We start from the raw sequence: 56898 nt of genomic DNA, 5'->3' as shown, positions 1-56898 counted from the left end.
ATGTTGACCTTGCGAACGCCGAGCGGGATCGCCTTCTGGATTTCCGAGACCGGAACGCCCCAGGTCGGCTTCATCTTGCCGCCATAGGTGTTGAAGAGATCCTGCAGATCCTTCGGCACCGACGACGAGCCGTGCATGACGAGGTGGGTGTTCGGCAGCTTCTTATTGATCTTGGCGATCGTTTCGATCGACAGGATGTCGCCATCGGGCTCGCGGGTGAACTTGTAGGCGCCGTGGCTGGTGCCGATCGCGACGGCCAGTGCGTCGACGCCGGTCTTGGTGACGAAGTCGAGCGCCTGCTCCGGATCGGTCAGCAGTTCTTCACGCGACAGCTTGCCTTCGAAGCCGTGGCCGTCTTCCTTGTCGCCGGCGCCAGTTTCGAGGTTGCCGAGGCAGCCGAGTTCGCCTTCAACCGAAACGCCGGCCGCATGCGCGATCTTCACGACTTCTGCGGTGACGGCGACATTGTATTCATAGCTGGCAACGGTCTTGCCGTCCTTCTCCAGCGAGCCGTCCATCATGACGGAGGTGAAGCCGTTGGTGATGGCCGAAATGCAGGTCGACGGCTGGTCGCCGTGGTCGAGGTGCAAACAGACCGGGATATGCGGGTATTCTTCCGCCGCGCCAAGGATGAGGTGGCGCAGGAACGCGTCACCGGCGTAGGAGCGGGCGCCACGGCTTGCCTGAAGGATGACCGGACTGTCGGTCGCATCGGCGGCGCGCATGACGGCCTGAATGTATTCCAGATTGTTCACATTGAACGCCGGCAGCGCGTAGTCGTTCTCCGCCGCATGGTCGAGCAGTTGCCGCAATGTGATCAATGCCATTCGCTATCTCCCTTTGGATACTCGGTGCAACCTATGCGGCGCACTACAAAAACAATCCGGCCGTTGAACCGCACGAAATGCATCGATGGCAAAGTCGATGGCCGGCTTTTTCGTGCGGCGTGACGGCGCGCGCGAATTGGTCGCGCCCACCGAAGTCAGGCGCACAATAGTTCATCGAAGTGGTTTGACAACCGGGCAAAAGGCAGGTTGCCAGAGGTCGAAACTCGCTTCAATCGATTTTACTGTGGACTGGATGCAACACCTTCAGTGTGAAGTGTTTTCACTTTCTGGTGGTGCCTGAGAGGAGGGGGAGTCGAGGGCAGTGGATGCAACCATTGGGCGCTGGTTTTGTCTGCTACACCACCGCGGTGGATGCCCTCTCGGAAACAGTCTGTCGACAGGAGGTGAACGTCTCGCAAGAAGATTGCGGCAACGCCCCTCTTTCTTTGCGCAGATTACGTAAACTGCCGCTAAAATTCACAAACTTTGCATCGCGGATGATTCGAGGCCCAATCCGGCCGACAAAAAGCGCGGACCTAAAACGTTGCAGTAGATTTCGCAAAAATGCCCTGTTCACGTCATATGCCCGTCGCAAAGGCGACGAAAAGAATCGCAAACAAAATACAACCTATGGGATAGGTCGATTCCCCTCCTATAGATAAAGATGCAGACAGCCGCAGAATCCGCCTTGCGTTCGCGAACGATTTGCACTTCTCTCCTGCGATCACAAACCCAAAACAAGGGGAAGGAGAGAAACAAAATGGCATCACTGAAACTCAACCTCCGCGCTGCCGCGCTGATTGGCTCGCTGCTCATCGGAGCAAGCCCGGCACTTGCCGAAGCTGTCCTGCATCGCGGCAACGCAGGTGAGCCGCAGACGCTCGACCAGCACCACACCTCGATCAACATTGAAGCGTTCATCCTCAAGGACCTCTACGAAGGTCTGACGATCTATGACGCCTCTGCCAAGATCGTCCCCGGTGTTGCTGAGACGTGGGAGCTTTCGGACGATGGCACGGTCTACACCTTCAAGCTGCGCGCCGATGCAAAGTGGTCGGACGGTTCGCCGGTAACGGCTGAAGACTTCGTCTTCTCCTTCCGCCGCGTCGAAGATCCGAAGACGGCTGCCGGCTACGCCAACATTCTCTTCCCGATCAAGAACGCCGAAAAGGTCAACAAGGGCGACCTGCCGACCGATCAGCTCGGCATCAAGGCGATCGACGAAAAGACCGTCGAAATCACGCTCGAGCGTCCGACCCCGTTCTTCCTGGAGCTGCTCGCACACCAGACGGCACTTCCGGTCAGCAAGGCCAGCGTCGAAAAGAACGGCGCGGACTTCGTCAAGCCGGGCGTCATGGTATCGAACGGCGCCTTCACGCTGCAGGCCCACGTTCCGAACGACAGCCTGACCGTCGTCAAGAACGCCAACTACTGGGATGCGGCCAACGTCAAGCTCGACAAGGTCATCTTCTACCCGATCGACGACCAGGCTGCTTCGGTTCGTCGTTTCGAAGCCAAGGAAATGGACCTCGTCTACAACTTCTCGGCTGACCAGATCGACCGTCTGCGCACGTCCTATGGCGAGCAGGTCCATGTCTCGCCGTCGCTTGCGACCTATTACTACGCCTTCGACACCCGCCAGGAGCCCTATAGCGACGTTCGCGTCCGCCAGGCTCTCTCCATGGCCGTCGACCGCGACTTCCTCGCCAAGGAAATCTACGCCGGTTCGCAGCTCCCCGCCTATTCGATGGTTCCTCCGGGCATCGAGAGCTACGGTGAGCCGTCCAAGGCCGAGTTCGGCACGCTGTCGCAGCTCGACCGCGAAGACAAGGCCATCGCCCTGATGAAGGAAGCCGGCTACGGCGAAGGTGGCAAGCCGCTCGACATCGAGCTGCGCTACAACACCAACCCGAACCACGAGCGCGTCGCAACGGCTGTCGCCGACATGTGGAAGAACACCTTCGGCGCCAAGGTGTCGCTGGTGAACCTCGACGTGTCCTCGCACTACGCCTACCTGCAGGAAGGCGGCAAGTTCAACGTTGCCCGCGCCGGCTGGCAGGCTGACTACGCGGATGCCGAGAACTTCCTGGCGCTCAGCGTCGGCTCCAACAAGACCTTCAACTACGGCCATTTCGAAAACGCCGAGTTCGACGGCCTGATGAAGAAGTCCTACGACGAGCAGGATCCGGCCGCTCGCTCGAAGCTGATGCATGAAGCCGAAGCGCTGCTGATGAAGGAACAGCCGATCGCTCCGCTTCTGACCCAGGCCGACCTGTGGCTGGTTGCCAGCCGCGTCAAGGGCTGGGCGGACAATGCTCCGAACGAGCACCTCAGCAAGTTCCTGAGCATCGCCGAATAACGAACAGAGACGACGCGCGGTCATAAGGTCGCGCGTCGCCTCCGGAGCACGTCCATGATTTCCTTCATCCTTCGCCGATTGGCGAGTGCGGTGCCGACCTTGTTTATCGTCGTCACCATTTCGTTTTTCTTGATGCGGTTCGCCCCTGGTGGCCCCTTCAACCTCGAGCGTCCTCTTCCGCCACAAACGATGGCGAACCTGATGAAGACGTACCAGCTCGACCAGCCTCTTTGGCGCCAATACACGCACTATCTCAGCAATGCGGTGACCGGCGACTTCGGCCCGAGCTACGTCTACAAGGACAACAACGTCGCTGAATTGATCGGCAAGGGTCTGCCCTATTCGATGGAACTCGGCTTCTACGCGTTGCTTATTGCGCTGATCGGCGGCGTCACCGCCGGAACGATTGCCGCGCTTCGGCAAAACAGCGTCCTCGATTTCACCATCATGTCGTTTTCGACGATAGGGGTCACCGTGCCCAACTTCGTCGTCGGCCCGGTGCTGACACTGGTCTTTGCGATCGTGCTCGCATGGCTGCCGGCCGGTGGTTGGGGGGATGGATCGCTGCGCTTCCTGATCCTGCCGATGATCGCGCTGGCATTGCCGCAGCTTGCAGTTTTTGCGCGGCTCACGCGCGGCTCGATGATCGAGGCGCTGCATACCGACCATATCCGAACGGCCAAGGCCTATGGCCTGCCATCACGAACGGTCGTCGTTACCCATGCGATGCGTGGTGCGATGCTGCCGGTCGTGTCCTATCTCGCGCCCTGTGCTGCGGCCCTTCTGACCGGCTCGGCCGTCGTTGAGACGATCTTCACCATCCCGGGCGTCGGTCGCTACTTCGTCCTTGGCGCCATCAACCGTGACTACACGCTGGTGATGGGCACAGTTATCCTCGTTGCCATCTTCGTCATCGTTTTCAATCTCCTGGTCGACATTCTCTACGGCCTGCTCGATCCGAGGGTTCGCCATGACTGATATCGCCCAGACCCCGGCGGCGACGCCGGAAACAAAGGGGCGCAGCCTCTTCCAGCTCGCCGCCATGCGTTTCAAGCGCAACCGCGCCGCCATGGCCGGCTGCTTCATGCTGGCGCTTATCGCGCTGTTCTCGTTCCTCGGCCCGTTCTTCGTCCCGCACACCTATGATCAGGTGTTTCCGTCCTACGTCTCGATCAGCCCGAGCCTGGAGCCGCGTCCAGATACGTCGACGCTTCAGGACGTGATGGAAGGCGTCGCCACACGGGCACGCGTCACGCTCAAGGAGTTCAATCTCGAGGGGGAAACCTTCACCGCGACGATTACTTCCGAACAGCCGATCGATTCCCGCGCCACGCGCTACTTCGACCGCGCCAACGAATTCCGCGACACCCAGGTGGTGGCAACGGAAAACGACGGGAAGACGCTGAAGGTGACCGGTCAGGTCGACCGGGAATACTTCCCCTTCGGCACGGATTCCAACGGCCGCGACCTCCTGGTTCGCGTCATGCTCGGCGGCCAGATCTCGATCGCCGTCGGCCTGCTTGCGAGCCTCGTGTCTCTCGGGATCGGCGTGGTCTACGGCGCGACATCGGGCTACATCGGCGGTCGCGTCGACAACGTCATGATGCGTCTGGTTGAGATCATGTATTCTCTGCCCTTCGTGTTTCTGGTCGTCGTTCTCGTCGTGTTCTTCGGCCGCTCGTTCATCCTGATCTTCCTGGTGATCGGGGCGGTGGAATGGCTTGACATGGCCCGTATCGTGCGCGGCCAGACATTGGCGTTGAAACGTCGAGAATTCGTCGGCGCCGCTCAGGCGCTCGGCCTCACAGATTGGCAGATCATCCGCCGGCACATTATCCCCAACACGATTGGCCCGGTCATCGTTTTCGTGACAGTCGTCGTGCCCAAGGTGATCCTGCTCGAGAGCTTCCTCTCCTTCCTCGGCCTCGGCGTTCAGGCGCCGCTGACGAGCTGGGGCGCGCTGATCTCGGAAGGCGCAAACAACATCCAGTCGGCGCCATGGCTTCTGATCTTCCCGGCCATCTTCTTCGTCCTGACGCTGTTCTCGCTGAACTTCGTCGGCGACGGCCTGCGCGACGCGCTCGACCCGAAGGATCGCTGACATGGCAGATACCAAGGAAACCATCCTGGCCGTTCGCGGTCTCAAGGTGAACTTCTCGACGCCTGACGGCACGGTCGAAGCGGTCAAGGGCATCGATCTCGATGTGCGCACCGGCGAAACGCTCGCGGTCGTCGGCGAGTCCGGCTCCGGCAAGAGTCAGACGATGATGGGCATCATGGGTCTGCTTGCCAAGAACGGCACCGTGACCGGCTCGGCAACCTATCGCGGGCAGGAGCTCGTCGGACTGCCGGCTAAGGCCTTGAACCAGGTCCGCGGCGCGAAGGTCACCATGATCTTCCAGGAGCCAATGACCTCGCTCGATCCGCTCTATCCGGTCGGTCGCCAGATCGCCGAGCCGATCGTTCACCACCGCGGCGGCACGTTCAAGCAGGCGCGGGCGCGCGTGCTCGAACTGCTGGAGCTCGTCGGCATTCCGGAACCGGCGCGCCGCATCGACAGCTATCCGCACGAGCTATCGGGCGGCCAGCGCCAGCGCGTGATGATCGCGATGGCACTTGCGAACGACCCGGATCTGCTGATTGCGGACGAGCCGACGACGGCGCTCGACGTGACGATCCAGGCACAGATCCTCGATCTCCTGAAATCGCTGCAGAAGCGATTCGGCATGGCGATCGTGCTGATCACCCACGACCTCGGCATCGTCAAACACTTCGCCGACCGTGTCGCCGTGATGCGTCGCGGCGAAGTGGTTGAAAAGGGCACGACGGCCGACATCTTCGAACGGCCGCAGGCCGACTATACGAAGATGCTGCTTGCCGCCGAACCGAGCGGCCGCAAGGCGTCTCCGCCCGACAGTGCGCCGATCATTCTTGAAGGTCGCGACGTCTGCGTCGACTACCAGATCGGTGGCGGTCTCTTCCGCGGCGGCAAGTCCGTCTTCCGAGCGGTCGACAGCGTCAATCTGCGCTTGAAGGAAGGGCAGACGATCGGTGTCGTCGGCGAGTCCGGTTCGGGCAAGTCGACGCTCGGCCGCGCGCTTCTTCGACTCCTGCCGAGCAGCGGCCACTACCGCTTCGGCACGACGGATATCTCCGGCTTCGACCGCGGGCAGATGCGGCCGCTGCGGCGCACCCTGCAGCTCGTCTTCCAGGATCCTTACGGCTCGCTTTCGCCACGGCGCACCGTCGGCGAAATCATCACCGAAGGCCTGCACGTGCACGAGCCCGAGCTCACCCGCGCCGACCGCGACCGCCGGGCGTCGGAAGCGTTGAAGGAAGTGGGCCTCGATCCCGCCTCCCGCAACCGCTACCCGCACGAGTTCTCGGGCGGCCAGCGCCAGCGCATCGCCATTGCTCGTGCCATGATCCTGAAGCCCAAGGTCGTCATCCTCGATGAGCCGACGTCGGCGCTCGACCGTTCGGTCCAGGGGCAGGTGATCGAGCTGTTGCGCGACCTGCAGCGCTCACACGGGCTCTCCTACATCTTCATCAGCCACGACCTTTCGGTGGTGAAGGCGATGTCGGACTATGTGATCGTCATGAAGAACGGCAAGATTGTTGAGGAAGGCGAGACCGATGCGATCTTCGAGGCGCCGAAGCAGCCCTATACCAAGACGCTGATCGGCGCTGCCTTCAACGTTTGAGCAGGCACAGGCCTTCAAAATTTGGCGGGGACGCGAGCGATCGCGTCCCCGTTTCCGTTCTCGGGCTCGGAAACGTCAGGTCTCGTTCTCTGCGGAGAAATCGGAAGCGACGAGTTTCTTGTCGAGCCCGAACTTCTGCATCTTTTCGTAGAGCGTCTTGCGCGAGATGCCGAGGGTCTCGTAGACCGGCTTCAGCGCGCCGCCATGGGCGGCGATTGCGCTGGCGATGAGGCCTTTTTCATAGGCCGCCACCTTGTCGGCGAGGCGGTTGCCGTTTTCCGATCGCGCGCTGTCGTCGGGAGCCGCATCGAGCCCGAGCACCAGCCGCTCGGCGGCATTGCGCAACTCGCGCACGTTGCCCGGCCAGTCGCGCTCGGCGATTTCGGCCAGCATCGATTGGGAGATCTCCACCTCATCCCGGCCGTAGCGAGCGGCCGACTCCCTGACCAGTTGCAGAAAGAGCAGCGGAATGTCGGCGCGCCGCTGGGCAAGCGAGGGGACGCGGAGCGTCGCGACGTTGAGGCGATAGAGGAGGTCCGCCCGGAAGCGCCCGGCGGCGACTTCCTTTTCGAGATCGACCTTGCTGGTGGCGATGAAACGGACGTCGAGCGGGACCTGCTCGTTCGATCCGAGCCGGGTGATGACGCGTTCCTGCAGCACCCGCAGAAACTTTGCCTGGAGGTCGAAGGGCATCGAGCCAATCTCGTCGAGCAGGATCGTACCGCCGCGACCATGTTCGAACTTGCCGTAGCGTGGACGGATGGCGCCGGGAAAGGCGCCGGGCTCGTGGCCGAAGAGCTCGCTTTCGATCAGGTTTTCGGGCAGTGCGGCGCAGTTGATGGCGATGAACGGGCTGTTGGCGCGGGTGCTCAGATCATGCAGCGTGCGGGCCAGCACCTCCTTGCCGACGCCGGTATCGCCGATGATCAAGGTATCGGCATCGGCCGCGCCGAGCGCGCGGATGCGGTAGCGCAGATCGACCATGACCTGGCTTCGACCGGGCAGCCGCTGTTCGATGTCGTCGCGCTTGCCGGCAACCGCCTTCAGCCGGCGGTTTTCAAGAACGAGCGCGCGCCAGTCCAGTGCCCGGCGGATCGTGCCGGCGAGCATCTGCGCTGCGAAGGGCTTCTCGACGAAGTCATAGGCGCCTTCGCGCATGGCCCGGACCGCGAGTTGCACATCGCCATGGCCGGTGACGAGGATAACCGGTACCTCCGCATCGATTTCGCGGATGCGCTGCAGGAGGGTCATGCCGTCCATGCCCGGCATGCGGATATCGCTGATCACCACGCCAGGAAAACTGTAGCTGATGAATTCGAGCGCGTGTTCGGCGGCCGAGAAGGTATCGACGCGGAAACCGGCCAGCTCCAGCGCCTGGGCGCTCGAATGGCGCACATCCTCTTCGTCATCGACGAGCAGGATCCGGCTCTCGATCATTCGGCGGCCTCCCGGGCATTGCTGTTTTCGGCAGCGAGTTCGATGCGGAACTCGGCGCCGCCTTCCGCAAGGTTAGTGGCGACAAGGCTTCCGCCGAAATCCTTGATAATGTTATAGGAAATCGAAAGGCCAAGGCCCAGCCCCTTGCCGACGCCCTTTGTGGAAAAGAATGGGTCGAAGATACGTTCGGCAATCGCCGGCGCAATGCCGGGGCCACGGTCGCTGACGGTCAGCACGACTTTGCCGTCTTCCTGCTTCGCACGCAGGCGGATGGTGCGGTCGTCAAGGCCCTCGACGGCATCGGCGGCATTGGAAATGATGTTGACCAGCACCTGCTGCAGGCGGACCGAGCCGGCCCGGACGACGAGCGGTTCGTTGCCGAGATCGATGTCGATGGTCGCCGCCGCCGCCTTCAGCCGAACCGACACGATCTCCATCGTGTCGCGCACCACTTCCTCGACCGGGACCGGCCCGAGTTTCTCGTTCGGTTTGCGGGCGAAATTGCGCAGGTGCTTGCTGATCGCCGCCATCCGGTCGACAAGCCCGGAGATGCGGCGGATATTGTCCGTCGCTTCGTCGGACCGACCCCGCTCGATCAGCAGTGCGGCGCTGTCAGCATAGGTCTTGGCGGCGGCGAGCGGCTGGTTGAATTCGTGCGAGAGGGCGGCGGACATCTGCCCGAGCCCTGCCAGTTTTCCGGCCTGGATCAGATCGGCCTGCGTCCGTCGCAGTTGCTTCTCCGTCAGCCGCCGTTCGGCGATCTCTTCCTCGATCTGGCCGTTGACGCGGGCAAGGTCAGCGGTGCGTTCGTCTACGCGGCGTTCCAGCTCGGCCTGTGCTTCCGCCTGCATCGACAGGCGCTCGTTGAGCCGCGCGCGCCGCTGGAGAATGATGGCGACGCCGAGACCGGCAAGGCAGAGCAGAAGCAGAGCGGCGATAACAGTCGTCAGCGCCTGTGTTCGCACCGACGCGGTGTCGACCAGCACATTCACCGTCCAGTCGGCGTCGGGCATCCGCTGCGAAAGCATCAGGTATTCGCGGCTCGAGTTTTCGGCCGAGACGGTGAGGAAATGACGGTCGGACGAAACACGCTCCGACACGGGAAGGGCATGTACGGTCGCATCGGCGTAGCGCCTGGAGGCCTCGGTTCGTGCAAGCCGGTCCGACGTCAGCGGCAGGATCGACGCGTAGCGCCATTCCGGATCGCCGGACATGAAGACGATGCCTTCCGGGTCGGAGACGAAGATCTTGTACTCGCCGCCCTGCCAGGACGCTTCGATGCGCTCGACATCGACCTTGAACACCATGACGCCGCGGATCTCGTTGCCGACCCGGATCGGGGAGCCGAAAAAGTAGCCGCGTTTCAACGACGTGGTTCCGAGTGCATAGAACCGCGATTGCTCGCCGCGAAGCGCTTCCTGGAAGTAGGGCCGGTAGCTGAAATTCTGCCCAACGAAGCTCGTCGGCCCGTCATAGTTGCTGGCGGCGATGGTGTTGCCATCCGGCGTGATCACGTAGATGTCCGAGGACTGCAACAGGCCGTTGATGTCCTTGAGGTAGCTGTCGACGGCCTCCCGCAGTCGCCGGTCCCGTGGGCGGGTGACGAGCTCGCGGACATCGTCATGATCCGCGATCAGTGCCGGCAACGCCTGGTAGCGGTTGAGGTGGCCGTCGAGCGCGGTGACGGCGAGGCGCAGCGCCGTGGTCGCCTGAGCACCTGCCTCGCGCAAATAGCTGTCGGTCGTGACCGCATAGCCTTTCCATGCCAGCATGGCTGCAAGCAGCGGCAACAGCAGGAACGCAAGGACCAAGCGATGTTTCACAGATATGCGCGCCCCTCCTCGCGTCGTTGCAGCAAATGCCGCCCGCCGATCTTAAGCATCGGGGCGAGGGCTCACAAGTCGCCGCTGGAACTCGCTTCTGTTGACGAGTTTTAGGTGTCGTCAACGATCTGTTGACAATGCGTTTGGTTGCGGCCGTCTTTCGCCGAGGAGCGGATAGGCGCATCTAAGACCCAACGGAGCGCCCGGTGGCGCCGGAGAGAAAGGATCACGGCAATGCTCAATCAGATCAAGGGTCTGCATCACGTCACTTCGATGGCGGACGATGCACGCGAGAACAACCTGTTCTTCACCAAGTCGCTCGGCCTGCGCCGTGTCAAGAAGACGGTCAACTTCGACTCGCCGGATGTCTACCACCTCTATTACGGCGACGAAGCCGGCACGCCTGGTACCGTCATGACCTATTTCCCGTTCCCGCAGATGCCGCGTGGCCGCGCCGGTACTGGCGAAGTCGGAACCACCGTCTTCTCCGTGCCCGAAGGTTCGCTCGGTTTCTGGAAAGAGCGGCTGGCGACGCTCGGCGCCACCGGTCTCAAGGATGAAGAAACCTTCGGTGAAAACCGCCTGAACTTTGCCGGCCCTGATGGTGACGGCTTTGCGCTTGTCGAGGTCAGGGACGATGGGCGCACGCCCTGGACGGAAGGCGGCATTTCCGCTGATCATGCGATCCGCGGGTTCCATTCGGCAGCACTGCGCCTACGTGACGAAGGTGCGACGGCGGAACTTCTGAAGTTCATGGGCTACGAAGAACTTGACCGCAAGGATGGTGTAACTCGTCTAATCGTGCCCGGCGGCAACGATGCCCGCGTCATCGACCTCGAAACGATGCCGAATATCGGCCGCGCCTCGCAAGGGGCCGGCTCGGTGCACCACATCGCCTTCGCGGTCGATAACCGCGAAAAGCAACTCGAGGTGCGCAAGGCACTGATGGACACGGGCTATCAGGTGACGCCGGTCATCGACCGCGATTACTTCTGGGCGATCTATTTCCGCACGCCGGGCGGCGTCCTGTTCGAGATCGCGACAAACGAGCCTGGCTTCGACCGGGACGAGGACCTCGCCCATCTCGGCGAGGCGCTGAAGCTGCCGCAGCAGCACAAGCACCTGCGCCCGATCCTCGAAAGTCACCTGCAGAAGATCGACTAAGACGCCAAGAAGGCTCGCCGCCGCGGCGAGCCTTCGCTACCCGATCTTGCACAGGTCGGTTCACAGTTTCGTCGAAACCGTGAAGCCAACGCTTTGAAATCAGGCAGGTTCGCACGAGGCTTCGACCCGTCGGAGGCCTGCCCCAGGAGACAAAAATGGTAGATCATGGCTATGTTCACAAGCTGAAGGCCGGAAAGCCCGGCCAGCCGATTTTCTTCGTGTTCCACGGGACCGGCGGTGACGAGAACCAGTTCTTCACTTTCGCATCCGAGTTGCTGCCCGACGCGACGATCGTTTCGCCACGAGGCGACGTTTCGGAATTTGGCGCCGCACGCTTCTTCAAGCGCACCGGCGAGGGTGTCTACGATATGGCCGACCTTGCTCGCGCCACCGAAAAGATGACGGGCTTCGTCAAGGCGCTGGCTACGGAGCATCAGGCTTCTCAGGTGATCGGCCTTGGTTATTCCAACGGCGCGAACATCCTTGCCAATGTGCTGATCGAAGGTGGTGTTTTCGACAAGGCGGTGCTGATGCATCCCTTGATCCCGTTCCGCCCGAAGGACAGTGCGGGGCTGAAGGGGCGTGGCGTCCTGATCACCGCCGGCGAGCGTGACCCCATCTGCCCGGCACCGCTGACCCAGGCGCTCGCGGACTTTTTCCAGGGGCAGGGCGCGGCAACCGAGATCGAGTGGCATTCGGGCGGGCACGACATCCGCCAGAATGAAATCGCGGCGATCGCGCGCTTCCTGAAGGATTGATCACTCCAGCCGGCGACGGAAGAGCCAGGAGGCGGCCGAGAGGGTGACGATGGCGATCAGAAACAATGGGATCGTCTGTCGCGCCACCTCGACCGCCGGAATGTCCTTGAGGAACACGCCCTTCACGATCACGAGGAAGTAGCGCAGCGGATTGACATAGGTGATCGGCTGCAGCCAGGAGGGCATGTTCTCGATCGGCGTGGCGAAACCCGAAAGCAGCATCGCCGGCACCATGAACAGGAACGCGCCGAGGATCGCCTGCTGCTGCGTCATCGACAGGGCAGAAATGAACAGGCCGAGGCCGACGACGGAGGCGAGGTAGAACACCGCGCTGCCGTAGAGCAAAAGCAGCGAGCCGCGCAGCGGCACGCCGAAGATGAAGACGGCCGCCAGGATGTAAATGCTGATGTGGAAGAGGCCGATCATCATCGGCGGGATCAGCTTGCCGATCAGGATCTCGTGGGTTCGAAGCGGCGAGACCATCAGTTGATCGAAAGTGCCGAGCTCCCGTTCGCGCGCGATCGATAGCGCCGTGACAATAAGACCGATCAACAATGCGATGCTGGCGACGAGGTTCGGAACCATGAACCACTGGTAGGTAAGGTTTGGATTGAACCAGTTGCGGGCAACGACGGTGACCGCCCCCGATGCCATGCGCTTGCCGGTGGGCGTCTCGGCGGCAAGCGCGCCGACGATACGGCCGAGATAACCGGAGACGATCTGCGACGCATTGGAGCGGCGGCCGTCGAGGATGACCTGCACCTCCGCCGGCCGGCCGGCCTCGATATCGCGCGAGAAGGTGGGGCCGATTTCGATCGCCGCAATGACCTGCTGGGTGTCGATCGCCAGGCGTACCTCCTGCTGACTGTCGGTGAAGCGGATGCTTCGGAAGGTTGGCGAGCCGTCGATCCCCTCGATCAGATCCTGGCTCCAGTGGCCGTTGTCGCGGTTCAGCACCAGCACTTCGACATTCGTGACCTCCAGCGTCGCAGCGTAGGAGAACACCAGAAGCTGCAGGATCGGCGGTACGATCAGCACGGTGCGCCCCTTGGGGTCGCGCAGCACCGCCAGCAACTCCTTGACGATCAGGGCCTTCAGTCTCGTCCACCACATGTCAGCCGATCCTCTTGCGGGTACTGCGGGCGGCGAGCGCGAAGAACACGCTGCCGATCAGGAGCATGGCGGCAATGGACTTGCCGAACATCGGCCAGATGTCGCCAGCCAGAAACACCGTCTGCAGGCTCGGGATCAGATAGCGCGCCGGCACGATAAAGGTGATCCACTGGATGACCGTCGGCATCGAATTGATCTCGAAGAGAAATCCCGAAAGCAGAAAGGCCGGAAGAAACGCCGAAATCAGCGCGAGCTGCGAGGCGAGGAACTGGTTCTTGGTCGCCGCGGAAATCAACAGGCCCTGACCGAGCGCCGGCATCAGGAAAGTCGCTGACAGCGCGTAGAGCGCTGCGACCGAGCCGCGAAAAGGAACGCCGAAGAGGAAGACGGCAAGGAGGACGCAGAGCGTCATCGAGGTGAGCCCGAGAATAAAATAGGGCAGCAGCTTGCCGGTAAGGAGTTCGGCTGCCGAAACCGGCGTCGCCATCATCGCCTCCATCGTGCCGCGCTCCCATTCACGTGCAACGACGAGCGAGGTGAGCAGCGTCCCGACCAGCGTCATGACGATGGCGATCGAGCCCGGCACCAGGAAGTTCCGGCTGGTCAGCTCCGGGTTGAACCAGAAGCGCTGCTCGGCCGAGATCGCCGGCGGCCGGCCGGCGCTGTCGCTCAACCGCTGGCGCTCCCAATTGGCTACGGTCGCCTGCGCATAGTTCTGGACGAAGTTCGCGGTGTTGGGATCGGAGCCGTCGACGAGCACCTGCAAGGCGGGGTGCCGACCGGCCGAGTAGTCGGCCACGAAGCTCTTGGGGATTACAACGATGCCGCGGACCCGGCCAAGCACTAGGTCTTCCTCGAACTCGCGGCGGTCCCGACCGACCGCCACCGTGAAATAACGCGAGGCCTGAAATCCCGCAGCGAGATCGCGCGTCAGCGGGTCCTCTTCTTCGACGACGAGGCCGATGCGGGTCTGCGTCGTGTCGAGCGAAACACCATAGCCGAAGAGAAACAACAGGATCATCGGCAGCACGAAGGCGATCAGGATGCTGCTCGGGTCGCGAACGATCTGATAGCTTTCCTTGCGCACCAACGCGGCAAAGCGTCTGGCTCTCGTGGCCCGGCCCTCGGTCATTGCGGCGCGCGCGCTCATGCGGCCTCCTTCTCCTCTGAGCCTTGAACCAGAGCGATGAAGGCATCCTCCATCGTCGGGTCCGGAAGCTCGGGGCTAGCGACCTGCGCCTTCAATTCGTCCGGTGAGCCGAGCGCGATCGACCGGCCGCGATAAATCAGCGAAATGCGGTCGCAATATTCGGCTTCGTCCATGAAGTGGGTGGTGACGAGTACGGTGACGCCCTTTTCGACAAGGCCGTTGATGTGGGTCCAGAATTCGCGCCGGGTGATGGGGTCGACGCCGGAGGTCGGTTCGTCGAGAAACAGCGCTTCCGGTTCGTGCAATACGGCGCAGGCGAGTGCCAGACGCTGCTTGAGGCCGAGCGGCAGATCTTTCGCCGACATGTCGAGCAGGCGGGCGAAGCCGAAGATTTCCGTCATCAACTGGATGCGTTCGCGTTTGCGCGCGCCGGCAAGACCGTAGACGCCCGCAAAGAAGCTGAGGTTCTGGCCGACGCTCAAATCGCCGTAGAGCGAGAATTTTTGCGCCATGTAGCCCAGCCGGTTGCGTGCTTCCGCTGCGTCTCGCCGTAGATCGAAACCGGCGACGCGGCCTTCGCCGGCCGTGGGCTTCAACAGCCCGCACAACATCTTGAAGGTCGTGGATTTGCCGGCGCCGTTCGGGCCTAAGAGCCCGAAGATCTGACCGCGCGGTATGTCGAAGGTGATCGCATCCGCGGCGGTGAAATCGCCGAAGCGTTTCGTCAGTCCGCGCGCTTCGATGACCGGGCGTTCGCCGTCGGTCGGGAAGGGGGTCTGGGTTTCCGCGAGCTTGGAGCGGCCACCGGGACCGCCGCCGAGCATGTCGATGAACGCATCCTCGAAACGCGGCGTGGTTGTCGCCGCGCCCGATGCGGACGAATGTCCGTCTGGGGTTGGCGGTTTGGCCCCTGGCTTCATGACCAGGCGGATCGCTTCGCCCTGGATGACCCCGTCGACGACATCGTCGTCGTCGAGATAGCTTGCGAGCTTCTGGCGCCGCCCATGGGTAATGCCGGAAACCTTGAAGACGCGATCGGCGACCCTGGCGGTCAATTCGGCGGGACTGCCCGTGAACAGGAGCTTGCCTTCGTTCAAGAGCAGAACGCTGTCGCAGGCCTCCGCCTCGTCCAGATAGGCCGTGGACCAGACGACGCCGATGCCTTCCTTCGTCAGGTCTTCGACCATCTTCCAGAGATCTCGGCGCGAGATCGGGTCGACGCCGACGCCCGGTTCGTCGAGGAGAAGCAGCCTCGGCTTGCGCAGCAGGGCGCAGGCAAGGCCAAGCTTCTGCTTCATGCCGCCAGAGAGCTTGCCGGCAAGGCGGCTAGTGAAACGCTTGAGGTCGGTAAATTCAAGCAGTTCGTCGAAGGTCGCTGCACGCTCGCCAAGCGGCAGGCCGCGAAGATCGGCGTAGAGATTGAGGTTTTCCTGAACGGAAAGGTCCTCATAGAGGCCGAAGCGTTGCGGCATGTAGCCGATGGCCGCCTGGATATCGGCAGCATTCGCCACCGTATCGAAACCGAGAACCTCGACCTTGCCTTCGTCCGGCACCATCAGCCCGGTCATCAGGCGGATCAGCGTGGTCTTTCCGGCGCCATCCGGGCCGACGAGCCCGGTGATCCGCCCGCCCAAGATTTCGCCAGCGATATGGTCGAGCGCCGGCGGGGCATCGCCGAAGCGCTTGACCACATCCGCGATGCGAACGAACGGCACCTCGTCGCTCATTGCGCGGCTCCAGCCTTTTTCGGCAGATGCACGGTCACGGGCATGCCCTGCCGGAGATCGGGGCCCGGCTTGTCGACCACGATGCGCAGGCGGTAAACGAGATCGGTGCGCAGTTCCGGCGTTTCCACCGACTTGGGCGTGAATTCGGCGACCGGTGAAATGAACCCGACCTTCGCCTTGTAGCGGTGGTCCGGGGCGCTGTCGGACGTGACCTCGACGGCCATGCCGGGATGCACCCGGCCAAGGTCCGGTTCCGCCACATAGGCGCGCACCCAGACGGGTTCGTTCAGCGAGACGACGTAGACGGTGTCGGAAGGCGCGACGATGGCACCAGCCTCGCGCACCCGCGACAGGACCGTGCCGGCGCTCGGCGCGAACAGTTGGGTATCGGCAAGCGAGGTGCGGGCGCTTTCGAGCTTGGCTTCGGCGGCAAGCACCTGCGCCTGGGCGGCTTCAATATCCTCGATCCGGCTTCCCTCTTCGATGAGCGCCAAGGCCTCGCGGGCGGAGGTGGCGCGCGCTGCCGCTGCCGCCCTGTTGGCATTCGCCTCGTCGAGATTGGCCTGGGAGATGGTGCCGTTCGGGCGCAATTGCCGGGCGCGTTCATAAGCGAGATTGGCGTTTTCGAGATCGGCCAGACGTTCCTCATGGGTCGCGCGCGCCTGGGCGATCTCGGTCGGGCGTGCCCCCGCCCTCAGTTTTGCAAGGTTGGCCCTGAGCGCACCGAGATCAGCCTGCGCCGCGGCGACCGCCTGCTCGAACGGGACGGCGTCCAGCGTCGCCAGAACGTCCCCGGGCTTGACCACGTCTCCTTCGTCGACGCCAAGGCTTGCGATGCGGCCGCTGACGCGGAAGCCGAGTGAAACCTGCCGAATGTCGACATTGCCGTAGAGCACCGAGGTCTGCTCCGTGCCGATCCAGCCGAGCCGCTGCGGCACGTCGAACCACCAGGCACTGGCCGCGGCGCCGGCAAGCAATACAAGGGCTACTGCTGGCTTGTTCATGATCGGTCCTCCCGCTTGCTTCCAATGGCCGCGACCAGCTCGGCAGCATGTCGGCGCAAGAGGTCGAGCTCGTCAGGACCGACCGCCTGCCATTTCATCTGCCGAAGCACGGCTGCGTGGGCCATGCGGAAGACCAGGATGCTGCCGACGAAGGACAGGGTTTTCAGCCGGACCTGTTCCGATTGAGGAGGCTCGCCAAGGATGGTGGCAACCAGCCTGCCGGCCATGCCGATCATCGGGCCCATGACGTTGGAATAGACGCGCTCAAAGGCTTCCGTCGGCTCCATCTGTTCGCGGATGATGAAGCGCGCCCAGCTTTCGGACTGACGGCTCACGAAGAGGGCGACCATGTGCTGCGCCAGCTGGGTGAGCATGTCGCGGGCTTCCCGGGGTTCCAACGGCTGGCCTTGGCTGTCGAGGTGGGCAAGGCGAGCAAGAACCGCGTTTCGAAGGTCTGCGACGTGGTCGATGATGATCGAGGCAAGGTGCTCCGCAGCGGCGATATGGAGGCCTTCCTTGCCGCCGAAGTAATAGGGGATTGCCTGGAGGTTCACGCCTGCCGTTTCGGCGAGCATGCGAGTGGTTGCGCCGTCAAAGCCGTAGCGGCCAAAGACGTCGATGGAACTGGTCAACAGTTTCTCGCGGGTGACATCTCCGCGGTCCTGCTTGGTCGGACGGGGCGAGGTTTCTTTTTTCATGGCATACTGAAATTACATCATTCCATTGATTAAGTCAATCGAATGAATGTATGCGACGGATGACGACATGCCTTGGTTCGATGAGGTCGTGTTGCAGAAAGCGAGTCGCGCAAAGGCGCACAGCGGTTTTGCTGTGGCGCTCTATTTTGCGGGCGAGGAACCTCCGGTGAACCTTTTTGGCCTAAGCGACGTCGCGCTCTTCGCCCCGTTCGAGGCGGCGCTGAAAGAGGGCGGCGATGAGATCCGATTGGGTGACGACGCCGAGCAGCCGGTTATCCGGATCGACCACGGGCATATGGTGCAGCCCCATGTCGGACATCGGCGGCACGAGTTTGGCGATCATGGTTTCCGGCAGGGCGGATTGCACCTTGCGGGTCATGATGTCGGATACGAGCCGCGGCGTTTTCGGCCCGAAGCCGATAACGTTTCCGAGCCGCTGGCGGATGCCGCCCTGCGGCGTGAGCATCGCGTGTTTCATGAAATCGGTTTGCGTGACGATACCGACGAGGCCGTCCTTTTCAGTCACGACCGGTAGCGCCTTGATGTGATGCTTGATCAGGGTCTGCCAGGCCTGGCGCAAGGTCGTCTCGGGCGTGGCCGTGGCGACGTCGCGCGACATGATCTCGGCGCAGGTGATTTCGCCGGAGCGGCGGTTGAAGGCGCGGATCTGCGCCTGGTGGATCAACGCGTCGAGCTCTTCGGGACTGACGTCGACCACTTCACCATATTGGGCGAGAACGGCCTGCAGGTCTTCGGGGACGATGCCGAGCCTGTGCGTCGGCGCGGGGTCGCTCGTTCCATGCAGCGTCGGCGCCTGCGCAAGATGCGGGTAGCGGCGACCGGTCACGTTGTTGAACGCCAGCGCGATCAAGAGGATGACGACCGAATTGATGGCGACCGGCGACAGGACGAACCAGTAGCCCGCCTCGTGGATCGCCGGGCCACCGAGCACGGCGGTCAGCGCAACCGCCCCGCTCGGCGGATGAAGGCAGCCGAGCAGCAGCATGATCGCGATGGCGAGCCCGACGGCGACTGCGGCTGCGACGACCGGATCCGGGATCAGCAACGCCGCGGTCACGCCGATCAGCGAAGAGATGGTGTTGCCGCCGACGATCGACCAGGGCTGGGCGAGCGGGCTGGCCGGGGCGGCAAAGAGAAGGACGGCCGAGGCGCCCATTGGCGCGATCAGCAGCGGCAGGCTGGCGCCCGCCCCGAGGGCATAGCTGCTGATCAAGCCGGTAAGCAGGATGCCAAGAAGCGCGCCCAAAGACGCACGCAGGCGTTCCAGATGGCTGATCGGAACGAGCGATGGGATGAAACGCTTGATGTACGCGCGGGCCTTCGACATGGAGCCTCTCGGGAGGGGAGGTACGGACTTGGGCACGCCATTAGCACATGGCGCAGCATTGGGCATGAAATCCGCATCCAAAAACCGGCGTTGGATTGAAATATATGCATCGCGCCTAAAAAATGTGCGATGCACACGCGGGCGCGTGCTGTCCCTGTCGGGCTCGTCAGCCCGACAGGGCGGCGGAAAAATCGATCGAGAACCGGGTGCCACGGCCGGGCGTCGTGTCGACCGCGACGGTTGCCTGGTGCAATTCACTGATGCGCCGCACGATCTTCAGGCCGAGGCCGAGCTGCCCGGAGCTTTTTACATAGCCGAGGTCTTCGTTGTGCTCCGGAAGGTCGATCAGCCCCTTGCCGTCATCCTCGACACAGACGACCGGGCCGGGGCCACAGGTCAGGACGATCCGGGTTCCCGGCGGGTTGTGCTTGACGGCGTTCTCGATGAGGTTGCGCAGCATGTTTTCGACGAGCGCCGGAATGGCAGTTATCTGTGGCGTGCCTTCGTTTACGAATTCGAGGGACTTGTCGTGGTCGAAGACGAAAGGTGCAATCGCCTCCGCAACGGCGGCGCCGATCTGAGACAGGCTGGTGCGCTGGTAGGCGGAGGGATCGACGGCATCGGCGCGCGCGAGCGAGGTCAACTGCTCCAGAATATGGGTGAGTGCGTCCAGGTCGCGCTCCGCATTGCGCGCCCGCGGGTCGTCGATGCGGCTCAGTTCCATCTTGGCGATCGACACCGGCGTGCGGATTTCATGGGCGATCGACGACGAGAACAGCTTTTGCGACTGGATGAGATCGGCAACCCGGGTCAGCATCCGATTGACTGCGGTGACGAGACGGGCGATTTCCTGCGGCATCCGCGTCAACGGCAGGCGCGCATTGCTGTCGCGCGGGTCGAGGGCGTCGGCGGCCTGCGCGGCCATGGCGACCGGCCGCAGGGCGCTGCGCACCGACCAGATCGTCGCGCCGATCACGAGACAGAACATTAGCGTCATCGGCACGATCATCGAATCGAACATCTCGTGCAGCAAGGCGCCGTACATGAAGCCGTTCGGATCGTTGAGGATCGCGAGTTCGACCAGGACGACCAGGCCGCCCCGTTCGAAAGTCTGGCCGCCGGCAACGCTGAAAGGTTTGCCCGGCGCGATCAGGCGTTTCCAGAATTGCGGCGCGTCGACGTTGAGCGGCAGGAAGTGCTGGGCACATTCGGCCGTGCAGTTCGAATGGATCATCTCGCCGGACGCAGTGCGGATACGCAGGAAAATCGCGCCGTTGTCGTCGGACCGGTCGAGATAGCGTTCGCGCACGTCGCGATTGGGCTCGTAACGCGCCACGCCGTCGCGCACCTGGACATACTCGATCAGGTTTTCGGTTTCCTGCTGCAGCATGAGCACGCTCAGCTTGTCGTCGTCGAACCAGTAGTCGGCGAAGACGACGCCGATCTGGATCGCCATGGCCAACAGCGAGAAGGCGATGATGCGGCGGGCTACGATACCGATCAGGGAAGGGTTTCGGCTCCTCATGGAGCTTGCCTGAGGAGGTAGCCGATGCCGCGCACCGTCTCGATCTGAACGCCGCTATCGAGCGGCTGCAGGCGTTTGCGCACCCTTGAAACAGCCAGTTCCAGGGCATTGGGCGTGACTTCCTGGCCATATTCCGAAAGGGCCGTTTCGAGCTTCCGCTTCGGCACGACGCGACCGACCTCGCGCATCAGGATCTCGATCAACGACCGCTCGCGCGGCGGCAAAGGCACCACCGTGCCGTCGCAGGTGAGGTCGGCGGTTGCCGGGTCGTAGCGCAATGTCCCAGCTTCCAGTACCGGCTGTACGGCCTGGGGATTGCGCCGCAGCATCGCGCGACAGCGCGACAGCAGCTCGCGATGGTGGAACGGTTTTACGAGATAGTCGTCGGCCCCGGCGTCGAGCCCGGCGATGCGCTCGTCGACAGAGCCCTTGGCCGTGATGATCAGCACCGGCAGCCCGGGATACTCCAGGCGGACGCGGCGAAGCAGCGACAGGCCGTCGCCATCGGGCAGCCCGAGGTCAAGCAGCACCAGGTCATGCTCGCGCGCCGCGATCGCCGTTTCGGCATCGGCCACGCTTGAAACCGCATCGAGGCGCCAGCCCGCATCCCGCATGGTTTCACCGACCAGTTCAACCAGTCGCGGACTGTCTTCGACCAGGAGCAGGCGCATTGATTCGTCTCGATATTACAGGGCCACCGCCGACCATATGGGCTTTCGCCGGGACTGCCAACTGCCTGCGCGACACCTACCAGCGCGCGTATCGGCGCAACAATGAGCAATCTTGACGGGGTTTGGACAGCTTGTCCGTCGTATCTCAACGGCTGAGGGGGAGGCTGCAACCTAGCAGGTGGCCGCCACGCGGCCTCCATCTCGATTGAATGCCCGTGCCTGCAACGCCCCTCCCAGGCGCTCTTGCAGTCACCGCAGGAGACTACAGTTTTGAGATTTTCAGGTATTCGCCGCCCCGAAATCGGCAGTATTGCGCTCAGCGCTCTTGTCAGTGCCTATCTGCTCCTCGCCACCAACAAATCCTTCTGGACACACACGGTTGCCTATTTCGACGATTCCCTCACGGCGCGTCTGTCTTTCAGCGCGGCTCTGTGTCTGCTGACCTTCGCAGGCCTGACGCTGGCCTCCGTCAAATATGTGATGAAGCCGGTGATGATCTTCCTGATCATGGTATCGGCCGCCGCCTCCTACTTCATCGATACTTTCGGCGTCATCATCGACAAGGACATGATCGGCAACGCGGCGGTGACGACGCAGGCCGAAGCCAGCCACCTCCTGACCGGCAGTCTGGCGACGCATCTGCTGCTTTACGGGGTACTTCCGTCGCTGCTGGTGATCTGGTTCAAGCTCCGCTACCGGCCCTTCCTGTCGAATGCTGCGGTCAACCTGGCGGTGATCATTCCCTGCCTCCTCGTCAGCGGGGGGCTGGTTTACGCGAACTTTGCAAACGTCGCCTACGTGATCCGCGAACACAAGGACCTGATGAAGCGGTTCAACCCGACGGGGCCGGTTTCGGCTGCCGTGCGATATGCATCCTCGACCTATAAGCAGCGCAACATCGTCGTGCAGCCACTCGCAACCGATGCCCGACAGGGTGCGCGGATTGCCGCTGCCGGCAAGCCCGTGGTTGTCGTCGTCGTTGCCGGCGAAACCGCGCGCGCGATGAACTTCTCGCTGAACGGCTATGGCCGTGAGACCAATCCGGAACTGAAAGCGCTTGGCGTCGTCAACTACACCGACACCACGAGCTGCGGCACGGCGACGGCAACGTCGCTCCCCTGCATGTTCTCCGTCTACCCGCGTGATGAGTACAGCGACTGGAAGGCGCGCTCGACGGAAAACCTCATGAACGTGCTGACGCGCGCCGGCGTTTCGACCACCTGGTGGGACAACAACACCGGCAGCAAGGGCATTGCCGACCTCATCAACTTCGCCAGCATGACCGACCAGAAGAACAGCCCGCTCTGCAAGAACGGGGAATGCCTGGACGAGATCTTCCTCGGCGAGCTCGACAAGAAGCTCTCGGCGACCAAGAAGAACAGCGTGATCGTACTCCACCAACTCGGCAGCCACGGACCGTCCTATTACCTGCGCTATCCCGAGAAGTTCCGGCGTTTCACGCCCGATTGCCGCACGCCCGAACTGATGAAGTGTTCGGTTGAAGAAATCACGAACGCCTATGACAACACGATCCTCTACACCGACTACGTGGTGGCGAGTGTCGCCCGGTTGCTGGAAAAGCATCAGGACCAGATCGCGGGCGCGATGATCTATATGTCCGATCACGGCGAGTCGCTCGGCGAGAACGGCATCTATCTGCACGGCGCGCCCTATGCCATCGCCCCGCGCGAACAGACGCAGGTGCCGTTTATTGCGTGGTTCTCGAAGCCCTACCAGGCGGCAATGGGTGTCGATACGGCGTGCCTCGCCAAGGATACGGCGCAGCCGAAATCCCACGACAACCTGTTTCATACCGTGCTCGGCATGATGAATGTCGAGACCAAGGTCTACAAGCCGGGCCTTGATGCCTTTGCGAGCTGCACGAAGAAGCCGGGCGGCGGGGCGGCGTTCCAGGCCGCGGATACGACCAACGACTTGCCGGCAAGCCCCGTGCGTTCCTCAGGGTTTCCAGGCGCCCTTTAACGGCCCGTAAATTTGCCCACGGTCGGAACAAAACCCGGCCTCGACGCTTCCTTGAAAACACACCCCGATTTCGTTCCGGCCACGGCCGAGGCGGCCAACGCGGCCTCGGCCCTTCGGGACAGCCCAAGGAAGGAGAGGTCCGATGCGCATCGTCGGCCAGCAGGTCACTGCCGAAAGAGCCGGTCGCTCAGGGTTCACCGTCGAATTCATAGGCGACGGCGATGAGGTGGTGACAGTGATGTGTCCCCAGGACAAGGCCGGATCCCTTAACCGGCTGAACGCGATCGCGAAGGCAAAGGAAATTCTGCATGCGGCCATTGCGGCCGACGAAACGGTCGCGGCCGCCGGCGACCAGGCAGGGGTGCGTCGCGGCACCCTGCCGAACGCGCGCCGGGCGCATGATCGCGATGCGATGGAAGAGCAACTCGACGAAGGGCTCGAGGATACTTTTCCGGCAAGCGACCCGGTGTCGATCGCCAGCTCGACCATCGCCAAAGGCCATTCCCGACGCTGACATCAGGACGGCACAATAGTGGCTCCCAAGTGCGGGCATCTCGCCCGTGGCTCCTTACACGGCGGCCCTCATTCTTAATTGTCGCACGGGTCCGCGTCGCGGCCGCCGCATCTTGCATCCTTTCCGCAAAAGGCATGTTATAGCGCCTTGATCTGGCGATATTTTCGGCCTCGAACCGGCCGGCGCCCGCTATCGGAATTTGGAGAGTGAATGCATGGCCGTCCGGCATCTGACGTTCGCCGTCGGCGATATTCACGGCTGCCTCGACCAGCTGCGCGCGCTGCTGGATGAAATCGAAGACTATGCGCCAACGGGGCGGGTGATCTTTCTCGGCGACCTGATCGACCGGGGGCCGGACAGCCGCGCCGTCATTGAACTGATCATGGCTGGTCCGACGAAGCCCGGCTGGACCTGGCTGACCCTCAAGGGCAACCACGAGGAAATGCTTTGGGGTGCCAGCAGTGGTGAAAGCGATGTCGACTGGTGGCTGGTCAACGGTGGCCGAGAGACGTTGATCTCCTATGACGGCACGGTTCCCGGGCGGCACCTGAAATGGATCAAGGAGCTGCCGACGATCCTGGTCGAGCGCTTTCGCATTTTCGTTCATGCGGGCGTCGACGACACGCGGCCGCTGGAACAGCAGGACGACGGGGTTTTCCTCTGGATCCGGCCGCCCGACGACTATTCCGGCGAGTACTGGGGCCGGCACCTTTGTCATGGCCACACGCCGAGCACGGCCAATCCGCGCACGGTCGGAAACCGCACCAATGTCGATTCCGGCGCGGTGTTCAGCGGCATCCTCTCCTGCGCCATCTTCGACGACGATCAGGCGGGCGGGCCGATCGACTTCCTGACGGCGAGCAAGGCTGCCTGGCGCGTCGAGTGAGCGTTGGCATCGGTGGCGTAAATGGCATTGTGCGGGCGGCTCTCCGGTAGTAGGTGTGGCTTCTCCGCTGGGCGAAGCCTTTGCCGCCCGTCTCATCATCTCAGGGGATTGCCTTGGACGCCGCGCCTTCATCCGTTTTCACGAAGAATTTTGCTGCCCTCCTGTTCGATATGGATGGCACGTTGCTGAACTCCATGGCCGTGGTCGAGCGTGTCTGGGGCGCATGGGCGGAGCGCAATGGTCTCGACCCAGTCGAGTTTACCAAAACCGTACATGGCGTGCGCGCCGTCGATACGATCCGCAATCTCGAGCTGCCGGACATCGATCCGGAGAAGGAAGCCTACGACCTGGCGCTGGCCGAGATCGCCGACGTTGAAGGTATTGTCGAGATCCCCGGTGCGGTTGATTTCCTGAATTCTCTGCCGCCGGAAAGGTGGGCGATCGTGACGTCCGCGCCGCTGGATCTCGCCGTGCGCCGTCTCGCGGCCGCCGGCATTCCGACGCCCCAACTGATGATCACCGGTGAGGATGTTTCCATCGGCAAGCCCGATCCACAGGGCTACCGGATGGCGGCCGAGCGGCTGGGCGTGCGTGCGGAGGATTGCCTGGTGTTCGAGGACGCACCGGCCGGAATTCTGGCCGGGCTCGCAGCCGGGGCCGATGTCGTCGTCGTCACCGGTGCGCATGCGGCCGCCGAGGGAACGCCGCACATGACGCTTGCCCGCTACCACGACATCGCGGTGGAGCGCGCAACAGACGGCACGGTATCACTGCGCCGTACCGCTTGAAAACCCGTCGATGAGAACGGGAGGCCGCGTGCGGACCTCCCGTCATTCGCGTCGCTGGTTTAGGCGTTGAGCCAGCATTTCGTCAGCGCGTGCCCGCCCATCAGTTCGCCGTTCGGATCGTCGATCCAACCGCCGACCTTGTCGTTGGTCGCGTCGATATAGTTGTTGAACATCGGTACGATGACGCCGCCTTCGTCGCGCAGCATCATCGCCGCCTGATGATAGAGTGCCTTGCGCTTGGCGTTGTCGAGTTCACCACGCGCCGCAAATATCAGCTTGTCGAAGTCCTCCCGGAGGAAGCGGGTATCGTTCCACTCGGCCTTGGAGAGATAGGCGATCGAATAGACCTGGTCCTGCGTCGGCCGGCCGGTCCAATAGGACATGCTGAAGGGCTGCTTGTTCCAGACGTCCGACCAGTAGCCGTCGCCCGGTTCGCGCTTCAGGTCGATGGTGATCCCGCATTTGGCGGCGCTCATCTGGAAGAGTTGTGCCGCATCGACAGCGCCGGGAAAGGCGACATCGGAGGTCCGAAGCAGAACCGAGCCGCTGTGCCCGGATTTCTTGTAGTGGAACTTCGCCTTGTCCGGATCGAAGACGCGCTGCTCGATATCGTTGTCGAACAGCGGATAGCCCTTGATCATCGGCGTGTCGTTGCCGACGGTGCCATAGCCGGCGAGCACCTTTGCCACCATCTCCTCGCGGTCGACGGCATATTTCAGCGCCAGGCGCAGGTCGTTGTTGTCGAAGGGCGCCGTGTTGCAATGGGCGATGAAGACATAGTGACCCTTGCCCGGCACATTCCGTATGACGACGCCGGGAAGGCGACTGATCAGGGCGACCACCTTGGGCTCGATGCGGTTGATCATGTGGATCTGGCCGCTCTGGAGGGCCGCGGTTCGAGCGGTCGAGTCATTGATGACAGCGATTTCGATCTGATCGGCATGGCCGCGCTCGGCCGAGCCCCAATAACCTTCGTGCCGCTCTGCGATATGTTTGACGCCCGGCTCGTTGGACACGACCTTGTAGGGGCCGGTGCCGATGCCCGCCGTCGGGTCGTCCTTGCCGCCGTTCGGCTGGATCATCAGGTGGTAATCGCTGACGATATAGGGCAGGTCGGCATTGGGCGCGCGCAGCGTGATGACCACGCTGTCGCCATCGACTTTGATCGTCTCGAAGTCCTGAACGAAGGGCAGGGCCGCAGACTTGGAGTCCGCGTCGCCATGACGCTCGAACGTCGCCACCACGTCGGCCGGGGTCAGCTCCTTGCCGTTGTGGAAGGTCACGTCCTTGCGGATCTTGAAGCGCCAGGTCTTGGCGTCCGGCGTCGCCTCGTAGGCTTCCGCAAGCCGGTACTCGATCTCGCCCGTCGGCGAGACTTCGACGAGCTGTTCGCCCCAGCAGCGCCCGAGCGTGTAGGGGACCTGACTTGCCCAGGTTGCCGGGTCCAGGCTGTTCGTCGATTCCCCGCCGACGAGGCCCGCCTTGAGTGTTCCGCCCTTGACCGGCCCTGCGGCGCGGGCCGCTTGGCCAAGCAGCAGGTTCGCCGAGGCGGCGGTTATCCCGAGTGCCGCGGCCCGTCCGAGAAACTCCCGTCGCGACAGCCGGCCCGCGGCAACCTGCTTGCTCATGAATTCCAGTTCAATTGGCATGTCTTACTCCCTCTCTTGCAAGACCCACCCGGTGTAACCGGTATCGTTGCAGATATTGGAGGCAGATGCCGCGCCTGGTGTGTTGCCGCGCGACAGATGGTGGCGCAGATCGGCGAAAGAAAGTCGTATTCTCGACCGAATAGTTGAGGCGCCGTCACCCCTTGCGGGCGTAGCGTTGCAGGATCGCGGAGATATCCGGCTCGGTCTTGTCGGTGTCGAGTTCGGCGCGAAGCTCGACCGCGTCGAGGTGTTCGAGCATGATCCGTTCCGCCGTGGCGGTGTCGCGCGATTGCAGGGCGCGGATGATCTGGACATGCTCGTCGACGGCACATTCCGGCGAATGCAGCCGCGCGAACCGGGCAAGGATCAGCGAACAGCGTGAGACGATCTCGCGGACGAACCGCGTCAGCGCCTGTGAGCCCGTAAGCTCGGCAAGCAGGATGTGAAACTCGCCAGCGAGCCGGATCGAAAGCGGGCCGTGATCTGTAAGCGCCGTCTCCTCCTGCCGGACATGCTGCTGCAGCCGCTTGACGCCGGCGGCGTCGAGATCGGCGACGAGCCGTCGGATCACCTCGGCTTCGAGCATGCGTCTCAGTGCGAAGATGTCGCGGGCTTCCTCCAATGTCGGCTCGGCCACGCAGGCGCCCTTATTGGCGCGTAAATCGACAATGCCTTCTGCGTTGAGCCGGACCAGGGCCGCCCGAACGCTGGTACGGCTGACCTTGAAATGGTCGGCGATCGTATCTTCGGAAAGTTTCGTTCCGGGCCTCAGGGCCTGTTCCAGGATCGCCTGGCGCAAAAGCTTGTAGACCACTTCGCTGCGGCTAGATTTCTCAGACAAGGTTGCCTCCCCAACGGGCCGATCGGGGACCGGCCGAACATGTCCCTTGTCTTCGATAGCGCCCGTCCAAATGGTCGTCAATATTGTATACAATAATGTTGATGTTTGTATTCTCTTGTCGTATGCAATTGCAGGCGCCGACAAACAAGACCGGTGCCGGCCGGTTCGGGAGGAGGCGTGCGGAGAGGACCGCGCGACCTGAGAAGGCCTGAAAGGGAACAGCCAATGGGAGGGAATTCATGAACAGCAGGATTCTGCAGCTCTGTGCGACAGTTGCCGGCATCGCCGTCGGCCTGGTGGCCGCGACCGCTGCCAACGCCGCGACGACGCTCGAAACCGTCAAGGCCCGCGGCAAGCTAATCTGCGGCGTCTCGATGAGCACGCCGGGCTTTGCGACGGCCGATGCCAAGGGTCACATGGAAGGCTTCGACGTCGATGTCTGCCGCGCCGTGGCGGCTGCCGTATTCGGCGATCCGGAAAAGGTCGACTTCGTCCTGACCAACATCAATACGCGCTTCCAGGCGCTTCAGTCCGGCGAGATCGACATGCTGTCGCGCCAGACGACCATGACCTTTTCGCGCGAAACCTCACTCGGGCTCGATTTCGGCCCGACCGTGTTCTACGACGGCCAGGGTCTGATGGTGCCGAAGTCGCTCGGCGTCAGCAGCGCCAAGGAACTGACCGACGCAGCGATCTGCACGCTGCCGGGCACCACGACCGCCCAGAACCTCAGCGACTTCTTCCGTACGATCGGCGGCAAGTTCGAGCTGGTCGTCTTCGAAAGCCCGGACGAAAACCGCAACGCCTTCTTCTCCGGCCGCTGCGAGGCGATCTCGTCCGACCGTTCGGACCTTGCCTCGATCCGCGCCGTTGCCAACAACCCGGACGATTACGTCGTGCTGCCGGAAACGATCTCAAAGGAGCCGCTGGCGCCGGCCGTTCGCCAGAACGATTCCAACTGGCGTGACATCGTCTCCTGGTCTGCCTGGATGCTGATGGCTGCCGAAGAGCGTGGGATCACCCAGGCCAATGTCGACGAGATGACCAAGAGCGAGGATCCGGAGATCCAGCGCATGCTCGGCGTCAGCGAAGAACTCGGCAAGATGCTGAACCTCGACAACAAGTGGGGCTACAACATCATCAAGGGCGTCGGGAACTACGGCGAAGTGTTCGAGCGCAACCTCGGCACCAAGACCGCGCTTGGCCTGACGCGTGGCCCGAACACGCGCTGGAGCGAAGGTGGCCTGCTCTACGCACCGCCGTTCCGTTGAGAATCGACGGGCCCGCGCGTTTCGCTCGGGTCCACGTCTCCACATGGTGCCTAATCGGCCCGTGGAGAGTGCGCGCGGTATGCCGCCGTACTATAAACGATAGAAATCGATCAAGTTATGATCTTGGGTCGCGCCGGCCCGAGATCATTGTGCTCCAAGGGACGGGTGCCGATGCCCCTGTTTTATGACGCGCGCATTCGCGCCTATCTCTATCAAGTGATCACCGTCGGCGTCGTGCTGCTCATCGCCTGGGTGATGTTCAGCACCGCAAGCGCCAATCTTGCCAAGCAGGATATTGCGACCGGTTTCGGCTTCCTGGCGCGCCAGGCCGGATTTGTCATTACCGAATCTGCCATCACCTATGAGCCGACGGATACGATCGGCCGCGCGATCCTCGTCGGCATCACCAACACGGTCAAGGTTTCGCTGCTCGCTGCCCTGTTCGGCACTGTTCTCGGGCTGTTGGTCGGCATCGGGCGGCTGTCGCACAATCCGGTGTTGTCGCGGCTGATGCTTGCCTATGTGGAAGCGCTGCGCAACGTGCCGCTGCTGCTTTATCTTCTGCTCTGGTATTCGCTGATCATCTCCGTGTTTCCGCCAGTCAAGCAGGCGATCGAGATGCTTCCCGGCGTCTTTCTGTCGAACAGCGGTCTGGTCACGCCGGCGCTGCACTGGCAGAGCGGTTTCGCTGCGCTGGTCACGGCCTTTGTTGTCGGCGTCGCTGCCGCCGTCGTTACCGCGCGCATTCTCGGCCGCCGCCGCATCGTAACCGGCAAGGAGCGGCCGATTGCCCTGTTCGCGACGATCGCGTTTCTGCTGCCGCTCGCCGCAACCATCCTCTTCGCAAACATCTCGGTCACCTGGGATGTGCCGGAACTCGGCCGCTTCCGCCTGAGCGGCGGCTATCATTTGCGCCCCGAATTCGTGGCGCTTCTGCTAGGGCTGACGCTCAGCGTGTCGGCCAATGTCGCGGAAATCGTTCGCGCTGGCATCCAGGCAGTCAGCAAGGGGCAGTGGGAAGCGGCGACGGCACTTGGCCTGTCGCGGGCACGCACGCTGAAGCTCGTGATCCTGCCGCAGGCGCTGCGCATCATCATTCCGCCGCTCACGAACACCTATCTGACCGTGTTCAAGAACAGCTCGCTCGCGATCGCCATCGGCTATCCGGATCTGGTGATGGTCTCAAACACGATTATGAACCAGACGGGCCAGGCGATTGAAGCCATTGCCATTTTCATGGGCGTCTATCTCGGCCTGTCGATCCTGATCTCGCTGGTGATGAACTGGTACAATGCGCGGGTCGCGCTGAGGGAGCGCTGAGCCATGACACAGGTCGACACCCTCGCGAGCAATGCGACGCTTGCGCCGAGCCGCGAAGCGCCACCGGCATCGCGCAGCCGCTGGTTCAGCGCCTATTTCGGCACGCCCGGCAATGCGCTGATCACCATCCTCTGCCTCGGCACGGTCTTTGCGCTCGCCAAGCTCGCAATCGGCTGGCTCTTCGTCGACGCCACCTTTGTGGGCACGCCGGCGGAATGCAAGGCGACCAGCGGCGCCTGCTGGCCGTTCCTGTCGGCGAAGATGCGCTACATCTTTTTCGGCTTTTATCCCTTTGAAGAGCAATGGCGTCCGCTGACGGCGATGCTTCTGTTTCTCGGCGCCTGCCTCGTCTCGATGATGCCGAAGGTCTGGGGGCGGGGACTGCTGATCGCCTGGGTCGCCGTCGTCCTGCCGGTGCTCTATGTGCTGATGGCGGGCGGCTATTTCGGCCTCACGGTCGTGCCCACGACGCAATGGGGCGGGCTGCCGCTTTCCTTCATGCTCTCCTTCATCGGGCTTGCCTGCGCGCTCCCGCTTGGCATTGCGCTGGCGCTCGCCCGCGCATCGAGCCTTCCGGCAATCCGCGTCCTCGGCGTCGGCTTCATCGAGATCGTGCGCGGGGTGCCGCTGATCAGCATCCTGTTCATGGCGACGGTCATGCTGCCCCTGTTCATGCCCAATGGCATCACCATCGACAAGCTCGTCCGGGCGCAGGTGGCGATCATCCTCTTTGCCGCCGCCTATATCGCCGAGATCGTGCGCGGCGGCCTGCAGGCGGTTCCCAACGGGCAGGTCGAGGCCGGCCATTCGCTGGGTCTGCATTACTGGCAGATCATGCGTAAAATCGTGCTGCCGCAGGCGCTGAAGAAGGTCATTCCGCCCTTGGTCAGCCTGTTCATCGGCTTCTTCCAGGATACAACGCTGGTGACGATCGTCGGTCTGCTCGACTTCCTCGACACCGTCCGCACCGCCATGCGCGACCCGCAATGGCAGGGCATCGCGGTGCTGGAGGGCTATGTCTTCGCGGCTGTTGTATACTTCGTTTTCAGCGCTCTCATGGGGGCTTACAGCCGTTTCCTTGAGCAATATTTCAGGACCACGCATGACTAAAGAGATCCACGTCATCCGCAAAGCGCATACGCTCGTCGCCTTCGACCGCAAGCTTAATGGCCATGTCTATCTCAACGACGCCGACGTCGCCTATGACGAGAAGGGCTTCGTGCATGTCGGCGGCCACTATGACGGTCCGTTCGTCAGCGAAAGCTCCGGCCGCGACCGGATGATCCTGCCGGGCTTCGTCAACGTGCATTGCCATTCCGGCGAGGAGCCGATCTCCAAGGGCATCTTCGAGGACATGGGGACGGCAGCGCTCTGGGGCAATGCGCTCTACGAATACTCCAACCTTCTGGAAATCGATGACGATGCGATCGAGGCGTCGCTGACGGTCATGGTCGGCGACCTGATGCGTAGTGGCGTCACCACGTTGCTCGATATTGCCGGCCCGCATGCGAGCTGGCTGCCGACGCTTGCCAAGAGTGGTGCACGCACCTTCGTCGCGCCGGGTTTCCGCGAAGCGCAATGGCACGTCGAAGACAGCCATCGTCTTGACTTCCGTTGGGACAGGGCGCGGGGGCGCGATGCCTTTGCGCGAGCGCTTGAGGTCGTCGATACTGCGAATGCACACCCATCGGGCCGCCTTGGCGGCGTCGTCGCACCGTCGCAGATCGAGACCTGCTCGCCGGAACTGCTGCAGGATGCGGTGGCGGCAGCGCGTCAGCGCGGCATGCCGATCACCATTCATGCTGCCCAGACCATGACCGAGCACGAAGAACTCTTGCGCCGGCACGGGCTGACGGCCGTACAATATCTTGAAAAGCTGGGTCTGCTCGGCAAGGACCTGATCCTTGGTCATTGCATCTTCGTCGACAGCCATTCCTGGACGCGACAGCGCACGGAGATCGACTTGCGTCTGCTCGCCGAACGCCAGACGACCGTCGCCCATTGCCCGGTCACCTTCTCGCGCAGCGGCATGGCACTGGAATCGGTCGGCCGCTACCGCCGCGCCGGCGTCAACGTCGCGCTCGGAACCGACAGCTATCCGTTCAACATGCTCGAAGAAATGCGCCAGGCGATGATCTGCGCGCGGCTCTCGGGCAAGTCCGTCTTCGACGTATCCACCGGCGACATCTTCGAGGCGGCGACGACCGCCGGCGCGCGGGCACTTGGCCGGGACGACATCGGCCGGATCGCCGTCGGCTCGAAGGCGGATTTCCTGGTGGTCGATCTCAGGCACCACGCCATGCAGCCGGTCTACGACCCCTTGCGCAATCTCCTGCATTGCGCGGCCGAGCGGGCGATCGAGCGTGTCCACGTGGACGGCACTTGCGTCGTCAGTGATGGCCGCCCGACCTTGATCGATTATGACGGCGCGCTCGCAAAGCTCCAGGAAGCGCAGGACTACGCTTGCCGCAAGGCGGCTGAGAACGACACGAAGGGTCGCGCAATGGGGACGCTTGCGCCGCTCTCACTGCCGCGCAGGTAATTCCGGCCGCGGTCCGTCAGGACAGAAAGCGGTGTGCGGCGAAGAGGCAGATCAGGACTGTCGCCGCCGCGCCCGCCAGCGCGCCAAGACGCCTTTCGAGGAAATCCCGGATCTCTTCGCCGAAACGGCGCAGCAGCCAGGCGAGCAGGAAGAATCGCGCGCCGCGGGCAATGATCGCCGAGACGATGAACAGGCCGAGATTGATGTTGGCGGCGCCTGAAAGGATGGTCACGACCTTGATCGGCGGCAGATGCGCCAGGCCCGAGGTGACGAGCAGCAATGCCAGCATCTCACTGTCGACCGAGGCCTTCAGATGCTCGAAGGTGTCGAGCTTGCCGTAGAACTCGAGCAATGGCCTTGCGATGGTGTCGAAGGCATAATGGCCGAGATACCAGCCGGCGATGCCGCCAAGTACCGAGCAGACCGTCGCCACGAGCGCATAGCGCCAGGCCCGTTCCGGGCGCGCCAGCGCCATCGGGATCAAGAGAAGATCGGCCGGAACCGGGAAGATCGAGCTTTCGACAAAGGCAATGATGCCAAGCCAGACAATGGCGGTTTCCCGTGTCGCGAGCGACATTGTCCAATCGTACAGGCGTCGGAGCATGAGGTGCGGTTCTCTGTTGGCCCGGGGTCCGTTTACGGGCCCCAAGGCTCGTCTATAGGCCAGAGAGCAGGGTGTAAATGTGGCTGACTTCTGTATTTGAGACAATTCTCACGAGAAGCCGTGCCGGTATTATTGGGCAGCCGCCATGCGCGCGTAGCGCCCTGGCGGTTGCCCGACATGGCGGCTGAAGGCCGTGCTGAAGGTGCTTGCCGAGCTGTAGCCGACATGTTCGGCGACGGCGGCAAGATCCAGTTCGCGTTGCCGCAGCAGGTCCTTGGCGATCGCCATGCGCCAGACGAGCAGATACTCCATCGGTGGCACGCCGACGGCGCGCGTGAAGCGCTCGAAGAAGACGGAGCGCGACAGTGCGGCCTCGTGCGCCAGCTCCGTCACGGTCCAGGGATGGGCGGGATCGGCGTGGATCTGGCGAATGGCCACCGCCAGCCGCGCATCTCCCAGCCCGCGCAACAGGCCGGGTGCCGCGCTCTCCCCTTCAATTGATCGAAGCGCCTCGACAAGCATCACTTCCACAAGGCGTGCGAGAACCAGGTCGTGGCCCGGGCGTTCGTCGCGTGCTTCTTCGCCCACAATGCGGACGAGCGTCGAAAGCCGTTCTATCCCGCGCAGATGCATCAATGCCGGCAGCAGCGAAACGAGCAGTCCGGCGTCGGGCGAGTCGAGGACGAAATAGCCGCCGAGCAGGCGCACGTCCGGTTCGCCGTCCTGCCTGCCATGGCGAACTTCGCCGACCGGTGACGGCGCCGCCTTGGGATCGATGAAGGTCGGCTGAACCGGATCGAAGCCCGAGATGGTGAAGCCGGGCGTGCGAGGCAACAACACGAAGTCGCCCGCCTGCAGCGTCACCGGCGCCTCGCCATCGACTGCCAGCCGGCACGATCCCTCGATGGCGGTACAAAAGCTCGGATGACCGAATTTGGAGTAGCGAACCGCCCAGCGGCCGGCACCGCTGATGCCTTTGGTGAACACTGTGCGTGGGCGGAGAAGCTGAATAAGCTGCGAGAGGGGATCGGTCATTTCAGGATGCTAGCAAATAAAATCAGGACTTCAAGCCGTAGAACGTCCGCAGTCCGCGCAGTACTCCGTTTCCATCGCAACCACGAAGGATACCGCTATGAAGACCGTACTGATCACTGGCTGCTCTTCCGGCTACGGGCTGGAGACTGCGCGCCGCTTTCATGCCGAAGGCTGGAGCGTGATTGCCACGATGCGCTCGCCCCGACACGATATTCTGCCGAATTCGAAGCGGCTTCGTTTGCTGGCACTCGATGTCACCGATCCCGACAGCGTCTCAGCCGCCATCGCGGAAAGCGGTCCGATCGATGCGCTCGTCAACAATGCGGGCATCGGCGTGGTGGGTGCCTTCGAGGCAACGCCGATGTCCCATATCCGCAAGGTCTTCGACACCAATACCTTCGGCGTGATGGCGATGACCCAGGCGGTGATCCCGCAGTTCCGTGCTCGCCGGTCCGGCGTCGTCGTCAACGTCACCTCCAGCGTGACGCTTGCTTCCATGCCGCTGGCTGCCGCCTATACCGCCAGCAAGACGGCGATCACTGGCTTCACCGGTTCGCTTGCCCACGAGCTTGCCGCCTTCGATATCCGTGTCAAGCTGGTCGAGCCGGGTTACGCGCCAACCACGCGCTTTGCTCACAACACGACGATGCGGGTCGAGGACCTGATCCCCGAGGCCTATGCCGAATTCGCAGCGCCGATCTTCGCCCAATTTGCAGCACCGTCTCTGGTGACGACCGAGGCCGACGTCGCGGAGGCCGTCTGGCAAGCGGCGAACGATTTGTCCGGCCAGCTCCATTTCCCGGCCGGCGACGATGCGGTGGCGCTGGCACAGGCAGGCTGACGTACCTGAACTCAACTGCGCGTCTTCAGGCGATCTCGGGGTAGCCGAGACGATGCGCGAACCGCGCCAGTTCCGCCACAGGCTCGTAATCGGCATCCGACAGAACCGCGAAGTCTTTTAGGGAAAGCACAGCGCGGGCCTCAGCCAAATTGGGCTCCGTAATCGCCCGTCCGAGTGAACTGCACAGCAGCAAAAGCTCGTCGTCCGAGGCGTCGCCGCGGGTGACGAGAGGCAGGCCCGGCGTGCTGGCAGTGGCGGTCAAGACCCGCAGACCGGCCACGCGTTCCGGATCAAAACGTTGCGTATTGCCATAGGTCACGCAGTCGATGGCGGCCACGTCGGCAGTGTCCGATGCAACCGCATCGATGCTTGCCAAATGGCTGCCGGTTTCGGCAACAGAGGAGAAGAACCGGCCATTGCGGCTGCGGGGCGCGATCGCCGCGCGCAACAGGTTGGTTCCGGAATTGCTGATCGGATCGTTGATGGCAGCCCGTGTCCCCCGGAGATCTTCAAGGGAACGGACCGGTGCGTTTGCTCGCACGATGACGAAGCTGCACATGTCGGGCCCGTCGCAGCCCGGGTGCCCGTAGACCGGCGTAGCGACAAGGCGAACCTTGCCGCGCAAATGCCGCACGTAGGGATAACCGCACGTCTGCGCGAGCAGCAGCGCCGGATGAAGCCAGGCATCGGCATGATGGAGGACGGCGTCCAATCGGTCGGGCACATCCGTCAGGCCCTCGCGCCGCAGGTCGTCGCGCAGGAACGCCCAGAGCGTTGCCGTTGCGGCCGCGAGCGGCTGAGGGCTGACATACATCGCAAGGCTGGCTATCCGCATGATTTCCCCGCGCTCCATGAGCACTCCCGCCATGGCGTAAAATGCGTTCGGCGAAGCGTCAAGGCCGTGGTCGCGGCGCCAAAGCGGTGGCAGCCATGCGTCTGGATGGCGGCGCCGATGTGCGGTGCTAGGCCGTGCGGCGAAGGCCAGCCCGCTCCACCGCGGCCGTTTCAGATCGACGTCCGCTGGATGTCGTGCGGAAGCGCTCGACCAGATCGAACAGGGCGGATGCCTGGCCTGAGAGCCTGTGGGTCATGGCGGTGCTGTCCTCGACCATCGCATTGTTCTGCTGGGTCACGGCGTCCAGCGACAGCATGGTCTGGTTGATGTGCTGCAGGTCGGTTGCCTGGTTGCGCGCGTCGCCCGCGATCTGCAGCGTCTGCTCGTTGATCGCGTGGATCTGACCGGAGATTTCGTCGAGCGCGTCGCCAGCGGCCCTGACGAGAGAAACGCCCTTCGCCACTTCCTCGGCCGACGCGGTGATGATCGCCTTGATCTCCCGGGCGGCCTGCGCCGACTTCTGCGCGAGTTCCCGCACCTCATGGGCAACGACCGCAAAGCCCTTACCCGCTTCGCCGGCACGCGCCGCCTCGACCCCTGCGTTCAGCGCCAGGAGGTTGGTCTGGAAGGCGATATCGTTGATCGTGCCGATGATCTGAGAGATGGCGACCGATCCCTTCTCGATCTGGGCCATGGCGCAGACGGCGTTCATCACCACCTGACCCGAACGATCGGAACTCGCCTTGGCAGCGGCGGCGATCGTGGTTGCGGATGTGGCGTGTTCTGCGGTGCGGCCGATGGTGGCGGTGATTGCGCCGAGCGCCGCGGTCGCTTCCTCCAGCGTCGCCGCCTGATGTTCGGTGCGCTTGGCGAGTTGGCCGATGGCGTCGCGCATCTCGCCGGTTTCGCCGTCGATCTCGGCGCTTCTCGCCTTCACGTCACCGAGCGTGACCGCCAGGCTCTCCAGCGACAGGTTGAAGTCCGAGCGCAGGCGATCGAAGCCGGCGCCGAAGGGGCGGTCGATGCGGGCCGTCAGATCGCCGTGGGACAAGCGTTCGAGCCCCGAGGCCAGCATTTCGACGGCCTCGTTGATCTGGCGCGATACCTCGGCCTGGGTCGTCTCGCGGCCGTGCCGTTCCTCCTCGATCATGGTTCGCGTCTCCGCTGCCTCGGTTTCGAGGCGGGCACGGTCGCGAAGAGCGTCCCGGAAAACAAGGACGGAGCGGGCCATGTCACCGATCTCGTCCTTGCGGGTACCGCCAACACCGCTGATCGTCGTGTCGCCATCGGCGAGCCTGCTCATGTCGCGGACGAGACCGGTAATCGGGTGCGTCAGTCGGCGCGAGTACCAGATGGAGATCGCCAGCGCAGCCGCGAGGACGGCAAGCGCGGTCGCGAGCGTCCAGTTGCGCAAGGCGGTAACCGCGGAAAAGGCCTCCCGCGAGGTCATGACCGCAGCAATGGTCCAGCGCGTGCCGAAAACATCAAGATTGGTGGCCGCCATCTGGGCTTCCTCGCCGCGGAAATCCGCAAGCCTGCTGCTGACGATGCCGTCTTCCGCCGGCTGGTCGGCCACGATCCGGGCGTTCAGCATATCGTTGCCGGGTGTGGCGGCGCTGTCGGCGAGGAAGAACCCGTTACTGTCGAGCAAAATCGTTTCGCCGGTTTCGCCAAGGCCCGTGCGGTTGCCGACGATTTCGCCGATGCGCCCATCCGGCATTTCAAGGATCAGCGTGCCGATCTTGCCGTCAATCGATTCCAGGGGGATGGCGACGAACGCAGCGGGGCTGCCGCCAAGCGGGGCATAGGCTTCGTAGGACGCAAAGGCGAGCTTGCTCTTGTCCGTTCCCTCGGCCGTTTCCCGGAAGACGCGGCCAAGCCCGGTGTCCTTCCAGGCCACGTCCTTGAGGTTGACGCCAAAATCCCCTTTCTTGTTGAGGGCGTATACGACATCGCCGCTGAGATTGGCGAGCAGCACGTCGCGATAGCCGTGGGCTTCGGCGAAGCGCCGGAAGAACGGGTGATAGCGCGCATGCAGCGCGTCGTAGTCGTCGACGCCGGCGGAGCTGTAGAGGGCGCGCTTGTCTTCGGCGTTGGGGTTTTCCGCCAGGTAGCGGCGCTGCAATTCGCTTTCGGTCTTTTCCCCGAACTTGGCGGCTGCGCCATTGAGGTCGGTTAGCGCCTTGGCGACGGACTTCTGTGCTTGCAGATTGCGCAGGTCGTTTTCCACGGTGGTGAGGTAATGGCGTAGCTCGTTGCGGCGGGCATCGGCGAGCGCCTCCAGCTTTTCGATTGCCGCGCGTGACGAGAGATTGCCGCTGACGGTCAGGCTGGCAAGACTGGTGGCAGCAATGGAAAAGGCGGCCAGAGCCGCCGCAGCGAGAGGAAGCTTCGCGGACAAACGCATAACAATCACCGGACGTGCAAGGGGAGGAGGCCATGCCGAAGGCTGGTCGCGACGCCTCATGCGTCCGGCGGAAGGGCTTCCGCGCGGAGAGTTATACTGTCTCACGTTACAGCTTGATGACAGCTGGATGACATCGCCAAAGTTTGCCGTGGAGAGCGACGGCTCTATCTCGGCAAGGCGCCTGTCAGGAAAATGTCGGCGCAGCTTTCTGCTCGCGCCGTGATCGTCGCCTCGTCGATGGTGCCAAGGCAACCCATCATGACGGCGCGTTGCGGCTCCATCGCCATCATGCCGCGCAGCATGCCTGCGGTCAGACGCGGGTCTGCCACCGCGAGCCGGCCGTGGGCCACCTGCGTCCTCAGCCATCGCTCCAAGGTGGCACTTGTCCGCTGGATCGCCTGTTCCCAGAAGGTGGCAGCAACTTCGGGAAAGCGTTCTGCCTCGGCGAGCACCAGGCGGATGATCGCGATCGTGTCGTGCGAGAGCACGAGATGTCCGTAGGCGGCAAGCAGGTGCACCAGGCCACCCCTTACGCCCAGATCTTCCAGGTTCTCTTCATCGGCTTCCAGTACGAACTCGGCGATCCTGAGGGAGATGACGCGCTCGAAGAGATCGGCCTTGGTGGGAAACAGCCGATAGAGCGTCTTGGTGGAAACGCCGGCATTCTGAGCTATGACGTTGATGTTCGCCGCCTCGTAGCCGAGGTCGCAGAATTGCCGTTCGGCGGCGAGGACGATCACCTGGCGCGTCTCGTCGTCCGGTCGGACCTGGGGACGGCCGCGGGAGCGTGGCGGCTTCTGCTTTTCGATCATGGCGGCTTTCCAAATTCTTCGAATTTTTAGGTGAGCCGAGTTGAGAAAGCAATTGTTTTCCGAAATTTCTGTGCCGCGTGTCCTGGCCGTGGCGGATATTGCGACCTTTGCGAACACGTTCTAGCTTTGCTGCATGGCGACGTCGAAACTCACGACCTATCGTGCGAAGCGGGACTTTTCCCGGACGCCGGAGCCTGCCGGAAGAAGTGGCGGGGAGGGCAATCGTTTCGTCGTGCACAAGCACCATGCCACTGCCGATCACTATGATCTCAGATTACAGGTCGGCGACGTGCTGAAAAGCTGGGCGGTCCCCAGGGGGCCGTCGCTCAACCCCGCCGACAAACGGCTGGCTGTCGAGACCGAGGATCATCCGCTCGACTACATCGACTTCGAGGGCGTCATCCCGGAAGGCGAATATGGCGGTGGACCGATGATCGTCTGGGACACCGGCGTCTGGGCACCGATGGACGATATCGAAAAGAGCCTGAGAACCGGCGCGTTCAAGTTCCGTCTAGCCGGCGAGAAGCTCAATGGCGGCTGGATGCTGACGCGGCTGAAGCCGAAACCGGGAGACGACGACACGCGCAACTGGCTGCTGTTCAAAGAGCATGATCCAGCCGCCGATCCTGATGTCGACATTCTGACGGCACGCCCGGAGAGCGTGAAAAGCGGGCGGCGCATCGAAGAGTTGGTCGAGCCGCCAAAGAAGCCGGCTAAAGCGGCGAAGCCGGCCGTCCTCAAGCCTGGTTCGCTGCCGGGCGCTGTGAAAGGTCCGAAGCCGCAGCGGATCGAGCCGCAGCTCGCCAGCCCTATCCCGAAACCGCCCGGGGCCTCACCGGGAGAACAGACTTGGCTGCACGAAATCAAGTTCGATGGCTACCGCACGATGGCGGATCTCTCGGATGGTTCCGTACGGCTGATCACGCGCAGCGGGCTCGACTGGACGAAACGCTACGGCGATCTGCCAGACGCATTCCGAAAGTTGCCTTGTCGGGAAGCGATGATCGATGGCGAGATCGTCGCTCTCGACGACAAGGGCATTAGCCGCTTCTCGCTGTTGCAGGAGGCTCTTTCATCCGGGACCGATGGCAAGCTCGTCTTCTATGCCTTCGACATCCTCCATCTCGACGGCTGGAATCTCGCCGAAGTTCCATTGGAAAAGCGCAAGGGTCTGCTGGCGCAGCTGCTTGAAGGGCAGATATCGAGCCGTTCCGCCATTCAGTTCAGCGACCATGTGGAAGGTGACGGGCGCGGGCTCTACGATCAGGTCGCCGAGCTGGGGCTGGAAGGGATCGTATCAAAGCGTGCCTCCGCACCCTACCGCAGCGGACGCACCCAGACCTGGACCAAGACCAAAGCGCTCAAAAGCGAAGACTTCGTGATCGCAGGCTACACCGTCTCCGAGGCGGCCGAGGGGCTGGCGGCACTGGCGCTCGGGGAGTGGGTGGGCGGCGAGCTGCACTACCGCGGCAAGGTCGGCACCGGCTTCGATGCGGCGACAGCCAAGCAATTACTCGCCCGGCTGCAAGCCTTGCGCGGGGGTGAGACCGCGCTGGACGGTGCGCCCAAGGAAATCCTCTGGGTGCGGCCGGTGCTATCCGCCCGCATCCACTACTCCAACCGCACGACCGACAATGTCTTGCGGCATGCGGTGTTCAAGGGGCTTCGCGATGTCGAGCTTTCGGCCCCGGCGACGGCGCCGCGCAAGCGGCTGATCACGGACGCCGACCTGGCGACGATCCAGGTGACCAACGCCGACCGCCGGGTGTTCGGAAGATCCGGACCGACCAAACTCGACATTGCCGTCTACTATGCGCTCGTCGGCGATTTCATGCTGCCGCATATCCTCGGACGACCGGTGTCGCTTTTCCGCTGCCCGACGGGGAAGCGGGCCGATTGCTTCTTCCAGCGCCATCCCTTCACCGGCATGCCGCCCTCCATCGTCAGCTTCAACGCGACCAATTCCGAGGGCGAGAGCAAGTCCTTCCTCTCGATCGAGGGCACGAAGGGTTATCTGGCGCTCGCTCAGTTCGGCGTGATCGAGCTTCATAGCTGGGGTTCGCGGCGCACGCGCTTGGAGAAGCCCGATCGCGTCGTCTTCGATCTTGATCCCGGCGAGGGGATCTCGTGGCGCGACGTGGTCGAGGCAGCGGTCCATATTCGCGGCGAGCTGGAAGCAATCGACCTCGTTCCTTTCGTCAAGACGTCTGGCGGCAGCGGCATCCACGTCGTGGTGCCGGTCAAACCGAAGCTGGACTGGAAGAAGACACACCAGGCAACGAGCGCGATAGCGACGCGGCTGGCGGCGACTGCACCCCAGACCTTCACCACGACCATGGGCAAGGAAAACCGCAAAAAGCGCATCTTCATCGACTTCCATCGCAATGCGCGCAGCCATACGGCGGCCGCTCCCTATTCGCTGCGGGCACGCACCAATCTGCCGGCTTCGGCCCCGCTTCAGTGGGCGGATCTGGAGACTATCGACGCTCCGGAGGATTTGAACTATTCTTCGCTGCCTGGACTTCTGGATACTTTCGGCGATCCCTGGGCGGATATCGACGACTTTGCCAAGGATCTGCCGCTTCTGTCCGAAACGAGGACGTAATGCGTTTGGCCGCGTAGGAGACATCAATGGCGCCCAGGGCAAGTTGGAAAGGTTATCTCAAACTCAGTCTCGTCAGTTGCCCCGTCAGGCTCTATCCGGCGACCAGTTCGAGCGAGCGCATCAGCTTCAACCAGCTGCACAAGGACACCCACAACCGGATCAACATGAAGCCGGTCGATCCGGAACTCGGGCTCGTCGAGCGCTCGGATCTGGTCAAGGGCTACGAATACGAGGACAAGAAGTACATCATCATCGAGGACAGCGATCTCGACAGCGTCAGGATCGAATCCAATCACACGATGAACATCGAGGCCTTCGTCGATGAAGGCTCCGTCGACGTGATCTACCAGGACGCGCCCTATTATCTCGCGCCCGACGGCGCGATGGCCGAGGAAACCTTCGTCGTCCTGCGCGAAGCGCTGAAAAAGAGCGGCAAGGTGGCGATCGCGCGCCTGGTGCTTTCGAGCCGTGAACGCGTCGTGACCATCGGCGCGCGCGAAACCGGAATGTTCGTCTGTACGCTGAGAAACCCGAGCGAAGTGCGCGGAACCGCTGAATATTTCGGCAATGTACCCGTTGGTCATCCGGACCCTGAAATGCTGCAGCTTGCCGAAGCCTTGATCCAGCAGAAGATGACGGTCTTCGACCCGAAGAACTATGAGGATCGTTATGAGATCGCGCTGATGAAGATGATCCGCGAGAAGCTCAAAGGTCATAAGCCGATCATTGCGGCAGCCCCTGAGCGCGGCAATGTCATCAACCTTATGGATGCGCTGAAGGCGAGCCTGTCGCAGTCGAAGCCGCCTGCAAAGAGCAAGCCCAAGGCCGAGCCGGCAGCCAAGCAAACCACCAAGGCGGCAGCGCCAGCCAAGCGGACGGCGGCAAAGCCGGCCGCGAAGAAGAAAGCCTGATGGCTGTTGCAGGCCAGACATTCGGTATCGTCGGGGCGTTGTCGGCCTTCCCGCGCCGGCTTGTGGCGCGCGAGGTCGAGCGCCAGCACGGCCACGTGCGTCGCGGCGTGACGCGCCAGACGACCTATCTGGTGTTCGGCCGCAGCCTGCTTGCCAAATCGAGCGAGGCGGAGATCGAAGCCCGTTTCGATGCCGAACATTCGTCCGGGCGGTGGCTTATCAGCGAGAACGGCTTTCTTCGCCTTTTGGGGTTGATGTCGGTGCCGGCTGCGTCCGCGCTTAGTCGCCAGTCGCTGATCGATCAGGCGAGGCTCTCGCCGCGCATCTTCGACTTGCTCTCCCTGTTCGACGCTTTCGAGCATGACAGCGAGCCCTACTCGTTCCGCGATCTCATCCTCGCCAGGAAATATGCCGAGCTGATTGCCAGCGGCGCGAGTTGGAGCGCGATCGCCCGGTCCGTTCATCGCTCCGGACCGGTCGCCTCGTTGACGGCGCTTTCGCTGCACCACGGTGGCACCGATGCGATCTATGCCCGCAGCGCCGAGGGCCTGAGCGAGCTGAATGGGCAATTGCTCTTCGATCTCGACACACCCGACGATGCCGCCCTGGAAGATCTCTTCGATCTGGCCGAGGAGGCGGAAGCCAATGGCGACTACCTGGAGGCTGCGGCCTTCTATCAACGCTATCTTGCCATGGACCGGACGGATTCGGTCGCGGCCTTCAACCGCGCCAATTGCCTGAAGGCAGCCGGACGGGAGCTAGATGCGGCCCATGATTACGCCCGCGCCATCAAGCTCGATCCATCCTTCGTCGAGGCCTGGTTCAACCTCGCGGGGCTGATGAACGAACGGGGGCGGATCGACGCCGCGCGCAGGCATCTCGGGAAGGCGATCGAGATTGACGGCGACTATGCCGACGCCGTCTTCAACCTGGCGAAACTCGAATTCGATGCCGGCGATCTCGCGGAGGCGAAGCGTTGGTGGACCCGCTATCTCGAACTCGATAGCGACAGCGAATGGGCGCGAACGGCGGAGCGCGGCGTGCAATATGTCGACCTGCAGAGCCGCCCGAGAACAGGCTGATATGGGCGACAAATTTCTCTTCGACGGACCCGACGATGCCGCGGTCACCATCCTTCTTGCCCATGGCGCCGGCGCGCCGATGGATTCGGCTTCGATGACCGCGACCGCAGGGGCGCTTGCGACGGCAGGCTTTCGCGTTGCACGCTTCGAGTTCGGCTATATGGCGGCAAGGCGCACCGTTGAGGGGCGCAAGCCGCCGCCTCGCGCCGACACGCTCAATCCGGAATATCTCGCCGCCATCGAGGATCTGGACGTCAAAGGCCCACTTATCATCGGCGGCAAGTCGATGGGGGGACGCGTCGCGAGCATGATCGCCGATCCGCTGCATGCGGCCGGCAGGATCACCGGGCTGCTCTGCCTCGGTTATCCCTTCCATCCGCCAGCCAAGCCCGAGCAACTGCGCACCAAGCACCTGGCCGGCCTCAAGACGCCGACGCTGATCTGCCAGGGAACCCGCGACGAATTCGGCACGCGCGAGGAAGTGCAGAACTACGTGCTTTCCGATGCGATCGAAGTCCTGTGGCTCGAGGACGGAGACCATGATCTCAAACCGCGCAAGAGCATTTCCGGCTTTTCGACCGCCGATCATTTAAGGACCTTGGCCGATGCGGTGGCAGCCTGGGCTGCCCGGCTGACACGCTGATCCGATCGCCGGAATGAAGATCGCCACCTTCAATATCAACGGCATCAACAGGCGGCTCGACAACCTGATCGCCTGGCTGGGCGAGGCGGAGCCGGACATCGTCTGTCTGCAAGAGTTGAAGGCGCCCGATCGGCAGTTCCCGCGCTCGGCGATCGAAGCGGCCGGCTACGGCGCCGTGCGGCAGGGACAATCCGCGTGGAACGGTGTGGCGATCCTCGCCCGAGACAGCGAGCCGGTGCTGACCCGTGTCGGGCTCGACGGCGACCCGTCGGATGCCGAGGCGCGCTATATCGAGGCTGCCGTCAGCGGCATCCTGGTCGCCTGTCTCTACGCGCCCAACGGCAACCCACAGCCAGGCCCCAAGTTCGTCTACAAGCTTGCCTGGCACGAGCGTCTGGCCAAACATGCCGCCGAACTCTTCGCCCTAGATCTGCCTGTCGTGCTTGCCGGCGACTACAACATAGTTCCGGAGCCGCGCGACATTTACCCGACAACCTCCTACGACGACAATGCGCTGGTCCAGCCCGAAAGCCGCGCCGCATTCGGCGAACTTCTCGACCAGGGCTGGCTCGATGCGCTGCGCAAGATCCACCCGAAGGACCAGCTTTTCACCTTCTGGGACTATCGCCGGAACCGTTGGCAGCGCAACGCGGGGCTTCGGCTCGATCATATGCTGCTCAGCCGCAAGCTTTCTCGCAAGCTTACCGGTGCCGGCATCGACCGGGAGGTTCGTGGCATGGAGGGTGCGAGCGATCATGCGCCGGTGTGGATCACGCTCCGCGATTGACCTGACAATGCTGCGGGGAGACTGCACGTCCATGCGCGACGGTGATACTGTTTCGCCTCGAACGCCGCTATTCGCAGCCGCGATCCGGGGTAAACCCCGTCCGGCCTAGCGGCTGAATGCGGTGACCGCGACATTCAGCCTGGTCAACACGAAGGAGAACCGCATGAAAATCAGCGCGCGCAACCGCCTCAAGGGCAAGATTGTCGAAGTCATCAAGGGCGCCACCACCGCCCATGTCCGGATCGACGTCGGCGGCTCGATCGTGACTGCAGCGATCACCAACGAGTCGGTCGACGAACTTGGCCTGAAGGTCGGTGGCGAAGCCTATGCGGTCATCAAGGCCTCGGATGTCATGGTCGGCATCGACTGATACGCTTGCGGCAAGGGCGCGTGGATCGACCGTCGCGCCCTGCCAAATCGCGACCGGATCACGCCTTCTGGCAGTAATGCGCTTTGCCGTCGCCGGTCTCGAAGTCGCCGCGTTGCGGCGCAATCGGCTTGAACAGCGTCCGGTCGGGCTTCAGATCGATGAGTGGCGTACCGTCGAGGCAATCAAGGCCGCGCACGAGAAGGCTCGAGCCTTCCACGGCTTCGAGCTTGACGATCGAGGTGCCGATCGGGTTCGGCCGAACCGGCGAGCGCAGTGAAAATGTTCCGTGCACTTCGCCGTTGCTGGCTGGGCTTTGCAACACCAGATCGCGCCGCGAACGGTCGAGCCAGTAGAGGATTTCCAGCCGCTCGAACGCCTCCACGCCTTTCAGCGCCAGGACCCAGGGTTCGAAGATTTCGATACGGCAGACCGGGCCGTCATGCCGACCCTGGCGAGGGGTTTCCATGCGCGAGGTCCAGGGCGTGGAAATGCGGCCGATAAAGACGAGACCGGCGTCGGTTGCCGCGGGCGGTACCACGGCCACCTCGTTCTCACGGATTTCGTTCTGGCGGACCATGGTCAGTTCCTTTCCTTATAGAGGGGGTGGTGAGGCGCGGCGCACAGAGACGGGCGTCGCTGCCGTCGATCGAGCCGATCACCACATCGATGTCGTAGAGTTGTTTGAGAGAGGCGGGCGTCAACACGTCCTTGGGTAAGCCGAGCGCGCTGAGTTTCGAGGCGTGGAGAAGGGCGACGCGGTCCGCGACCAGGAAGGCGTGATCCGGATTGTGCGTCGAAAGCACGACCGAAAGCCCGCGTGCCGCCAGCGCTCGGACATGCGAAAGCACCCGCATCTGGTTGCCATAGTCGAGATTGGCGGTCGGCTCGTCCATGACGAGGATGGCGGGTTCCTGCGTCAGTGCGCGGGCGATCAACGCCATCTGGCGTTCGCCACCGCTGATCTCGGTATAGGGGCGCATGGCAAGGTGGGCCATGCCGAGGCCGCCAAGCGCTTCCATGGCAATCCGACGGTCGCGAGCGCCAGGCGATGAGAACGGCGCGAGGTGAGGGGCTCGCCCCATCAACACCACCTCCAGCACTGTAAACGGGAAAAGTGCCGCATGCGCCTGCGGAACATAGGCGATCTGCCTGGCGCGTTCGCGCCGCGACCAGGCGGAAAGCGGTCGACCGTCCAGGATAATATCGCCGGCCTTGACCGGCAGGAGACCGAGGACGGTCTTGAACAGCGTCGTCTTGCCGGCGCCGTTGGGGCCAAGCAGGGCCAGAACCTCGCCGGACTCAAGCGACAGGGAGGCATTCTCGCCTACCGTGCGTCCGCCATAGCCGAAGGCGAGATTCTTGATGTCCAGCGTCATAGCCAGGCCCTCCGGCCGGAGGCGAGCAGCCACAGGAAGAAGGGCGCGCCAACGGCAGCGGTCAGGATGCCGAGCGGCACTTCGATGAGCGCAATGCTGCGCGCCAGCATGTCGACAACAAGCAGATAGGCAGCACCAGATATCATCGAGGCCGGCAGCAGGCGGCGGAAGTCCGGGCCGACCAGCATGCGCGCAATGTGCGGGATGACGAGGCCGATCCAGCCGATGACGCCGCTGACGGAGACGGCCGCCGCAGTGATCAGCGTTGCCGCCGCGATCAGCAATGCGCGGGTAAGACGCGTGTCGACGCCCAAGGTCTGGGCTTCCTCGTCGCCGAGCGTCATCAGGTTCATGCGCCAGCGAAAAAGCACCAGCGGCACCAGCCCGATCAAAAGCGACGGCAGGATCGAAACGACGTCGAGACGCGTGATCGCAGTGAGGCTGCCGAGCAGCCAATAGGTGATCGCCGGCAACTGGTCATAGGGATCGGCGAGGATCTTGATCAGCGATATGCCGGCACCGACGAGAGCGCCGATGGCGATCCCTGCCAGAACGAGCGTCAGGGCCGGATCGCGTCCGCGGATTGCCATGCCGACGGCATAGACTGCGGCGACGGCGAGCAGCCCGCCTGCGAAGCTGATCGCCTGGATTGCCAGGACCGGCAGCGACAGAAAGATGCCGATGACGGCGCCGAGACTGGCACCGCCGGAAACGCCAAGGATATCCGGCGAGACGAGGGGATTGCGGAAAAGCCCCTGATAGGTGGCGCCGGCTGCGGCAAGTGCTGCGCCGATCAGGATCGCACCCGCCACCCGAGGCAGCCGCACGTTCCAGAGCACGGTTGAAAGAACGGGGTCGCTCGGCTGTCCCGATAGGGCCGCGTGCAGCGCCCCGGCGATCTCCGACGGGCCGGCATATTTGCCGACCGACATCGACACCAGGGCGAGCAGGAGGAGGGGGCCGACGAGGAGCCAGAGATTGCCCTTGCGCCCGTCGGCCAGCATGTCCGATGTTTCCTGCCTCCGATTCATTTCGAAGCCGGCACCGCCCCCTTCAGGAGCGTGGCCACTTGTTCGTCCGTCAGGTCGACCTGGTAGAACAGCTTGTAGAAATCGCGGGTCTCAGCCTTCAGGTCCCCCTTGAAGCGGTCGGGATAAAACAGCTTCTGCAGCCAGACGACGCCGATCACTCGGTTGATCGCAGGCGGCGAATCGAACCAGCCGTAAGGCAGGGACGGCGCGGTGAAGACTCGACCGGTCGTGATTGCCTTCACGTCGGCCCAGAGCGGGTCCTTCTTTGCCGAGGCTGCGAACTTTCCGCTTGCCGCGATGATGACGTCCGGGTTCCAGGAGAGAATCTGTTCGAGCGACACCTGGGTCAGGCTGCCCTTGCCGGCTGCCGCCGCGACGTTTTCGGCGCCGACGGCTTCCAGGATCTCGACATTGATCGAGCCGGAAAGCCCCGTTTCCAGCCCTTCCGGGCCGCGGCCATAATAGACGCGCGGCCTTTGATCGGCCGGTATCATGGCGAGACTGTCGTTCAGATCCTTGATCCGCTGGTCGGCATAGGTTGCGAGCGTTTCGGCGCGTGCGGCCGCGCCAAGCAGCGCGCCGACGTCGCGCAGCGTCTTGCCGCTATCAGCGAAGCGTCCATCGATCAGCACGTAGGGAATGCCGGTCTGCGCCTGCACCTTGTCGGCCAGCGAGCGGTAGGTGTCGTTGACGGTTCCAACGTCGAGGATGATGTCCGGCTTGGCGGCAAGCACCGCCTCGACGTTGGCGCTGCCGCCCTTGCCCGTGAGTTGGCCATAGGTCGGCAGGTCGCGGACCGACGGTAGCAGGTACGCCTTTTGCTCCTCCGTCGGCTCGCGCACCCAGCCGGCGAGCTTGTCCGGCGCCAGAACATAGGTGAGCACCGAGGCCGGCGGGCCGGCAGCAAGTACGCGGGTGATGGTATCGGGAACCTCAACCGTCCGCCCTGCGGCATCGGTGATCGTACGCGCCTCGGCGGCGCCTGAGGCAAGGCCGAGCACGGCTGAGAAGATTATCGCAAGAGATTTCAACATGAAGGCCACGATAGCGAGAGGGATCGGTCAGGCCGCACTATGGCATGTCGTTATATTTCATGGAATATATTGATTGCGCGATTTGCGATGTTTGGGGAGCCACCCTGATGCACTGAGATACAAATCCGCTCCTGTCGGAAACATCCGCGATACGTCGCGATGGTCCTCTGCCGCACGTGACAAGCGATCTGTGCCTCGGGCATTGATCCCATGCGGAGAGACGGTGATGATCCTCTTTGTTGTAGCCTATCTTGCCGGCGTGCTGACGATCGTCAGCCCGTGCATCCTGCCGGTGCTGCCATTCGTGTTTGCCCGCGCCGGCCAACCCTTTTCCACCAGCATTCTTCCGATGCTGCTCGCCAAGATCGTGACCTTTGCGGGTATCGCCTCGCTTGCAGCCCTAGGCGGCAACTGGGCGGTGCAGGCGAACGCCTATGGCCGCTACGCGGCGATCGCGATGCTCGCAGTCTTCGGCGTGACGCTGCTCTCGACGCGGGCTGCCGCCTTTGTGACCGGTCCGCTCGTGGAACTCGGCAACCGATTGTCGAGAAAGGCTGCGACCGGGGAGAAGGGCAGCATCGGCGGCTCGATCCTCCTTGGCGTTGCGACCGGATTGCTCTGGGCGCCCTGCGCCGGACCGGTGCTCGGTCTGGTGCTGACCGGGGCGGCGCTGAACGGCGCGAATGCGCAGACCACGCTGCTGCTTGTGGCCTATGCGGCCGGTGCTGCGACCTCGCTGGCGCTCGCCGTCCTGGCCGGTGCCAGAGTATTCGCGGCGATGAAGCGCTTCCTCGGCCTTGGCGACCGCATCCGCCAGGGTCTCGGCGTCGCGGTGCTCGCCGGTGTTGGCGCGATCGCACTGGGGCTCGACACCGGTCTTTTGGCGCAGCTTTCCTATGCCAGCACGTCGGGCGTCGAACAGTCGATCCTCGATCGCCTGCGCAGCGGTGCTTCGCCCGTGGACGTCGCAAGCACCCGCATGACCCTTGCCGCAAAGGATACGCGACAGGCGGCCTATCGCAGCGACCTTCCGGTGGAAGGGCAATTTCCGTCGCTCGACGGCGCGGTTCAGTGGCTGAATTCGAAGCCGCTGACGCCGGCCGAGCTTCGCGGCAAGGTCATTCTCGTCGATTTCTGGACCTATTCCTGCATCAACTGCATCCGCACCATCCCTTACGTTCGGGCCTGGGCGGAGAAGTACCGGGACCAAGGTTTGGTCGTCATTGGCGTGCACGCCCCCGAATTCGCCTTCGAAAAGCAGATCGGCAACGTCGAGAAGGCGGTGCGCGATTTCAAGATCACCTATCCGGTGGCGATCGACAACAACTTCGCCATCTGGCGCGCCTTCTCCAACAGCTACTGGCCGGCCCACTACTTCATCGATGCAGAGGGGCAGATCCGCTACACCCATTTCGGCGAGGGCGACTATGAAGGGTCCGAGCGGGTGATCCAGGATCTGCTGGCGGAAGCCGCCGGCAAGAAGAAGGCCGAAGACGATCTGGTGAAGCCGAATGCTGGGGGTGCCGAGGCCTCGCCGGACCTGGCACGCCTCGGATCCGGCGAGACCTATGTCGGTTATGCGCGTGCCGCAAACTTCGTCTCGCCCGAGGGCGTCTCGGCCAATACGTCCGCGCGGTACACGGTCGGCAACCCGGGGCTCAATGAATGGGGGCTGACCGGCAACTGGACGGTCGGCGCCGAAGAGGCACGCCTCAACGAGGCCGGCGGCGGCATCACCTACCGGTTCCGCGCGCGGGACCTGCACCTGGTGCTCGGCCCTGGCGCCGGCGGCAGGCCGGTCCCGTTTCAGATAACCATCGATGGGGTGGCGCCGGGCGCGGACCATGGCGCGGATATCGATGCGGCCGGCAAAGGTACCGTTACGGCGACCCGCCTTTATCAACTCGTCCGCCAGTCCGGAGCAGCCCGGGAGCGGACCTTCGAGATCCGCTTTCTCGCACCCGGCGCAGAAGCCTTCGTTTTCACCTTTGGATGAGAGTTTGCCATGAGCGACAATGAAAAACGGCGCGGGCGCACCTGGTCCGCCTTCACGCGACGCCTTCTCGTCGCCGCAACCATGGTCGGTGGCGGATTGATCTTCGTTCTCAACGGGCCGCCGTCGGCGGCACAGGAGACCAGGCCTGTGCCGATGGCGCTCCACGATATCGCGCCGACGGACGGCCGCCAGACGGCGGTCTTTGCCGGCGGTTGCTTCTGGGGCGTGCAGGCGGTGTTCCAGCACGTGGCCGGCGTCGCGAGTGTCACGTCAGGATACGCGGGCGGCAGCGCCGCGACGGCGACCTACGAAAAGACGGAGACCGGCGCCACAGGGCATGCCGAAGCGGTGGAGATCACGTTCGACCCGAAGCAGGTGAGCTACGGCAAGCTGCTCGAGATCTACTTCTCCGTCGCTCATGATCCGACGCAGCTTGGTGGGCAGGGACCCGATAGCGGACCGCAATATCGATCGGCGATTTTTCCGCGCGATGAAAAGCAGGCGAAGGTTGCCACCGACTATATCGCGCAACTGGATGCGAGCGGCGTTTTCAGCCGCCCGATTGCGACGACCATCGAGGACGGCAAGACCTTTTACCCGGCCGAGGCGTATCACCAGGATTACGTCTACAACAATCCCGGCCAGCCCTATGTGGTCATCTACGAGAAACCGAAGATCGGCGCGCTGCATCGTCTGTTTCCGGGCCTCTATCGGCAGAAGCCGGTGCTTGTGTCAGACAGCGCTTCTTAGCTGACGAGGTGCCGTGAGGCCTCCCGAAGGGGCGCGCCGGTTCGGGCCTTTACACAAGGATACAGTTTCGCGGCCTGCTGCACGCACCCGCGATACGTCCAAGAGACACTCTGGCCGCGAGCACGTTTCGAGCCTTCGGCGACGAAACGCCGCTGCTGACATCAATAACGGAAGGAGCCATCATGCGTATCTTCGCGACAGTTTTCGCCATCGCCGCGCTCGCGGCGGCACCATGCGCCTGGGATAGCGACCCGAGAGAACCCTCGCTTCTTGCCGCACTCGTCTCCGGATCCGGATCCGCAACGGTTGCTGAGAAGGGAGCAGGATTGCTGCAAGGGGCGCCGCACGAGGAGCTTGCCGATCCGTTCTTCGACTGACGATAGTACCGCCGAGACGGGCGGCCCGAACCTTTGATGCCAATCAACCTGGAGGAAAGTGACATGCTGGAGAAAACGAGAGAGCGCCAGACGACCGGGGCTCGGACAGTATTTGTCAACGAGTTGACCAACGGGATACTCGACCCCGCCGAGCCGATGCTGGGGCCTGTCGCCGATGGCGGTGTCATCATCGCGAACACGGCGCCCGGATGTTGGGGGCCGATGATCACGCCGGAGATCCGCGGCGGACATGAGGTGACGCGCCCTGTGGCGGTCGCGGGCGCTGAAGTCGGCGACGCCGTTGCCATTCGGATCCGATCGCTGATCGTCACGTCCGCGGCGACGGCCTCGGGCAACGACGAGGTGGTGGCTGGTCGCTTCAACGGTGATCCCTTCTGCGCGGCCGTTTGCCCGGGCTGCGGCACGGAATGGCCGCGCACGCGCGTGGAGGGCACCGGCCAGACTGCGATCCGCTGCGAGAAGTGCGGCGCGGACGCGACGCCCTTTATCTTCACCAACGGCTACACGATCGCCTTCGACGATGAGCGCCAGGTGGGGCTGACCGTCGGCAAAGCGACTGCCGAGACCTTTGCCACGGATGCGGAACGGCTGCTGGCCCTGCCGGACGGCTCGATCCAGCATCCGATCCTGACCTTCGCGCCAGCGGACCTCATCGGTGTTGCCACAAGGCTTCGGCCATTCCTCGGCCAATTGGGCACGACGCCGTCGAAGGCGATGCCGGACTCGCACAATGCCGGCGATTTCGGCCAGTTTCTGACCGACGCACCACATGCTTATTCCCTGACCGCGGACGAACTCGTCCAGCATAAGACTGACGGCCACATGGACGTGAATACCGTGCGGGAAGGCGCGATCCTGATCTGCCCGGTCAAGGTACCGGGTGGTGGCATCTATATGGGGGACATGCATGCCCTGCAGGGCGACGGCGAAATTGCCGGCCATACCTGCGACGTCGCCGGCACGGTGACGCTGGAGGTCCATGTCATCAAGGGGCTCAATATCGACGGGCCGATCCTTCTGCCGGTGCTGGAAGATGTACCGTTCCTTGCACGTCCGCTTGACGAGGCGGAACGAACGCGGGTGGCGGCACTTGCCCGCAAGCACGGTGTCCGAGAGGTCGAAGCTGACGCCCCGGTCACCTTCATCGGCACGGGCGCGAACCTCAACGATGCGACCACGAACGGGCTGGAGCGGGCGGCGGACCTGCTCGGTCTCAGCGTTCCCGAAGTGATGAACCGGGCAACGATCGCAGGTGCAATCGAGATCGGCCGCCATCCGGGCGTGGCGCGGGTAACGTTTCGTGCCCCGCTCAACCTGCTCGACGCAAAGGGCATCGGCGCGTTCGCGCGCAGTCTCTACAATCTCTGAGCCTCCTGTATTTTCAAGGACCTGTATTTTCAAGGAGTTGCTTGCAGACGATAGCGGGGCCGACGTCATGTCGGCCCCGTTTCGCTTTCTGACGCTAAGGCGCAGCGGCAGAAGTCCCAGGGCATTTCGTATCGGTTTGCCGCCGTCCGCGGCCGTTCAAACATTGCGATACACAGACGCCGCTTCCGAACACATCGCGGATACACAGCACACGCATGGTCACGGCGAAATTTGGTTCGCGTCCGCCCAGGCGGGCTATGTCCTGAAAAGACGGAATTACGACATTTGAGACGCGATCTTTCGGCCGTACCATCGAGGCTCCAACCCAAGCAAAGGAGCTTGAAATGAGCAAATCAAAAGGCACTGCACTGATCACCGGTGCTTCGTCCGGTATCGGCGCGATCTATGCTGACCGCCTGGCACATCGCGGATATGACCTCATTCTCGTCGCGCGCAACCGCGTACGCCTCGACGATCTAGCCCGCCGGCTGGCGGACGAAACCGGCCGCGCCATCGAAGTCGTGGCCGCGGACCTCGGCAACAGGGATGATGTCAGGCGGGTCGAGAAGATCCTCGAAAGCGATGCGAGCATCACGATGCTGGTCAACAATGCCGGGGTCGGCGCGACGGCGCCGCTGCTCGCCTCCGATGTCGACAAGATGGACGAGATGATCACGCTCAACGTCAGCGCGCTGACGCGGCTGACCTATGCGGTGGCACCCGGATTTGCGGCGCGCAGCACTGGCACGATCATCAACATCGCCTCGATCGTCGGCGTGGCGCCGGAAGTTCTGAACGGCGTCTATGGCGGCACCAAGGCCTTCGTCCTGGCCTTCACCCTGTCGTTGCAAAAGGAACTTGCCGAGAAGAATATCCGCATCCAGGCCGTGTTGCCGGGTGCGACCGCCACCGATTTCTGGGGCATTGCCGGCACCCCCATCGAACACGTGCCGAGCGAGATCGTCATGCGCGCCGAGGACATGGTGGACGCGGCACTTGCCGGCCTCGACCAGGGCGAAGTGATCACTATCCCAGCGCTGCCGGATGCCGCTGACTGGGCAGCCTATGAGGCCGCACGGCAGAAGCTGATGCCGAACCTTTCCAGGAAAACGCCGGCCGCTCGCTACCGTATCGGGAGCTAGCGCCCGCTCACCTTCCGGCAACCTCCCAACCCGGACTTTCGAGGCGGTTCCTCGCCTCGCCAATCGAACCAGGAGAATGATGATGTTCAGACGTTCCATGCCCATTGTCCAAAACCGCCGACTGGCCGCCTTGGCATTGTCGGGCGCGATCGCGATCCTGCTTCCTCCGCTCGCCGCTCAAGCGGCGGGCGTCTCCGCCGGCGGCGACGTCCAAATCACGTCGGCTGCCAAACCGGCCACGGACGAATCCATCCGCCCTTTCCAATTCCACGCCAGTGATGCCGCACTTGCCGACCTCAAGCAGCGCATCGCGGCGACCAAGTGGCCGGATCGCGAACTGGTGGCGGACGGCACCCAGGGCGTGCGGCTTGCCACCATGCAGAAGCTCGCCGACTATTGGGCAACAAACTACGATTGGCGCCGCGTGGAGAAGACACTCAACGACCTGCCGCAGTTCGTGACCAACATCGACGGCGTTGACATCCACTTCATTCACGTGCGCTCCAAGCATAAGAACGCGATGCCACTCATCGTCACCCACGGCTGGCCGGGCTCGATCATCGAGCAGTTGAAGATCATCGATCCCCTGACCAATCCGAACGCGCATGGAGGCACGGAAGCCGATGCTTTCGACGTGGTCATCCCCTCGCTTCCCGGCTACGGCTTCTCCGGCAAACCGACGGAGCGCGGCTGGGACCCTGTCCGGATCGCGCGCGCCTGGGCAGTGCTGATGCAGCGTCTCGGCTATTCCCATTACGTCGCGCAGGGTGGCGACTGGGGCGACGCTGTTACCGAGCAGATGGCGCTGCAGCAGCCGGCGGGCTTGCTCGGGATCCACACCAACATGCCGGCGACCGTGCCTGACGAGATCCAGAAGAGCCTCGATGCCGGCCAGCCGGCACCAGCGAACCTTTCGGCCGACGAGCGCCGCGCCTATGAGCAGCTCGACTTCTTCTACCGGAACGGGCTGTCCTATGCGCAGGAGATGAGCAAACGTCCGCAAACGCTTTATGCGATTGAGGATTCGCCGATCGGGCTTGCGAGCTGGATGCTCGACCACGATGCCCGCAGCTACGAGTTGATCGCCCGCGTCTTCGATGGCAAGCCGGAAGGGCTGACGCGCGATGACGTGCTCGACAATGTCACGCTCTACTGGCTGACCAATACCGCCGTGTCGTCGGCACGGCTCTATTGGGAAAACAAGCTTGCCTTCTTCCAGCCGAAGGGCGTGCAGATCCCGGTGGCCGTCAGCGCCTTCCCGGACGAGCTTTATCAGGCACCAAAATCCTGGGCGGAGAAGGCATTCCCCAAGCTCATCCATTATAATCGTCTCGCCAAGGGCGGGCACTTTGCAGCCTGGGAACAGCCGCAAGCCCTAGTCGACGAGTTGAGGGCTTCATTCAAGTCACTGCGTCAACCGAGCTGACAGGAAGAGGCGTGCGAAAGCGCGCCCCACCGTCGCAACAAAGGAGGTGGCATGAAAGAGACCGCGTCCGCTGAGAGAACGGATCACTGAGATGCAGGTGATGATTGAGGGACAGCCACGCTTCCAGCCTTTCGGCTTATCCTGTTGGGGTTTTGGAGATCTCAACACGGGAGTTGGAAGCATGACTGCGTCCTATGATTACCATATCGGCGTTGATTACCACAAATCCTATAGCCATCTGGTGGTGCAGGACAGCAGCGGCAAGACGCTGCGCTCCGGCCGGGTGAAGAACGATCGCCAGTCGCTCGGCGGGTTTCTCGAGCGGTACCGCGAAAACAGCCAT

The 56898-nt window shown here is 63.1% G+C and carries 49 protein-coding genes and 1 pseudogene (1 of these 50 only partly in view); 28 read left to right on the top strand and 22 right to left on the bottom strand.

Features of this window, described 5'->3' with window-relative positions; all coding sequences use genetic code 11:
• Positions 1-827, bottom strand: the 5' portion of a protein-coding gene (gene fba, locus BLU15_RS13295) for a class II fructose-bisphosphate aldolase (protein WP_034799614.1). It extends 217 nt beyond the left edge of the window; the window shows 827 of its 1044 coding nt (coding positions 1-827); the start codon lies at positions 825-827; its stop codon lies beyond the left edge, outside the window.
• Between the two features lie 760 nt (positions 828-1587).
• Between fba and BLU15_RS13290 the strand changes: the two genes are divergently transcribed.
• Genes BLU15_RS13290 through BLU15_RS13275 form a run of 4 tightly spaced genes read left to right on the top strand, consistent with a single transcriptional unit; the run spans position 1588 to position 6890 of the window.
• Positions 1588-3186, top strand: coding sequence for a peptide ABC transporter substrate-binding protein (locus BLU15_RS13290; RefSeq protein ID WP_034799615.1), 1599 nt, complete (start codon positions 1588-1590; stop codon positions 3184-3186).
• A gap of 54 nt (positions 3187-3240) precedes the next feature.
• Complete coding sequence (oppB, locus tag BLU15_RS13285) at positions 3241-4164, top strand: oligopeptide ABC transporter permease OppB (RefSeq protein ID WP_034799616.1); 924 nt, start codon at positions 3241-3243, stop codon at positions 4162-4164.
• Positions 4157-5287 (top strand): ABC transporter permease, encoded by a 1131-nt coding sequence (locus BLU15_RS13280; RefSeq protein WP_034799617.1) that lies wholly within the window; start codon positions 4157-4159, stop codon positions 5285-5287. The genes oppB and BLU15_RS13280 overlap by 8 nt, the downstream gene beginning before the upstream one ends.
• Before the next feature lies 1 nt (position 5288).
• Positions 5289-6890, top strand: a complete 1602-nt coding sequence (locus tag BLU15_RS13275) for an ABC transporter ATP-binding protein (RefSeq protein ID WP_060530325.1) — start codon at positions 5289-5291, stop codon at positions 6888-6890.
• A gap of 75 nt (positions 6891-6965) precedes the next feature.
• Here the strand turns inward: BLU15_RS13275 and BLU15_RS13270 are convergent, their stop codons facing one another.
• Together BLU15_RS13270 and BLU15_RS13265 are read right to left on the bottom strand one after the other, a co-directional pair.
• Complete coding sequence (locus tag BLU15_RS13270; RefSeq protein WP_060586231.1) at positions 6966-8327, bottom strand: sigma-54-dependent transcriptional regulator; 1362 nt, start codon at positions 8325-8327, stop codon at positions 6966-6968.
• Positions 8324-10150: a sensor histidine kinase gene (locus tag BLU15_RS13265; protein WP_060586233.1), complete on the bottom strand. Its 1827-nt coding sequence runs from the start codon at positions 10148-10150 to the stop codon at positions 8324-8326. The genes BLU15_RS13270 and BLU15_RS13265 overlap by 4 nt, the downstream gene beginning before the upstream one ends.
• A gap of 234 nt (positions 10151-10384) precedes the next feature.
• Here BLU15_RS13265 and BLU15_RS13260 point away from each other — a divergent pair, with 234 nt between their 5' ends.
• Both BLU15_RS13260 and BLU15_RS13255 read left to right on the top strand, forming a co-directional pair.
• On the top strand, positions 10385-11314 hold the full coding sequence (locus tag BLU15_RS13260; RefSeq protein WP_090295852.1) for a VOC family protein: 930 nt from the start codon (positions 10385-10387) through the stop codon (positions 11312-11314).
• A 155-nt stretch (positions 11315-11469) separates the two neighbouring features.
• On the top strand, positions 11470-12072 hold the full coding sequence (locus tag BLU15_RS13255; RefSeq protein ID WP_090295849.1) for an alpha/beta hydrolase: 603 nt from the start codon (positions 11470-11472) through the stop codon (positions 12070-12072).
• On the opposite strand, the gene BLU15_RS13250 is transcribed toward BLU15_RS13255, so the two are convergent.
• From BLU15_RS13250 to BLU15_RS13215, 8 genes are all read right to left on the bottom strand, one after another.
• Positions 12073-13185, bottom strand: coding sequence for an ABC transporter permease (locus BLU15_RS13250; protein ID WP_090295847.1), 1113 nt, complete (start codon positions 13183-13185; stop codon positions 12073-12075).
• 1 nt (position 13186) lies between these two features.
• The gene (locus tag BLU15_RS13245) at positions 13187-14335 is read right to left on the bottom strand and encodes an ABC transporter permease (protein WP_090295844.1); all 1149 of its coding nucleotides are present in this window, start codon (positions 14333-14335) and stop codon (positions 13187-13189) included.
• The gene (locus BLU15_RS13240) at positions 14332-16062 is read right to left on the bottom strand and encodes an ATP-binding cassette domain-containing protein (RefSeq protein ID WP_090295841.1); all 1731 of its coding nucleotides are present in this window, start codon (positions 16060-16062) and stop codon (positions 14332-14334) included. Before BLU15_RS13240 ends, BLU15_RS13245 begins: the two co-directional genes overlap by 4 nt.
• Positions 16059-17066, bottom strand: a complete 1008-nt coding sequence (gene hlyD, locus BLU15_RS13235) for a secretion protein HlyD (RefSeq protein ID WP_090295838.1) — start codon at positions 17064-17066, stop codon at positions 16059-16061. Before hlyD ends, BLU15_RS13240 begins: the two co-directional genes overlap by 4 nt.
• The gene (locus BLU15_RS13230; RefSeq protein ID WP_060586245.1) at positions 17063-17764 is read right to left on the bottom strand and encodes a CerR family C-terminal domain-containing protein; all 702 of its coding nucleotides are present in this window, start codon (positions 17762-17764) and stop codon (positions 17063-17065) included. Before BLU15_RS13230 ends, hlyD begins: the two co-directional genes overlap by 4 nt.
• A gap of 181 nt (positions 17765-17945) precedes the next feature.
• Positions 17946-19112 (bottom strand): HPP family protein, encoded by a 1167-nt coding sequence (locus tag BLU15_RS13225; protein ID WP_034799628.1) that lies wholly within the window; start codon positions 19110-19112, stop codon positions 17946-17948.
• Between the two features lie 166 nt (positions 19113-19278).
• A complete protein-coding gene (locus BLU15_RS13220) occupies positions 19279-20637 on the bottom strand; it encodes a sensor histidine kinase (RefSeq protein WP_090295834.1) in 1359 nt (452 codons plus the stop codon).
• Positions 20634-21308, bottom strand: a complete 675-nt coding sequence (locus BLU15_RS13215) for a response regulator transcription factor (protein WP_034799630.1) — start codon at positions 21306-21308, stop codon at positions 20634-20636. The genes BLU15_RS13220 and BLU15_RS13215 overlap by 4 nt, the downstream gene beginning before the upstream one ends.
• Before the next feature lie 270 nt (positions 21309-21578).
• Here BLU15_RS13215 and BLU15_RS13210 point away from each other — a divergent pair, with 270 nt between their 5' ends.
• From BLU15_RS13210 to BLU15_RS13195, 4 genes are all read left to right on the top strand, one after another.
• Entirely contained in the window at positions 21579-23291 is a 1713-nt protein-coding gene (locus BLU15_RS13210; RefSeq protein ID WP_060586247.1) for a phosphoethanolamine transferase, read from the top strand.
• Positions 23292-23433: 142 nt separating this feature from the next.
• Positions 23434-23805, top strand: a complete 372-nt coding sequence (locus BLU15_RS13205; RefSeq protein WP_090295831.1) for a hypothetical protein — start codon at positions 23434-23436, stop codon at positions 23803-23805.
• 214 nt (positions 23806-24019) lie between these two features.
• Positions 24020-24691: a metallophosphoesterase family protein gene (locus tag BLU15_RS13200; RefSeq protein WP_034799633.1), complete on the top strand. Its 672-nt coding sequence runs from the start codon at positions 24020-24022 to the stop codon at positions 24689-24691.
• Positions 24692-24804: 113 nt separating this feature from the next.
• Complete coding sequence (locus BLU15_RS13195; RefSeq protein WP_083523538.1) at positions 24805-25479, top strand: HAD family hydrolase; 675 nt, start codon at positions 24805-24807, stop codon at positions 25477-25479.
• Between the two features lie 59 nt (positions 25480-25538).
• Here the strand turns inward: BLU15_RS13195 and BLU15_RS13190 are convergent, their stop codons facing one another.
• Together BLU15_RS13190 and BLU15_RS13185 are read right to left on the bottom strand one after the other, a co-directional pair.
• A complete protein-coding gene (locus BLU15_RS13190; protein WP_060518168.1) occupies positions 25539-27128 on the bottom strand; it encodes an ABC transporter substrate-binding protein in 1590 nt (529 codons plus the stop codon).
• Positions 27129-27282: 154 nt separating this feature from the next.
• Positions 27283-27969: a GntR family transcriptional regulator gene (locus BLU15_RS13185; RefSeq protein ID WP_034799636.1), complete on the bottom strand. Its 687-nt coding sequence runs from the start codon at positions 27967-27969 to the stop codon at positions 27283-27285.
• Positions 27970-28208: 239 nt separating this feature from the next.
• Here BLU15_RS13185 and BLU15_RS13180 point away from each other — a divergent pair, with 239 nt between their 5' ends.
• The 4 genes from BLU15_RS13180 (at position 28209) to BLU15_RS13165 (ending at position 33102) form a co-directional block, all read left to right on the top strand.
• Entirely contained in the window at positions 28209-29240 is a 1032-nt protein-coding gene (locus BLU15_RS13180) for an amino acid ABC transporter substrate-binding protein (protein ID WP_051659497.1), read from the top strand.
• Positions 29241-29411: 171 nt separating this feature from the next.
• Positions 29412-30560: an amino acid ABC transporter permease gene (locus BLU15_RS13175; RefSeq protein WP_090295829.1), complete on the top strand. Its 1149-nt coding sequence runs from the start codon at positions 29412-29414 to the stop codon at positions 30558-30560.
• Between the two features lie 3 nt (positions 30561-30563).
• A complete protein-coding gene (locus tag BLU15_RS13170) occupies positions 30564-31670 on the top strand; it encodes an amino acid ABC transporter permease (protein ID WP_034799638.1) in 1107 nt (368 codons plus the stop codon).
• The gene (locus BLU15_RS13165; RefSeq protein WP_034799639.1) at positions 31663-33102 is read left to right on the top strand and encodes an amidohydrolase family protein; all 1440 of its coding nucleotides are present in this window, start codon (positions 31663-31665) and stop codon (positions 33100-33102) included. Before BLU15_RS13170 ends, BLU15_RS13165 begins: the two co-directional genes overlap by 8 nt.
• A gap of 16 nt (positions 33103-33118) precedes the next feature.
• Here BLU15_RS13165 and BLU15_RS13160 read toward each other — a convergent pair whose 3' ends face one another.
• Together BLU15_RS13160 and BLU15_RS13155 are read right to left on the bottom strand one after the other, a co-directional pair.
• On the bottom strand, positions 33119-33706 hold the full coding sequence (locus BLU15_RS13160; RefSeq protein ID WP_034799640.1) for a YqaA family protein: 588 nt from the start codon (positions 33704-33706) through the stop codon (positions 33119-33121).
• A gap of 129 nt (positions 33707-33835) precedes the next feature.
• Entirely contained in the window at positions 33836-34741 is a 906-nt protein-coding gene (locus BLU15_RS13155) for an AraC family transcriptional regulator (RefSeq protein WP_090295827.1), read from the bottom strand.
• Positions 34742-34838: 97 nt separating this feature from the next.
• Here BLU15_RS13155 and BLU15_RS13150 point away from each other — a divergent pair, with 97 nt between their 5' ends.
• A complete protein-coding gene (locus BLU15_RS13150) occupies positions 34839-35582 on the top strand; it encodes an SDR family oxidoreductase (RefSeq protein WP_034799642.1) in 744 nt (247 codons plus the stop codon).
• 25 nt (positions 35583-35607) lie between these two features.
• Here the strand turns inward: BLU15_RS13150 and BLU15_RS13145 are convergent, their stop codons facing one another.
• The 3 genes from BLU15_RS13145 to BLU15_RS13135 form a co-directional block, all read right to left on the bottom strand.
• On the bottom strand, positions 35608-36417 hold the full coding sequence (locus BLU15_RS13145; RefSeq protein WP_034799769.1) for a phosphate/phosphite/phosphonate ABC transporter substrate-binding protein: 810 nt from the start codon (positions 36415-36417) through the stop codon (positions 35608-35610).
• Between the two features lie 127 nt (positions 36418-36544).
• Complete coding sequence (locus tag BLU15_RS13140; protein WP_089043793.1) at positions 36545-38824, bottom strand: methyl-accepting chemotaxis protein; 2280 nt, start codon at positions 38822-38824, stop codon at positions 36545-36547.
• A gap of 164 nt (positions 38825-38988) precedes the next feature.
• Complete coding sequence (locus BLU15_RS13135) at positions 38989-39636, bottom strand: TetR/AcrR family transcriptional regulator (protein WP_034799643.1); 648 nt, start codon at positions 39634-39636, stop codon at positions 38989-38991.
• Positions 39637-39769: 133 nt separating this feature from the next.
• On the opposite strand from BLU15_RS13135, the gene ligD reads away from it, so the two are divergent.
• The 6 genes from ligD to BLU15_RS13105 all read left to right on the top strand — a co-directional run bounded on the left by ligD (position 39770) and on the right by BLU15_RS13105 (position 46034).
• Entirely contained in the window at positions 39770-42241 is a 2472-nt protein-coding gene (gene ligD / locus BLU15_RS13130; RefSeq protein WP_090295824.1) for a DNA ligase D, read from the top strand.
• Between the two features lie 26 nt (positions 42242-42267).
• Complete coding sequence (locus BLU15_RS13125; protein WP_034799645.1) at positions 42268-43152, top strand: non-homologous end joining protein Ku; 885 nt, start codon at positions 42268-42270, stop codon at positions 43150-43152.
• A complete protein-coding gene (locus tag BLU15_RS13120; protein ID WP_060530339.1) occupies positions 43152-44234 on the top strand; it encodes a tetratricopeptide repeat protein in 1083 nt (360 codons plus the stop codon). The genes BLU15_RS13125 and BLU15_RS13120 overlap by 1 nt, the downstream gene beginning before the upstream one ends.
• 1 nt (position 44235) lies before the next feature.
• Complete coding sequence (locus tag BLU15_RS13115) at positions 44236-44877, top strand: alpha/beta hydrolase family protein (protein WP_034799647.1); 642 nt, start codon at positions 44236-44238, stop codon at positions 44875-44877.
• Positions 44878-44890: 13 nt separating this feature from the next.
• Entirely contained in the window at positions 44891-45664 is a 774-nt protein-coding gene (xth, locus tag BLU15_RS13110) for an exodeoxyribonuclease III (RefSeq protein ID WP_034799648.1), read from the top strand.
• A gap of 163 nt (positions 45665-45827) precedes the next feature.
• Positions 45828-46034: a TOBE domain-containing protein gene (locus BLU15_RS13105; protein ID WP_034799649.1), complete on the top strand. Its 207-nt coding sequence runs from the start codon at positions 45828-45830 to the stop codon at positions 46032-46034.
• A 58-nt stretch (positions 46035-46092) separates the two neighbouring features.
• On the opposite strand, the gene tsaA is transcribed toward BLU15_RS13105, so the two are convergent.
• From tsaA to BLU15_RS13085, 4 genes are read right to left on the bottom strand one after another with little or no spacing between them, the layout of a single operon-like run.
• Positions 46093-46611, bottom strand: a complete 519-nt coding sequence (gene tsaA, locus BLU15_RS13100; RefSeq protein WP_090295821.1) for a tRNA (N6-threonylcarbamoyladenosine(37)-N6)-methyltransferase TrmO — start codon at positions 46609-46611, stop codon at positions 46093-46095.
• Complete coding sequence (locus BLU15_RS13095) at positions 46586-47410, bottom strand: ABC transporter ATP-binding protein (RefSeq protein ID WP_051659500.1); 825 nt, start codon at positions 47408-47410, stop codon at positions 46586-46588. Before BLU15_RS13095 ends, tsaA begins: the two co-directional genes overlap by 26 nt.
• Complete coding sequence (locus BLU15_RS13090) at positions 47407-48414, bottom strand: FecCD family ABC transporter permease (protein ID WP_034799652.1); 1008 nt, start codon at positions 48412-48414, stop codon at positions 47407-47409. The genes BLU15_RS13095 and BLU15_RS13090 overlap by 4 nt, the downstream gene beginning before the upstream one ends.
• Positions 48415-48437: 23 nt before the next feature.
• Positions 48438-49475: an iron ABC transporter substrate-binding protein gene (locus tag BLU15_RS13085; RefSeq protein WP_034799653.1), complete on the bottom strand. Its 1038-nt coding sequence runs from the start codon at positions 49473-49475 to the stop codon at positions 48438-48440.
• A gap of 226 nt (positions 49476-49701) precedes the next feature.
• On the opposite strand from BLU15_RS13085, the gene BLU15_RS13080 reads away from it, so the two are divergent.
• The 7 genes and pseudogenes from BLU15_RS13080 to BLU15_RS39980 form a co-directional block, all read left to right on the top strand.
• A complete protein-coding gene (locus BLU15_RS13080) occupies positions 49702-51471 on the top strand; it encodes a cytochrome c biogenesis protein DipZ (RefSeq protein WP_034799654.1) in 1770 nt (589 codons plus the stop codon).
• Between the two features lie 9 nt (positions 51472-51480).
• The gene (gene msrA / locus BLU15_RS13075) at positions 51481-52221 is read left to right on the top strand and encodes a peptide-methionine (S)-S-oxide reductase MsrA (RefSeq protein WP_060586269.1); all 741 of its coding nucleotides are present in this window, start codon (positions 51481-51483) and stop codon (positions 52219-52221) included.
• Between the two features lie 182 nt (positions 52222-52403).
• Complete coding sequence (locus tag BLU15_RS13070) at positions 52404-52598, top strand: hypothetical protein (protein ID WP_034799659.1); 195 nt, start codon at positions 52404-52406, stop codon at positions 52596-52598.
• Between the two features lie 63 nt (positions 52599-52661).
• Positions 52662-53987, top strand: a complete 1326-nt coding sequence (locus BLU15_RS13065) for an acetamidase/formamidase family protein (protein ID WP_089043799.1) — start codon at positions 52662-52664, stop codon at positions 53985-53987.
• A gap of 344 nt (positions 53988-54331) precedes the next feature.
• Positions 54332-55129, top strand: coding sequence for an SDR family NAD(P)-dependent oxidoreductase (locus tag BLU15_RS13060; RefSeq protein WP_060601325.1), 798 nt, complete (start codon positions 54332-54334; stop codon positions 55127-55129).
• Positions 55130-55211: 82 nt separating this feature from the next.
• Positions 55212-56555, top strand: a complete 1344-nt coding sequence (locus tag BLU15_RS13055) for an epoxide hydrolase family protein (protein WP_034799663.1) — start codon at positions 55212-55214, stop codon at positions 56553-56555.
• 91 nt (positions 56556-56646) lie between these two features.
• Positions 56647-56898: pseudogene (locus tag BLU15_RS39980) on the top strand (IS110 family transposase); the annotation flags it as partial.

This window comes from Ensifer sp. YR511, from assembly GCF_900103045.1.
Taxonomy (GTDB): Bacteria; Pseudomonadota; Alphaproteobacteria; order Rhizobiales; family Rhizobiaceae; genus Ensifer; species Ensifer adhaerens.
This window is presented reverse-complemented; position numbering and strand designations above follow the sequence as displayed.

What these genes read in the sequence shown, in the direction of transcription:
- BLU15_RS13290 (WP_034799615.1), top strand. Translation starts at nt 1,588, where the DNA reads ATGGCATCACTGAAACTCAACCTCCGCGCTGCCGCGCTGATTGGCTCG.
- oppB (WP_034799616.1), top strand. Translation starts at nt 3,241, where the DNA reads ATGATTTCCTTCATCCTTCGCCGATTGGCGAGTGCGGTGCCGACCTTG.
- BLU15_RS13280 (WP_034799617.1), top strand. Translation starts at nt 4,157, where the DNA reads ATGACTGATATCGCCCAGACCCCGGCGGCGACGCCGGAAACAAAGGGG.
- BLU15_RS13275 (WP_060530325.1), top strand. Translation starts at nt 5,289, where the DNA reads ATGGCAGATACCAAGGAAACCATCCTGGCCGTTCGCGGTCTCAAGGTG.
- BLU15_RS13270 (WP_060586231.1), bottom strand. Translation starts at nt 8,327, where the DNA reads ATGATCGAGAGCCGGATCCTGCTCGTCGATGACGAAGAGGATGTGCGC.
- BLU15_RS13260 (WP_090295852.1), top strand. Translation starts at nt 10,385, where the DNA reads ATGCTCAATCAGATCAAGGGTCTGCATCACGTCACTTCGATGGCGGAC.
- BLU15_RS13255 (WP_090295849.1), top strand. Translation starts at nt 11,470, where the DNA reads ATGGTAGATCATGGCTATGTTCACAAGCTGAAGGCCGGAAAGCCCGGC.
- BLU15_RS13250 (WP_090295847.1), bottom strand. Translation starts at nt 13,185, where the DNA reads ATGTGGTGGACGAGACTGAAGGCCCTGATCGTCAAGGAGTTGCTGGCG.
- BLU15_RS13245 (WP_090295844.1), bottom strand. Translation starts at nt 14,335, where the DNA reads ATGAGCGCGCGCGCCGCAATGACCGAGGGCCGGGCCACGAGAGCCAGA.
- BLU15_RS13240 (WP_090295841.1), bottom strand. Translation starts at nt 16,062, where the DNA reads ATGAGCGACGAGGTGCCGTTCGTTCGCATCGCGGATGTGGTCAAGCGC.
- hlyD (WP_090295838.1), bottom strand. Translation starts at nt 17,066, where the DNA reads ATGAACAAGCCAGCAGTAGCCCTTGTATTGCTTGCCGGCGCCGCGGCC.
- BLU15_RS13230 (WP_060586245.1), bottom strand. Translation starts at nt 17,764, where the DNA reads ATGAAAAAAGAAACCTCGCCCCGTCCGACCAAGCAGGACCGCGGAGAT.
- BLU15_RS13225 (WP_034799628.1), bottom strand. Translation starts at nt 19,112, where the DNA reads ATGTCGAAGGCCCGCGCGTACATCAAGCGTTTCATCCCATCGCTCGTT.
- BLU15_RS13220 (WP_090295834.1), bottom strand. Translation starts at nt 20,637, where the DNA reads ATGAGGAGCCGAAACCCTTCCCTGATCGGTATCGTAGCCCGCCGCATC.
- BLU15_RS13215 (WP_034799630.1), bottom strand. Translation starts at nt 21,308, where the DNA reads ATGCGCCTGCTCCTGGTCGAAGACAGTCCGCGACTGGTTGAACTGGTC.
- BLU15_RS13205 (WP_090295831.1), top strand. Translation starts at nt 23,434, where the DNA reads ATGCGCATCGTCGGCCAGCAGGTCACTGCCGAAAGAGCCGGTCGCTCA.
- BLU15_RS13200 (WP_034799633.1), top strand. Translation starts at nt 24,020, where the DNA reads ATGGCCGTCCGGCATCTGACGTTCGCCGTCGGCGATATTCACGGCTGC.
- BLU15_RS13190 (WP_060518168.1), bottom strand. Translation starts at nt 27,128, where the DNA reads ATGCCAATTGAACTGGAATTCATGAGCAAGCAGGTTGCCGCGGGCCGG.
- BLU15_RS13180 (WP_051659497.1), top strand. Translation starts at nt 28,209, where the DNA reads ATGAACAGCAGGATTCTGCAGCTCTGTGCGACAGTTGCCGGCATCGCC.
- BLU15_RS13175 (WP_090295829.1), top strand. Translation starts at nt 29,412, where the DNA reads ATGCCCCTGTTTTATGACGCGCGCATTCGCGCCTATCTCTATCAAGTG.
- BLU15_RS13170 (WP_034799638.1), top strand. Translation starts at nt 30,564, where the DNA reads ATGACACAGGTCGACACCCTCGCGAGCAATGCGACGCTTGCGCCGAGC.
- BLU15_RS13165 (WP_034799639.1), top strand. Translation starts at nt 31,663, where the DNA reads ATGACTAAAGAGATCCACGTCATCCGCAAAGCGCATACGCTCGTCGCC.
- BLU15_RS13160 (WP_034799640.1), bottom strand. Translation starts at nt 33,706, where the DNA reads ATGCTCCGACGCCTGTACGATTGGACAATGTCGCTCGCGACACGGGAA.
- BLU15_RS13155 (WP_090295827.1), bottom strand. Translation starts at nt 34,741, where the DNA reads ATGACCGATCCCCTCTCGCAGCTTATTCAGCTTCTCCGCCCACGCACA.
- BLU15_RS13150 (WP_034799642.1), top strand. Translation starts at nt 34,839, where the DNA reads ATGAAGACCGTACTGATCACTGGCTGCTCTTCCGGCTACGGGCTGGAG.
- BLU15_RS13145 (WP_034799769.1), bottom strand. Translation starts at nt 36,417, where the DNA reads ATGCGGATAGCCAGCCTTGCGATGTATGTCAGCCCTCAGCCGCTCGCG.
- BLU15_RS13140 (WP_089043793.1), bottom strand. Translation starts at nt 38,824, where the DNA reads ATGCGTTTGTCCGCGAAGCTTCCTCTCGCTGCGGCGGCTCTGGCCGCC.
- BLU15_RS13135 (WP_034799643.1), bottom strand. Translation starts at nt 39,636, where the DNA reads ATGATCGAAAAGCAGAAGCCGCCACGCTCCCGCGGCCGTCCCCAGGTC.
- ligD (WP_090295824.1), top strand. Translation starts at nt 39,770, where the DNA reads ATGGCGACGTCGAAACTCACGACCTATCGTGCGAAGCGGGACTTTTCC.
- BLU15_RS13125 (WP_034799645.1), top strand. Translation starts at nt 42,268, where the DNA reads ATGGCGCCCAGGGCAAGTTGGAAAGGTTATCTCAAACTCAGTCTCGTC.
- BLU15_RS13120 (WP_060530339.1), top strand. Translation starts at nt 43,152, where the DNA reads ATGGCTGTTGCAGGCCAGACATTCGGTATCGTCGGGGCGTTGTCGGCC.
- BLU15_RS13115 (WP_034799647.1), top strand. Translation starts at nt 44,236, where the DNA reads ATGGGCGACAAATTTCTCTTCGACGGACCCGACGATGCCGCGGTCACC.
- xth (WP_034799648.1), top strand. Translation starts at nt 44,891, where the DNA reads ATGAAGATCGCCACCTTCAATATCAACGGCATCAACAGGCGGCTCGAC.
- BLU15_RS13105 (WP_034799649.1), top strand. Translation starts at nt 45,828, where the DNA reads ATGAAAATCAGCGCGCGCAACCGCCTCAAGGGCAAGATTGTCGAAGTC.
- tsaA (WP_090295821.1), bottom strand. Translation starts at nt 46,611, where the DNA reads ATGGTCCGCCAGAACGAAATCCGTGAGAACGAGGTGGCCGTGGTACCG.
- BLU15_RS13095 (WP_051659500.1), bottom strand. Translation starts at nt 47,410, where the DNA reads ATGACGCTGGACATCAAGAATCTCGCCTTCGGCTATGGCGGACGCACG.
- BLU15_RS13090 (WP_034799652.1), bottom strand. Translation starts at nt 48,414, where the DNA reads ATGCTGGCCGACGGGCGCAAGGGCAATCTCTGGCTCCTCGTCGGCCCC.
- BLU15_RS13085 (WP_034799653.1), bottom strand. Translation starts at nt 49,475, where the DNA reads ATGTTGAAATCTCTTGCGATAATCTTCTCAGCCGTGCTCGGCCTTGCC.
- BLU15_RS13080 (WP_034799654.1), top strand. Translation starts at nt 49,702, where the DNA reads ATGATCCTCTTTGTTGTAGCCTATCTTGCCGGCGTGCTGACGATCGTC.
- msrA (WP_060586269.1), top strand. Translation starts at nt 51,481, where the DNA reads ATGAGCGACAATGAAAAACGGCGCGGGCGCACCTGGTCCGCCTTCACG.
- BLU15_RS13070 (WP_034799659.1), top strand. Translation starts at nt 52,404, where the DNA reads ATGCGTATCTTCGCGACAGTTTTCGCCATCGCCGCGCTCGCGGCGGCA.
- BLU15_RS13065 (WP_089043799.1), top strand. Translation starts at nt 52,662, where the DNA reads ATGCTGGAGAAAACGAGAGAGCGCCAGACGACCGGGGCTCGGACAGTA.
- BLU15_RS13060 (WP_060601325.1), top strand. Translation starts at nt 54,332, where the DNA reads ATGAGCAAATCAAAAGGCACTGCACTGATCACCGGTGCTTCGTCCGGT.
- BLU15_RS13055 (WP_034799663.1), top strand. Translation starts at nt 55,212, where the DNA reads ATGTTCAGACGTTCCATGCCCATTGTCCAAAACCGCCGACTGGCCGCC.